Origin of the sequence: Cedecea sp. VD22 (assembly GCF_037150195.1) — a bacterium.
Classification (GTDB): Bacteria; Pseudomonadota; Gammaproteobacteria; order Enterobacterales; family Enterobacteriaceae; genus Cedecea.
This window is the reverse complement of record NZ_JBBCPX010000001.1, coordinates 508372-564721: the sequence shown is the minus strand read 5'-3', so window position 1 is coordinate 564721 and position 56350 is coordinate 508372. Positions and strand designations below refer to the sequence as shown.

The 56350-nt window shown below is 57.1% G+C and carries 55 protein-coding genes (2 of these 55 running past the window's edge); 27 read left to right on the top strand and 28 right to left on the bottom strand.

Features of this window, described 5'->3' with window-relative positions:
• A protein-coding gene (locus tag WFK85_RS02745) for an AvrE-family type 3 secretion system effector (protein WP_336708598.1) crosses the window boundary here: on the top strand, positions 1-3852 show its 3' portion. 1635 nt of this gene lie to the left of the window's left edge; 3852 of the gene's 5487 nt are visible here — the last part of the coding sequence; its start codon lies off the left edge, out of view; the stop codon is at positions 3850-3852.
• A gap of 4 nt (positions 3853-3856) precedes the next feature.
• Complete coding sequence (locus tag WFK85_RS02740; RefSeq protein ID WP_166995395.1) at positions 3857-4282, top strand: CesT family type III secretion system chaperone; 426 nt, start codon at positions 3857-3859, stop codon at positions 4280-4282.
• Positions 4283-4322: 40 nt separating this feature from the next.
• Here WFK85_RS02740 and WFK85_RS02735 read toward each other — a convergent pair whose 3' ends face one another.
• On the bottom strand, positions 4323-4823 hold the full coding sequence (locus tag WFK85_RS02735; protein ID WP_008460965.1) for a lytic transglycosylase domain-containing protein: 501 nt from the start codon (positions 4821-4823) through the stop codon (positions 4323-4325).
• A 198-nt stretch (positions 4824-5021) separates the two neighbouring features.
• Here WFK85_RS02735 and WFK85_RS02730 point away from each other — a divergent pair, with 198 nt between their 5' ends.
• The 11 genes from WFK85_RS02730 to WFK85_RS02680 all read left to right on the top strand — a co-directional run bounded on the left by WFK85_RS02730 (position 5022) and on the right by WFK85_RS02680 (position 14521).
• A complete protein-coding gene (locus tag WFK85_RS02730) occupies positions 5022-6047 on the top strand; it encodes a lytic transglycosylase domain-containing protein (RefSeq protein WP_336708595.1) in 1026 nt (341 codons plus the stop codon).
• Between the two features lie 805 nt (positions 6048-6852).
• Positions 6853-7827, top strand: a complete 975-nt coding sequence (locus WFK85_RS02725) for a sigma 54-interacting transcriptional regulator (protein ID WP_008460967.1) — start codon at positions 6853-6855, stop codon at positions 7825-7827.
• A 94-nt stretch (positions 7828-7921) separates the two neighbouring features.
• Positions 7922-8131, top strand: coding sequence for a hypothetical protein (locus tag WFK85_RS02720; RefSeq protein ID WP_008460970.1), 210 nt, complete (start codon positions 7922-7924; stop codon positions 8129-8131).
• A gap of 65 nt (positions 8132-8196) precedes the next feature.
• The gene (locus tag WFK85_RS02715) at positions 8197-8610 is read left to right on the top strand and encodes a type III secretion system protein (RefSeq protein WP_008460972.1); all 414 of its coding nucleotides are present in this window, start codon (positions 8197-8199) and stop codon (positions 8608-8610) included.
• Positions 8611-8616: 6 nt separating this feature from the next.
• Positions 8617-9417 (top strand): type III secretion system inner membrane ring lipoprotein SctJ, encoded by an 801-nt coding sequence (sctJ, locus tag WFK85_RS02710; protein ID WP_008460974.1) that lies wholly within the window; start codon positions 8617-8619, stop codon positions 9415-9417.
• A gap of 5 nt (positions 9418-9422) precedes the next feature.
• On the top strand, positions 9423-10037 hold the full coding sequence (locus WFK85_RS02705; protein WP_166995403.1) for a type III secretion protein HrpD: 615 nt from the start codon (positions 9423-9425) through the stop codon (positions 10035-10037).
• A 3-nt stretch (positions 10038-10040) separates the two neighbouring features.
• Positions 10041-10661 carry an HrpE/YscL family type III secretion apparatus protein gene (locus WFK85_RS02700; RefSeq protein ID WP_166995405.1) on the top strand — a complete coding sequence of 207 codons (621 nt, stop codon included), beginning with the start codon at positions 10041-10043 and terminating at the stop codon, positions 10659-10661.
• Positions 10662-10764: 103 nt separating this feature from the next.
• On the top strand, positions 10765-10995 hold the full coding sequence (locus WFK85_RS02695) for a hypothetical protein (protein WP_008460979.1): 231 nt from the start codon (positions 10765-10767) through the stop codon (positions 10993-10995).
• Positions 10996-11130: 135 nt separating this feature from the next.
• Complete coding sequence (gene sctC / locus WFK85_RS02690) at positions 11131-13200, top strand: type III secretion system outer membrane ring subunit SctC (protein WP_166995562.1); 2070 nt, start codon at positions 11131-11133, stop codon at positions 13198-13200.
• Positions 13201-13209: 9 nt separating this feature from the next.
• Positions 13210-13395, top strand: a complete 186-nt coding sequence (hrpT, locus tag WFK85_RS02685; protein ID WP_008460981.1) for an HrpT family type III secretion system protein — start codon at positions 13210-13212, stop codon at positions 13393-13395.
• A gap of 178 nt (positions 13396-13573) precedes the next feature.
• Positions 13574-14521 carry a type III secretion protein gene (locus tag WFK85_RS02680; RefSeq protein ID WP_336708590.1) on the top strand — a complete coding sequence of 316 codons (948 nt, stop codon included), beginning with the start codon at positions 13574-13576 and terminating at the stop codon, positions 14519-14521.
• 837 nt (positions 14522-15358) lie between these two features.
• Here the strand turns inward: WFK85_RS02680 and sctU are convergent.
• Genes sctU through sctW form a run of 11 tightly spaced genes read right to left on the bottom strand, consistent with a single transcriptional unit; the run spans position 15359 to position 25947 of the window.
• Positions 15359-16441, bottom strand: a complete 1083-nt coding sequence (sctU, locus tag WFK85_RS02675) for a type III secretion system export apparatus subunit SctU (protein ID WP_166995409.1) — start codon at positions 16439-16441, stop codon at positions 15359-15361.
• Positions 16442-16465: 24 nt separating this feature from the next.
• Entirely contained in the window at positions 16466-17275 is an 810-nt protein-coding gene (sctT, locus tag WFK85_RS02670) for a type III secretion system export apparatus subunit SctT (RefSeq protein WP_008460984.1), read from the bottom strand.
• Positions 17272-17538, bottom strand: coding sequence for a type III secretion system export apparatus subunit SctS (gene sctS / locus WFK85_RS02665; protein ID WP_039291380.1), 267 nt, complete (start codon positions 17536-17538; stop codon positions 17272-17274). Before sctS ends, sctT begins: the two co-directional genes overlap by 4 nt.
• Positions 17539-17545: 7 nt before the next feature.
• Positions 17546-18211 (bottom strand): type III secretion system export apparatus subunit SctR, encoded by a 666-nt coding sequence (gene sctR, locus WFK85_RS02660; RefSeq protein WP_008460987.1) that lies wholly within the window; start codon positions 18209-18211, stop codon positions 17546-17548.
• Complete coding sequence (locus tag WFK85_RS02655; RefSeq protein ID WP_166995411.1) at positions 18211-19263, bottom strand: FliM/FliN family flagellar motor switch protein; 1053 nt, start codon at positions 19261-19263, stop codon at positions 18211-18213. The genes sctR and WFK85_RS02655 overlap by 1 nt, the downstream gene beginning before the upstream one ends.
• On the bottom strand, positions 19260-19883 hold the full coding sequence (locus WFK85_RS02650; protein WP_166995413.1) for a type III secretion system HrpP C-terminal domain-containing protein: 624 nt from the start codon (positions 19881-19883) through the stop codon (positions 19260-19262). Before WFK85_RS02650 ends, WFK85_RS02655 begins: the two co-directional genes overlap by 4 nt.
• Complete coding sequence (locus WFK85_RS02645) at positions 19880-20347, bottom strand: hypothetical protein (RefSeq protein WP_008460992.1); 468 nt, start codon at positions 20345-20347, stop codon at positions 19880-19882. Before WFK85_RS02645 ends, WFK85_RS02650 begins: the two co-directional genes overlap by 4 nt.
• On the bottom strand, positions 20334-21698 hold the full coding sequence (gene sctN / locus WFK85_RS02640) for a type III secretion system ATPase SctN (RefSeq protein WP_442892291.1): 1365 nt from the start codon (positions 21696-21698) through the stop codon (positions 20334-20336). Before sctN ends, WFK85_RS02645 begins: the two co-directional genes overlap by 14 nt.
• Positions 21692-22636, bottom strand: a complete 945-nt coding sequence (locus WFK85_RS02635) for an FHA domain-containing protein (RefSeq protein ID WP_336708582.1) — start codon at positions 22634-22636, stop codon at positions 21692-21694. The genes sctN and WFK85_RS02635 overlap by 7 nt, the downstream gene beginning before the upstream one ends.
• Before the next feature lie 11 nt (positions 22637-22647).
• Positions 22648-24744 (bottom strand): type III secretion system export apparatus subunit SctV, encoded by a 2097-nt coding sequence (gene sctV, locus WFK85_RS02630; protein ID WP_213716011.1) that lies wholly within the window; start codon positions 24742-24744, stop codon positions 22648-22650.
• A gap of 27 nt (positions 24745-24771) precedes the next feature.
• Complete coding sequence (sctW, locus tag WFK85_RS02625) at positions 24772-25947, bottom strand: type III secretion system gatekeeper subunit SctW (protein WP_166875588.1); 1176 nt, start codon at positions 25945-25947, stop codon at positions 24772-24774.
• Between the two features lie 262 nt (positions 25948-26209).
• Here sctW and WFK85_RS02620 point away from each other — a divergent pair, with 262 nt between their 5' ends.
• Positions 26210-26803, top strand: a complete 594-nt coding sequence (locus WFK85_RS02620; protein WP_008461001.1) for an RNA polymerase sigma factor — start codon at positions 26210-26212, stop codon at positions 26801-26803.
• 45 nt (positions 26804-26848) lie between these two features.
• A complete protein-coding gene (locus WFK85_RS02615; RefSeq protein ID WP_336708578.1) occupies positions 26849-28336 on the top strand; it encodes a histidine kinase in 1488 nt (495 codons plus the stop codon).
• Here the strand turns inward: WFK85_RS02615 and WFK85_RS02610 are convergent.
• Positions 28314-28946 (bottom strand): response regulator, encoded by a 633-nt coding sequence (locus WFK85_RS02610; protein WP_008461003.1) that lies wholly within the window; start codon positions 28944-28946, stop codon positions 28314-28316. The two genes, WFK85_RS02615 and WFK85_RS02610, sit on opposite strands and share 23 nt — an antisense overlap.
• 225 nt (positions 28947-29171) lie before the next feature.
• Here WFK85_RS02610 and WFK85_RS02605 point away from each other — a divergent pair, with 225 nt between their 5' ends.
• From WFK85_RS02605 to ybiB, 6 genes are all read left to right on the top strand, one after another.
• Entirely contained in the window at positions 29172-29654 is a 483-nt protein-coding gene (locus tag WFK85_RS02605) for a CesT family type III secretion system chaperone (RefSeq protein ID WP_336708576.1), read from the top strand.
• Positions 29655-29674: 20 nt separating this feature from the next.
• On the top strand, positions 29675-30310 hold the full coding sequence (gene xopG, locus WFK85_RS02600; RefSeq protein WP_008461005.1) for a XopG/HopH/AvrPtoH family type III secretion system effector: 636 nt from the start codon (positions 29675-29677) through the stop codon (positions 30308-30310).
• Between the two features lie 77 nt (positions 30311-30387).
• Positions 30388-31767, top strand: a complete 1380-nt coding sequence (locus WFK85_RS02595) for a hypothetical protein (RefSeq protein WP_336708574.1) — start codon at positions 30388-30390, stop codon at positions 31765-31767.
• 2 nt (positions 31768-31769) lie between these two features.
• Positions 31770-32168 (top strand): CesT family type III secretion system chaperone, encoded by a 399-nt coding sequence (locus WFK85_RS02590; RefSeq protein WP_008461007.1) that lies wholly within the window; start codon positions 31770-31772, stop codon positions 32166-32168.
• Positions 32169-32363: 195 nt separating this feature from the next.
• Positions 32364-34523, top strand: coding sequence for an ATP-dependent DNA helicase DinG (gene dinG / locus WFK85_RS02585; protein ID WP_166995425.1), 2160 nt, complete (start codon positions 32364-32366; stop codon positions 34521-34523).
• A 14-nt stretch (positions 34524-34537) separates the two neighbouring features.
• Positions 34538-35500 (top strand): DNA-binding protein YbiB, encoded by a 963-nt coding sequence (gene ybiB, locus WFK85_RS02580; RefSeq protein ID WP_166995427.1) that lies wholly within the window; start codon positions 34538-34540, stop codon positions 35498-35500.
• A 129-nt stretch (positions 35501-35629) separates the two neighbouring features.
• Here the strand turns inward: ybiB and ybiJ are convergent, their stop codons facing one another.
• On the bottom strand, positions 35630-35890 hold the full coding sequence (gene ybiJ / locus WFK85_RS02575; protein WP_008461011.1) for a DUF1471 family protein YbiJ: 261 nt from the start codon (positions 35888-35890) through the stop codon (positions 35630-35632).
• Positions 35891-36251: 361 nt separating this feature from the next.
• Between ybiJ and WFK85_RS02570 the strand changes: the two genes are divergently transcribed.
• On the top strand, positions 36252-37085 hold the full coding sequence (locus tag WFK85_RS02570) for a helix-turn-helix domain-containing protein (RefSeq protein ID WP_336708570.1): 834 nt from the start codon (positions 36252-36254) through the stop codon (positions 37083-37085).
• 193 nt (positions 37086-37278) lie between these two features.
• Here the strand turns inward: WFK85_RS02570 and WFK85_RS02565 are convergent, their stop codons facing one another.
• From WFK85_RS02565 to WFK85_RS02545, 5 genes are all read right to left on the bottom strand, one after another.
• Positions 37279-38721, bottom strand: coding sequence for a leucyl aminopeptidase (locus WFK85_RS02565; protein ID WP_336708568.1), 1443 nt, complete (start codon positions 38719-38721; stop codon positions 37279-37281).
• On the bottom strand, positions 38718-39686 hold the full coding sequence (locus WFK85_RS02560; protein ID WP_336708566.1) for a N(4)-(beta-N-acetylglucosaminyl)-L-asparaginase: 969 nt from the start codon (positions 39684-39686) through the stop codon (positions 38718-38720). Before WFK85_RS02560 ends, WFK85_RS02565 begins: the two co-directional genes overlap by 4 nt.
• A gap of 48 nt (positions 39687-39734) precedes the next feature.
• Positions 39735-41000, bottom strand: a complete 1266-nt coding sequence (gene celB / locus WFK85_RS02555) for a PTS cellobiose transporter subunit IIC (protein WP_336708564.1) — start codon at positions 40998-41000, stop codon at positions 39735-39737.
• A gap of 192 nt (positions 41001-41192) precedes the next feature.
• Entirely contained in the window at positions 41193-41450 is a 258-nt protein-coding gene (gene mcbA, locus WFK85_RS02550) for a DUF1471 family periplasmic protein McbA (protein ID WP_008461021.1), read from the bottom strand.
• Positions 41451-41642: 192 nt separating this feature from the next.
• A complete protein-coding gene (locus WFK85_RS02545; protein ID WP_166995436.1) occupies positions 41643-42269 on the bottom strand; it encodes a flavin reductase family protein in 627 nt (208 codons plus the stop codon).
• 101 nt (positions 42270-42370) lie between these two features.
• On the opposite strand from WFK85_RS02545, the gene rlmF reads away from it, so the two are divergent.
• A complete protein-coding gene (gene rlmF, locus WFK85_RS02540; RefSeq protein WP_336708562.1) occupies positions 42371-43312 on the top strand; it encodes a 23S rRNA (adenine(1618)-N(6))-methyltransferase RlmF in 942 nt (313 codons plus the stop codon).
• Here rlmF and ybiO read toward each other — a convergent pair whose 3' ends face one another.
• The 6 genes from ybiO to rhtA all read right to left on the bottom strand — a co-directional run bounded on the left by ybiO (position 43313) and on the right by rhtA (position 50010).
• A complete protein-coding gene (gene ybiO, locus WFK85_RS02535; RefSeq protein WP_336708561.1) occupies positions 43313-45568 on the bottom strand; it encodes a mechanosensitive channel protein in 2256 nt (751 codons plus the stop codon).
• A 127-nt stretch (positions 45569-45695) separates the two neighbouring features.
• On the bottom strand, positions 45696-46418 hold the full coding sequence (glnQ, locus tag WFK85_RS02530) for a glutamine ABC transporter ATP-binding protein GlnQ (RefSeq protein ID WP_008461025.1): 723 nt from the start codon (positions 46416-46418) through the stop codon (positions 45696-45698).
• Positions 46415-47074, bottom strand: a complete 660-nt coding sequence (gene glnP, locus WFK85_RS02525) for a glutamine ABC transporter permease GlnP (protein ID WP_008461026.1) — start codon at positions 47072-47074, stop codon at positions 46415-46417. Before glnP ends, glnQ begins: the two co-directional genes overlap by 4 nt.
• Before the next feature lie 127 nt (positions 47075-47201).
• Positions 47202-47948: a glutamine ABC transporter substrate-binding protein GlnH gene (gene glnH / locus WFK85_RS02520; RefSeq protein WP_008461028.1), complete on the bottom strand. Its 747-nt coding sequence runs from the start codon at positions 47946-47948 to the stop codon at positions 47202-47204.
• 361 nt (positions 47949-48309) lie between these two features.
• Positions 48310-48813, bottom strand: a complete 504-nt coding sequence (gene dps, locus WFK85_RS02515) for a DNA starvation/stationary phase protection protein Dps (RefSeq protein WP_039301421.1) — start codon at positions 48811-48813, stop codon at positions 48310-48312.
• A gap of 309 nt (positions 48814-49122) precedes the next feature.
• Positions 49123-50010: a threonine/homoserine exporter RhtA gene (gene rhtA / locus WFK85_RS02510; RefSeq protein WP_336708559.1), complete on the bottom strand. Its 888-nt coding sequence runs from the start codon at positions 50008-50010 to the stop codon at positions 49123-49125.
• 371 nt (positions 50011-50381) lie between these two features.
• On the opposite strand from rhtA, the gene ompX reads away from it, so the two are divergent.
• Positions 50382-50891: an outer membrane protein OmpX gene (ompX, locus tag WFK85_RS02505; RefSeq protein WP_008461031.1), complete on the top strand. Its 510-nt coding sequence runs from the start codon at positions 50382-50384 to the stop codon at positions 50889-50891.
• A 70-nt stretch (positions 50892-50961) separates the two neighbouring features.
• Here ompX and WFK85_RS02500 read toward each other — a convergent pair whose 3' ends face one another.
• Positions 50962-52545, bottom strand: a complete 1584-nt coding sequence (locus tag WFK85_RS02500; RefSeq protein ID WP_166995441.1) for a sulfatase-like hydrolase/transferase — start codon at positions 52543-52545, stop codon at positions 50962-50964.
• A gap of 321 nt (positions 52546-52866) precedes the next feature.
• On the bottom strand, positions 52867-52995 hold the full coding sequence (mntS, locus tag WFK85_RS02495; RefSeq protein ID WP_008461033.1) for a manganase accumulation protein MntS: 129 nt from the start codon (positions 52993-52995) through the stop codon (positions 52867-52869).
• Positions 52996-53185: 190 nt separating this feature from the next.
• Between mntS and mntR the strand changes: the two genes are divergently transcribed.
• The 3 genes from mntR (at position 53186) to WFK85_RS02480 (ending at position 55935) form a co-directional block, all read left to right on the top strand.
• The gene (mntR, locus tag WFK85_RS02490; protein WP_008461034.1) at positions 53186-53653 is read left to right on the top strand and encodes a manganese-binding transcriptional regulator MntR; all 468 of its coding nucleotides are present in this window, start codon (positions 53186-53188) and stop codon (positions 53651-53653) included.
• Between the two features lie 2 nt (positions 53654-53655).
• Complete coding sequence (locus WFK85_RS02485) at positions 53656-54768, top strand: SLC13 family permease (RefSeq protein WP_336708557.1); 1113 nt, start codon at positions 53656-53658, stop codon at positions 54766-54768.
• Between the two features lie 123 nt (positions 54769-54891).
• Positions 54892-55935, top strand: a complete 1044-nt coding sequence (locus WFK85_RS02480; RefSeq protein ID WP_336708556.1) for an aldo/keto reductase — start codon at positions 54892-54894, stop codon at positions 55933-55935.
• Positions 55936-55995: 60 nt separating this feature from the next.
• Here the strand turns inward: WFK85_RS02480 and WFK85_RS02475 are convergent, their stop codons facing one another.
• On the bottom strand, positions 55996-56350 hold the 3' portion of the coding sequence (locus tag WFK85_RS02475) for an acetyltransferase (protein WP_166995445.1). Its footprint extends 86 nt past the window's final position; the window shows 355 of its 441 coding nt (coding positions 87-441); its start codon lies beyond the right edge, outside the window; it ends in the stop codon at positions 55996-55998.

Here is a 56350-nt window from a genome sequence, read left to right as displayed (position 1 = left end):
GCCCATGATGTGGTGGATCTCGGGCGGCTCGGCAAGCTGGCTTTGCACGACGGCAAAGTGCACTACTTCAACGAAACCACCGGCCTGTGGGCCGCTTCCGACGAAAAAGCGGACAAGCTGCAGTGCGGCCTGGACGGCCAGCCGTGGCTGATGAAAGACGGCGAGCTGAAGCGCCTCAAGGTCAACCTGAGCAGTAACAAAGTTGACCACGGCAGCAACGTTTTTGCGCTGCCGCAGGTGACCAAAAGCGTAAGCGCCGATCTGGCCACGGCCGGGTTGGACAAAGCCGAGAAAGCGCAGGCATTCACGGCGATCGACAGCCGCCGCTATCTGGCGGTGAACGAAAAAGGCGATATCGGCTTCCACCACATAGACACCACCACTCGCCGCAATCAGCGTGCCACCCAGACGCTCAGTCAGGCGGCTCTGCAGCAGCAAATTGAGAAGCTGGTCCCCGGCAGCGCGGGGAAAGAGGATGCGGCAAAAGTCAGCGATCTCGCCCTCGATGAAGACAAGCAGCTTTGGCTGTTAAGCAAAGAGGGGAGCCTGTTCAGCCTGCCGGAAAACGGCTGGAGCAGCGGCAAAGCTGACGGGTTAGCGAAAGCCACTCTGCCGGCAAACGAGGACGGCAGCCAGCCTGAACTCACCGCGCTGCAAACCTCGGCTAAGGGGCAAGTCAGCGCCCTCGACAAGCAGGGCAATACGTTTGTCTTCAAAGCCGGAGACTGGGAAAAAGGCGACCCGGCGACCGCGCCGGTGGCGGAACCCAACATGGCTCGCCAGCACTACGAGCGCCTGACGAAAGCGTCAAAAGACTGGCGCCTGCCGGGCACCGGGATCACCTTCAAACGCGAGGTAAACTTCCTCGGCCAGACCGGGCAGGACGGCAAGCAGGTTCGGACCTCGTTCCGCACTCGTCTCAGCACGTTTGTCTTCCGTCCGTCGCTGGAATGGCCGCGCCCGATAAAAACCGCCGCCTATTCTATTCAGCACCGCTACGCCGGGCGTGAAGGGCTGAAAGACGTCTACCAGCAGCAGGGGGATTTGACCCAGCGGCTGAAGGCGCTCTCGCAGCAGCCGGGCAGAGCGGCTCCGCGCCCAGGCTTAAGCCATCGTCTCGAAATCATGAGCGGGGAAACGGCGCGCCAGTGGCAGCCGCAGGAAAAGGCGCTGCTGGAAGAAATGAGCAGCTTTGCACGCCAGCTTTCCGACAGCAGCACGCATTACTGCGAGCAAATTGGCCAGCACTATGGCGTGCGTGACGAACGCCGCCAGGAGGCCACGCCTTCTCGTTTTGGGCTGAACCATAGCCAAAGCGGGGCGCTGAACCCGTCGAGCAGCCGCCAGGATAATTTGACCGGGCAACTGAACGAATTGCTGCGGCGCTATCCGGCCGATAAAAGCAACCACGCCGGGGCGATTATTGCCGAGCTGGAAGCGCGGCAAATAACCCTTAACCACCAGAAAGAACAGGTCCCGATGGGGCGCCAGCGCGATATCCATGACGACATCGGGCTGGTGAAATCCAGGGTAATGCTGGACGTGCTGGCGCTGAAATCCCTGCATGATTCGGTGGATGAGCTGCAGCAGGCCTCGCTGCTGGGCGAACCTCAGCGTTCAGCCAAAATGACGGAAATTGCCGCCAACGTGGCCCGGCTAAGGGACAGCGAATGGGGCGGGAACGTGATTAAAACGGTCACCACTCAGGGCTTCGGCAACCACAAGTCGCTGGAGGCCAACTATGACGCCATCAAGGCAATGACCAAGGCGTTCAGCAAAGAAAACCACGGCGTTAACATCAATACCAAAACCGTGATGCAGGCGGAAAACCAGCGCGAAATGCAGGACAAAATGGTCTCCACCGTGCTCTCGCTGGAGAGCGGCGAAAACCTGGCGTTCAGCCGCACCTATGGGGCGTCTGCCACCGCCACGGTGGCACCGGGCACTCAGGTTGTGGCGGGCGTTGGCGGCAAAGTGGGTGCAGATCGTGGCTACACTATGAGCTTTTCACGCGGCGATACGGGAATTAACGTCAGCTTCGGGCGCACCGGTGCCGTGTCGGCAACCGGCATCGTGGGCGTCGGCTACAACGTGCTGACCGACTACAACAAAACCCACAAAGTTTACCTCGACGGTGACCATAAGCACCCGCTGTCGCAGGGCGTTCGCCTGGGCGGCGGCGTCACGCTGGGCGGGCAGCTTCAGTCCCAGCACGGCGTCTCGTTTGAACTGGCGGAGCACGAAATCCCCGGTTTTATCGAACAGCTGAGCAGCGGCACGCTGGATCCGCTGGAGTTTTTGAACCGGGGTGCCAACCACAGCGTGAAAAGTGGCGCAACCCAGAGCTTCAGCGTGGACATCAACGCCGCCGCGCTGGCGAGCGTCGGCTTCCCGTTTACCGACAGCCACGAGAAAGATTTCCCGACCAGCGCACGCCTCGGCGGCGGCGTCTATGCCAACACTAACCTGCTGGCGGGCAGCCGCGAACGAACGGACTCACGCAACGCCGAAGGGCAGGGCGTCAGCCACAGCGACCACCGCCTGAGGGCATTTAACCAGATGAGCGCCGGGGCTAACATCGCCATTCCGGTCAGCACCACCCTTCAGCCGAAGCACAAAGATCCCTTCTCGGTGGGCGTCGGCGTCGGGGCCAGCGTGCAGCTGTCAATCAACAACCGGACGACGCACAGCCTCACCGTAGACTTAAAAAATGCCCAGCCGGTGGAGGGCGTTCACCTGGAAAAACTGATGACCACGCTGGGCAAGCAGTTTACCGACAGCGCCTCCACGCAGCTGCTGGCCAAACTGAAAGAGGAGCCGAAAGAAGGGGAGCTGCCGATCTCCGTGGCCGATAAGCTCAGCCAGCTGGATGCCCATTTTACACGCTGGTATCCGCCTGCCGATAACGCGAAGGCGCGCCGTCCGCTGCTCGACACGCTGCAGCAGCTGACCGCCCGGCAGCAGCAGGCCGACTCGCTTTCCGTGCAGAATACGCAGCCGGAACCGACCAATGCCGAGGTGGATGCGCTTATCACCGGGCTACGCGGCGAGTTTACCGACCTCGCCAGCCGCCAACTTCTGGATGAACTCACGCCGGCGGAAGGGGCTCCACGCCTGCCGATGTCAGCCGGAGAGCGGCTGGGCAAGCTGGAAACCCACTTTGCCCGCTTTATTCCGCCGTCGCGGCACCACGAGCTGACGGGCAACGGCCCGCAGGCGGCGCTACAGTCGCTGCAGCAAACCGTGCGCCAGCAAAATGCGGTGCTCAACCAGCAGCAGCTGGTGAACAAGGCGGAATACCAGTCCACCTATAAGAACCTTTCGCGCATCGACAACAACGGCTTGTTCCACTTTATGCGCCACTTTATGGAAGGTGAGTTTTCGCCGAGTAACGCCGACCGCATTACCCAGATGATGGGCGAGGATTACCGGCTGAAAGCGCTCCTGCGCGGGCTGCAGGATAACAGCAGTTCCCAGGCGGTGGTCTCCCTTGAGCTGAAAACCAAGCCGCGTGAAAAGCTGGCCGACCAGTGGGCAAACCATACGGTCACCCAGGACTCGATTGTCGATCTGTTAAAAGATCGAGACAAACTGCGACTGAAATCTATCGCGTTTACCAAAACGCAGAGCAAATCCGATGGGTTCTCGACGCCGTCATTTTTACTCGGCGGCTCTAACGGCGTGTCGCTGTCGATGAACGAAAATCTGGGCACCATCAACTTTAGCTACGGCGATGACGACAGCGCGCCGCTCAGCTACACCGTGGACGGTGGCGTGGCTCAGGCAGAAAAAGAAGTGAAATCGGCGCTGCAAGACGCCGCCGAGGCGGGATTTATGGTGAAAGGAGGATAAGGAAATGACGATGCAACAGCAGCTTCAACAGTGGCTTGATGCCTGGGGAAAACAGCACAAGATCTCGCTGCGTCTGGAAGAAGGTGTATGCCTGCTGACGGATGCGCAGCAGCAAGAGGCGGCGGTGATTGAACTGCCGCCGGACAGCAGCGCGGCGGTGCTGCACTGCCGGGTAGGGGAATTAACCGGGCAGGATGCGGCGCTGCTGCCGAACCTGCTGGCGATGAACTTTGAAATGAACGCGATGCGTGGCTGCTGGCTGGCGCTCGATGGGGAAAATGCCATTCGGCTTTGCACTCAGTGCGAAATGTTTGCCCTGGACGCCGAGCGGTTTGCGGGCTGGTTAAATGCCTTTATCAGCCAGAGCGGCGAGGTCAGAGCATTTATTGCCGAGCTGCCTTCGCTGCTGGAGGCCGCCACGCCGCGCTGATATTGATAGAAATAAAAAACCGGGAAATGTCCCGGTTTTTTTATTGGCCTGCAGCCTCGTTGCTGGCAAACAGATCCTCTTCACGCCGCGCGGGCTGCTGCTTTTGCAGAATCTTGTAAATACGCTGGACGTCATCAGCATAGCGGCTTCGAAGCTGGCGGCGCTTTTCCGACGGGCCGGTATTGTACATGCCGACGGTATTCCAGGAGCGGCCATACTGGCGGAACAGCCCGTGTAACACCCACGCGCCGGTGGCGATGCAGGTACAGGGATCGTGCAGCAGGTTGTCACGCGTCACGCCCAGCTGCTTCAACCGGCCAAAATGCACGCTGTTCACCTGCATCATGCACACGTCTTCGGTGTGGTTCGAGTTGGCGGCGTTCACCGACGAGAGACTAAATTTCGACTCTTTCCAGGCGATGGCCTCCAGCAATGCGGGAGCAATCCCAAAGGCATGCCCCACGCGGGTAAAGCATTCGGCCTGGGCGAGGGCCGGCAGGCTAAGCAGTAAAAGTCCCCAGCGCCATTGTTTAGTCTGCATCGCGTTATCTCCTCTAATTCTTACAGGCAATGTGTGGCGAAAAGCGCACTTGGGTTCCCATTTTTTGCCATGTAAGGAACTCTTTACCCCTGCTTCTCACTCAGTTGAACATTCCGGGCGTGGGTAAAACTAAGCGTCATTGCGCGGTTAAGCGGCGGCCGGTTATTGCTACTGGGTATCACTTAGGGAGTGTGTTGTATGCAGATATCATCAGGACCGGGCGGGTTCTCACCGCTTTTGCCGGAAAACCATTTTCCAGGCCTGGACGGGGCATCACCTGACTCACAGAACGGCAGTAACAGCATTACCGCCAAACTGCTGCTGAATAACGGCGGGAACACGCTGGCGATCCCGCTGGCGCTGAACTTTGCCAACACGGGTGCAGCGGACAAGCCTTCGGCGATTAACTTCGGCGACTCACCGGCCAGTAATAACAGCCCGGCAACGAACCCGGCGAATGCTTCGTCAAGCAGCAGCAGCGGTTCCGCCGACAGCATAATGCAGGAACTCCAGCAGATGCTGCAGCAGTTCCTGAAAGAGCTGATGCAGCTCTTCCACATGAACACCGGGCAAAGTAAGGGGGACGACGATTCCTCTTCACCGGCGAGCGGCATTGGTTCCGGCTCCGGCTCCGGTTCTGGCATGGACAGCGGCAGCAGCGATGGCGCCGGGGATGCAGGCCGCCCGCTAAATAACCTCGCGGCCGCGCCTTCTGGTGGTCCATCCGGTGCATCCGGGCCGTCTGCGGATAGCCTGCCGCCGGGCGACACCAGCCTGAAAACCAGCGATCCAACGCTGCAAAAAATTGTTTCCCAGTTCGGGGGAGAATATGAAAAAGCCTCCGCTGAAACCGGCGTTCCGGCCAAGCTTTTAGCCGCGCTGACGATGCAGGAATCCGGTGGGGACGTAAACGCCAAATCCACCAACCCGGGTAACGGCCTGACCGACAGCGGCATGAACCAGATCAACCCGGACACTTACCGGGAGATGCAAAGCAAATACCCGGACAAGCTCGGCAGCGACATGAACTCTCCGGCCAACCAGATCATGTGTTCGGCGTTGATGCTTAAAGAAGGCAAAGAGAAATTCGGCAGCTATGATGCCGCGCTGCGCGCCTATAACTCCGGCGACGATCAGGTGAACCTGCACAACCTGTCCAGCGTCTCTTTAGGCGACCCTAACTACGTGAACGAAGTGAACAGCCACATGGCGAAATTCGCCTGATTGTGGAGCGGTAATTTTTGCCTGTTTCTTTACAAAATGGGGTAATTCAGTGGCCACGTCTCCAAAGAGGGTGGCTGCTTTTTTTAGTTACAAAGCAGTTTATTTCTTTGACAAGCTAAAATAGCGTGATTAATCGCAGTAAATGCGTCCAGGAATGTTCCCAATTAAACATAAATACTAAAAGTGAAATATATTTCAAAAAGAAAAGGGTGTTTCAATAGCGACCTCTCAATGTAAATAATCGTAAATATATATTATCGACTTTGCGGATTGTGAGGAAATCCTGTCGGAGAATCCGTCGGGCTTCATACGTGAGTCGGGCAAAAATTCATTTTTTGGTCGCAACAGGGTAAAAAATTAACGGCCTGTCTGTTTTTATTTAATTTATTCATTAAAATCATTTATTTATTTTAATTGTGATAAATTTAGATTCTTATTAATACATTTGGAAATATTCAGCGAATCTCACATTTTTTTTCAGTCGGCTTCACGAAATGAATCTCAGCAAACGCTATCGGCTGACGATTTTATTCCGCTCAAAACAACCTGCTATCCAGACATCGGAACAGTTAAACCTGAATTCTTATGTAGGGATATTCCTACATGAGGCTAAAATTTTGTCTGATTGTGAAACCGCGGCTCGGTGATAGGTTGTTCCTGCTTCTCATAAACAAAACTCATTTATTTTGCGTGCTACCGTATTTTATTCACGGCAGCAGGCGGCAATTATTTTGTGGTTCACGTTTATGGTTCATAAGTGGGACTCATACGCCAGACCTTGAATAAGCCAGGCAGCGGGGGATTTATGAAAGAAAACAGTTCGAATCATTGGGAGATAAAACATATTCCGGTCGATATCGACTTGAATATGCCGCGGTCCGCAGCCGCATTACCCGCGTCTGAAAATGTGCACGATGGGCTGGATATCTGGCTGCAAACGCTAGCCCCACTGAAGGTTGATTTGGTGCTGGAGGGCGAAACGGGCACCGGGAAAGACACCTTTGCACGCCGTATCTACGACCATTCCGGCTGTCGTGGCGCTTTTGTGCCAATTAACTGCGCGGCGATCCCCGAAACGCTGGCAGAAAGTGAACTGTTTGGCGTGACGGCGGGGGCCTACACCGGCGCGACACATTCGCGTGCTGGCTACATTGAAAGCGCCAATAATGGTGTCCTGTTTCTGGATGAAATTGACAGTATGTCCCTGAGCCTGCAGGCCAAGCTGCTGCGGGTGTTAGAAACCCGCACCGTGGGGCGCCTGGGCAGCACGCAGTCTATTTCGCTTAATCTGCGGGTGATTGTGGCCTCGCAAAAGCCCCTTGCCCAGCTCATGGAGCAAAAGCTGTTCCGCCAGGATCTCTTCTTCCGCCTGACGACGGTCAAAATCTCGCTTCCGGCGCTGCGTGAGCGCGTGGAATGCATTATTCCCCTGTTCCGCCGTTTTGCGCAGGAGTCTGCTATTCGACTGAATCGCCCAATGCCGCCGATGCCGCAGCACCTCAGCGAAGCACTATTGATGCACCGCTGGCCGGGGAATATTCGTGAACTGAAAGGCGCTGCCGAAAGGTTTGTGCTGGGGCTGCCGGCCCTGGGGCAGGTGGCGCACCCGGAGATGCGTTCCGTTCGGCTGCGCGAACGCCTGCGGCGGATAGAATACAGCCTGATAGAAGATTGCCTTTCGCGGCATGAAAATCGGGTTGTCAGCGCCGCACATGAATTGGGTATTCCAAGAAGAACGCTGTACCAGAGAATTAAATCTTTGACTGAAAAGGAAAATTAATTTTTTAAATTTCTTTGGAACTGCCGCTTACGCCGCGCCACTTAATCCGTGAATGACACAACATTTGCTGTTTAATTAACGAGGAGTAAACATCATGGCATCAGTAAACACCGGTAACAACGCGGGCGCAAGCAGCAGCCTGGCAGATAGCTTCCAGTCCCAGATGGACTCTATCGAAAACAAATCCATGCAGGACTCTCTGGACAAAGCTGAACGTGACCGTAAGAACGCCTACGTGTCCGGCTACCAGAACTCCGCCACCACCATGATCAGTTCTCTGGCACAGAACAAAATTTCCTTCTAATGCTAATCAGGGATTCGCCCCGGCGTGAATCCCTGATCTTCTCTTCTGCTGGCGGAAACTCTCTTATGCACATTCTTAATCCTGCGACAGGTATGCCTTTGCCAGAACCCGAGTCTCTGGGCGCTGCATCCAGCCCGGCCACTCAGTCTTCCATCCCGTTCGGCAACAGCGTCGCGAATCAAAGCGATGCCGCTTTCTTTTCAGCCGCGCTGCAGCAGCCGGAAGCGGCCTCGGCGATGGGCGGCGTGGGCGGGAAACCTGCCGCAATGTTTGAAAAAGCCTCCGGCATGTTCAAGCAGATGGAAGGCGACCAGAAACAGATGAATAACGTGCTGCGTAAAGCCGCGCGCTCCACCGATCCGCTGGTGCTTAACCAGGTGGACGACCAGCTCTCTAACTATTACCTGGAGAGCATGATGAACGCCAAGATCGTCTCGAAGAGCATTTCGGGGCTCGATAAACTGACCAACCTGCAGTAATCCATCATGCAACGACGCTGGCGAAAAATCCTGCAGCCCTGGCTGCTGGTCCTGCTGCTGGCAGGCTGCGACTCACAGGTCATTCTGAACACCGGCCTGACGGAAAACGATGCCAATGACATCATTTCCGAACTCTCGAAATACAAGATTGAAGCCGACAAGCAAATTGATAAAACCGGCGTCACCGTGCTGGTGGCTCAGGACAATATTGAACGCTCCGTCCGCATTCTCAACGCCAACGGGTTGCCGCACAAAGCGCGGACCAACCTGGGCGAGGTGTTCCAGAAAAACGGCATTATTTCCAGCCCGCTCGAAGAGCGCGCCCGCTATATCTATGCGCTTTCCCAGGAGCTGGAGTCCACGCTTTCACAGATTGACGGCGTGGTGGTGGCTCGGGTGAACGTTGTCCTGCCTGAGCGCGTGGCGCCCGGCGAGCCGGTGCAGCCCGCATCGGCATCGGTGTTTATTAAATACACCCCGGAGATGGACCCCGACAGCATTGAGCCCAGGATCCGTCGACTGGTCGCCGCGAGTATTCCGGGGCTTTCCGGGAAAAATGACGGGGCGCTTTCCGTGGTGTTTGTGCCCGCTGCGGCCTATCACGACCGCGTGGAACTGGTGACCTTAGGGCCTTTCCAGCTGACGCTTTCGCAGTATGCCACGGTCAGGACGCTGTTCTTCTCGCTGATGGGCCTGTTGCTGCTGCTCGGCGGGATCTTCACCCTTTTACCGAAGCTAAAGGCGATGAAGCGCGGTAAAAACTCAGGCTCGACTGGACTGGCCGTTGTGCCCTCAGAGCGGCGGTAACGCCAGTGGTTGCCTGGGACTACGCGCTCGCGGCGAACTGGCTTCGCTGGTGGCAGGAGGGATTCTGGCGGCAGGCGGATGCCAGCTGGTTCGGGCTGCCCTGGTTCAGCCTGGACGAGGCGCTGCGCCAGAGCCTGATGCTTAAATCGCCGCAGGCCGTGCCGGCTATGCTGGCGCTGGAGGAGTCTCTGCCGGAAACGCCCGACGCCCGCCTGCTGGCGCTGGTTTCGCTTGACTTAGCCCAGCGCGAAACGCTTTTTGCGCTGGTGGCTGAGGTTTGTCAGCGCGGGAGCGGGGCGGGGCAGCTCACCGAATCTCAGCGGATCTGGTGCGAACGTCTAACCCGGGGGCTACGCCCCGGCGTCTGGCTGCCCGCAAGTCTTAGTTTTAGCGAAGAGCCGAGTTTCGCCGTGCTCTGCCTGCTGCGCCCGATTCTGACGCCTGCGGCCTGGCTGCGGCTGCGGCTCAGTTTCCCTCAGCCTGTGATTGTGCGATGCGAAGCGTGGCTGGCGGATGAACCTGCGCCGCTAAATCGCCTGCAGGCGCTGTGGGATGGCGCGATCTGGCAGGCTCAACGTTCGGCGATGCCAGCGCTGAATGATTTTTCACGGGAGCAATAAACCATGTGGGTCGGCCGTAAACTTGCTTTAGAAGAGAACGACCAGGTGATTGAAGGCGTACTGTTGCCGCACTCCGCTTTGCAGGAGCAGCAACAGGCTCAAAGCCTGGTGGAACAGGCCATGCGCAAGAGTGAAGCCCTGCTGGAGGAGGCTCGTCAACAGGCTGAGCAGATGCTCGTCGAGGCGCAGGTCGATGCTGAACGGCTGGTCATCACACGCTGTGAAGAGGCAGAGCGGGAATTCTGGCTGCGGGTTGAGCCCTTTTTTAGCGAATGGCGGGCCGAGCGGGACGCGCAAAGTGCCGAAATCGTCGGCCAGGCGCAGGCGCTTATTGCGGCCGCATTTGAACAGCTGTTTGGCGGCCTGAGCGACCAGCAAAAGCTCACGGCGCTGCTGACTCAGCTTCAGAGTTCAAGCGCTCGGGCAACGGACGTCACGCTGTATCACCCCTCACAGTATGAAGCGCCGCTGGCAAGCTGGCTGGCCGCGCGCCCTCAGCTAGGCTGGACGCGCTGCATCGACGACGCGCTGGCGGCCGAAACGCTGCTGCTGCAAACCGCCCAGGGCGAGTTCAGCATTAGCTGGGCTTCGCTCCAGCAGCATTTGCTGCGCCTCGCCAGCTAACCCACTGCCAAAAACGTCCCGCCGGGAAGTTAATTTTCCCGCGTCGGGAACTGCCGCCTTTCTGCCGCCACTTATCATGCGATTTCAACGCGAGGAGAAACGTATGAGCAATTCCTTTGATATTCAGCGCAATCTCGACAGCCAGCTGTCCCGTCTGCACCACTCGGTTGCCGAGCTGGCGCAGAGCACGCTTGGCCAGCCCGCGCCAAGCATGGGCGACATGGTGGAATTCAAAAACGCCCTGATGAAAGAGGCGGCGGCGACCTTCACCGACAGCCAGCTGGGGTCGCTCAAGCATAGCCTGAGCAAGGAGATTATCGACTCTATCAACTAGTTATGCCGTCAACGGCTTATTCGTATCGATAAGCCGTTGTTTAACGCAGTTTGCACCCCGGATGGCTACCGTTTTATGCCGTCGATTACAGGAGAAGAGTCGTTGAATCAGCACGTTCGTTTACTGCGCTCAGCCATGTTTGCTTTGGCCGCTACCGCTGGTTGCTTCAGCGCAACTGTTAGCGCTCAAACGCCTGCCGACTGGCAAAATGGCGCCTATGCCTATTCTGCCCAGGGCACGCCGCTGCGCACCGTCTTGCAGGATTTCGCCAGCAGCCACGGCGTGAATCTGCGTTTAGGGGATGTGCCCGACAGCGTGGTGGATGGACGCCTGCGTTCCGACAGCGGCGTGGCCTTCCTCGATCGCCTGGCGCTGCAGTACCGCTTCCAGTGGTTTGTCTATAACGGCTCGCTGTTCGTCAGCCCGCAGTCGGCAGAAACCTCAAAGCGCATCAGCGTGTCAGCCGATGCCGCGCCGGATCTCAAGCAGGCGCTGCGTGATGTCGGGCTGCTGGAAGACAAATTCGGCTACGGCGAGCTGCCGGACGACGGCGTGGTGATTGTCACCGGGCCGCCGGAGTACGTCGCGCTGGTGGCGGATTTTAGCGCCAAAGACAAAGACAAAAAGCAGAACAAAGAGATGATGGCGTTCCCGCTGAAGTACGCCTCGGTGGCTGACCGCGAGATTAAATACCGCGAGAAAACGCTGCTGGTGCCCGGCGTGGCAACCATCCTTAACGAATTGCTGGGTAAAAAGAGCACCCGCTCTTCGCAGGGCATTGTACCCGGCGGAGAAGGCAGCTCGCGTGAAGCCCTCAACAAGTCATTCCAGGAACAATCGGACAATATTCTCTCCGGGCTGATTCAGGGCCAGGACAGCCGTCTGCGCGGCGCAGGCGGTGATGACGAAGGGGAAATGAACCCGCTGGTGTCTGCCGATGTGCGCAACAACGCCCTGCTGGTGCGGGACGATCCTAAACGCCGCGAGCAGTATCAGGCGCTGATTTCCCAGATCGACGTGCCGCAAAAGCTGGTGGAAATTGACGCCATGATCATTGATGTCGATCGCCACGCGTTTTCGAAGTTCTCCAGCAACCTCAGCGGCACGTTCGGCAACATTACCGCCGGTTCTTCCATGCTGCAGGGGGCAGGCACGTTATTCGTAACCGACTACAGCCGCTTCTTTGCCCAGATCCAGGCGATGGAAGGCGAGGGCAACGCCTCTATCGTGGCTAACCCGTCGATTCTGACGCTGGAAAACCAGCCCGCAGTGATCGACATGAGCGACACCGCTTTCATTACTGCGACCGGCGAGCGCGTGGCGACCATTGAACCGGTGACCGCCGGAACCAGCCTGCAGGTAGTCCCGCGCGCCATCGGCAACGGGCCAACCAGCACGGTGCAGTTAGTTGTGGATGTGGAAGACGGAAAAGTCCAGGTCAACGATGACGGCGTGGCAACCGGCGCGAAGCGCGCCACGGTCAGCACTCAGGCGCTGGTGCAGCAGAACGGTTCACTGGTGATGGGCGGCTTCCATTCCCGTGAAACCGGTGACACCGACCACCGTATTCCGCTGCTGGGCGACATTCCTTACCTGGGGAAATTCTTCTCATATACCAGCCACGAAACGTCGCAGCGCGAGCGGCTGTTCATCATCACGCCGCATCTGGTGGGCGATCAGGTGGACCCGACGCGCTACATCGACGAGCAGGATCGCCAGCAGCTTTCTTCGGCGATGAATGAAGTACAGCTCCGCCAGCGCTACAGCTCGATGAAAGGCGACATCGAAAACGCCATGCGGGATCTGGCGGAAGACAAAGTCCCTACCGGGTTCCAGGCAGGCGGTGAAGGCGTGAGTATTGGCCAGCTGTGCAACGTGGGGCCAGGGCTGTCATCGGACAGCTCCCACAGCCAGTGGTACAGCAATTCATCGGTGCAAATCAGCGTCGGGCTGATCCGCAATATCAGCGGCAAGCCGCAGCGTTTTGACGAATCCAACTGCCGCGATGATGACGTGCTTGCCGTGGCCGCCTGGCCGGGCGGAAACCTTGCCCCAGGCCAGTCGGCAGAAGTGTATATCGCCTACCGCACGCGGGGAGAAGGGCGCCGTAGCCGCCAGTCGCTGCTGAGCTCTGCCTCGTCATTGCCGGTGAATTCATCCAGGTCGCGCAGCTATCTTCTGCCGCCGCGCCCCGTACTGCATTAAGGAGCCACGATGAAACCTTCAATTTTGATACTGATGGCGCTGGCGTTTGTGCTTAGCGGCTGTGCCACCCGCAATGACAACGGCTGTGACAACGTGACGTGTCGTCCCCTGTCAGACAGCCACCACCTGACCATCTGGTGGCCGAACGATATGCGTAACGGCGTGCAGGATTACACGCAGATGCCGGTGCGCTGAGTGCGAGAGCGGGCGTGGCTGTTTTCACGCCTGTTTTTAAAAAATCATTTTTTTTCCTGTTGTTAGGCAGTTTTGTGGAACCGAAGCCGGTTTCTTTTCACTTAACAGGCGTCTTAATACTGCGACCCAGCAGGACTGGTCGCCTGTATCAACCCCGTTGTCATGGTGAGGTAATCGAATGAGTACGATTGGAAATATGCTGAATCTGGCCACTGCATTACCGCAGCTGGCGCTGAACGCAACCCCAGAAGGTATGGCCGCCAATCTGTTGAAAAACGTTGGCGATCAGATGGTGAACGACATTGCCTCCAAGCTGACCAACCTGCTTTTCTCCGGCGGCATGAACGGTAACAATAACAACACCTTTATGTCTCCGCAGAGTCAGGGCGGCGCGAGCATGGGCAACACGCTGGCAATGAGCAACATGCAGCAGATGCTGCAGCAAGTGATCCAGCAGATGGGCGTGAATTCCCAGAACACGCCGTTCAACAGCCAGGCGGGGGCGGGCAACATGAACGCCTTCAACAGCGGCATGAGCAACGGCCTGCAGTCACCTTCTACCGGCATTGGCCTGGTCCAGCTGCCGCTGTCCATCACCAGCGCCAACAGTGCGAACAGCTTTAACCAGCTGGGTAACAACATGGGCAGCCAGCTGGGCAGCAAAATGGGCCTGCAGGCGCTGGACGACGTGAAGTCGGACACCAGTGGCCTGTGTGGCGCGCTGGGCGGCGGCGGTAAAGTTGACGGCGGCTCAAAAGAGACTCGTGCTGAAATCGGTAAATTTATGGATCAGCACCCGGAAATCTACGGCAAGCCGCAGAGCGCGGGCGCCGGTATGCCGGGCCTGGTGCACGTTGGTAAAGGCCCATCCAGCTGGGAAGACGCGCTGAAAAACAGCAAGCCGCTGAGCGGCGATTCGCTGAAAGCCTTCCAGTCCGCGAAAAACGATCTGAAAACCTCCATGGTGGGTGGCTCTATCCCGGGTTCCGCCACGGCACCGGGCAACGGCTCTTCCAGCCTGCTGATGAATGCTGACGCACAGCTGTTTAACGGCAATATCATCAAAGATGCCCTGAAGCACCACCACGGCGCGCTTATGGGCCTGGCCAGCGCCGTGCTGGCCTAAGAGATTGGGTTGTAATCCACAGATGTTCTTTTGACGCGTGGTGCGAGGTAACTTCGCCACGCGTGTTTCGCGAAACTCTTCTTCGCCCTCTATTTGACCGGTTTTTCTGCGCTAATCGCGTGGGATACCGGTCTTTTTTTGTCTCGATCATGCCCGTGTATTTCCAGTACAGAATAATTATTCGACTCTCTCCCTAAGAGCTGTCTCTTAATCAAAAATCTCTGCGATTATGTAGGAGCGGCGAATATTCCGTTCACTTCCAGTTCTGTTTTATATGTCACCACTGAACTCGTGAACGGCTCGGGGGAGTCACCGTCACTCCCCCGAGACCCCGGACTCCCGGCCAAATAAATCGACCGCGTGAGCGGCAGACCTCCGTTTTATCTCCCAGTCCTGGGGCGGCTGAGACGCGTTCCCGACGCTCTCAGCCTCCGGCCGTTCCCGACGTCCGGACCCTGGCCAGTCGGAGAGAAAACGGAGGCGATTTAAGCCGGAACCATGCCTCGCTTTACGACTAACATTTGCCTTAGCTACAAAGTCGCCGGTTGTTTTACCCTCACCCTAACCCTCTCCCTAAAAGGGAGAGGGAATAAAAAAATGCCTCCCCTCACATGTTTTCTCCCTCGCCCCTTTGGGGAGAGGACCGGGGTGAGGGGCCGAATTGTTCACTAATATTTAGGTGATAGCCGGTGGGCTTGCTGCTTAGCGTTTCTGAACATGCGGGGAAAAAAGATCTATAGGTGAACGGAATAACTGCAGAATGACAGATATCTCCTGGAGGATTCACAAATAAAATGTGGTTAAGAAAGAACCCAGAGTAAGGGAAAATCGTCCCCGTTACTCCTCAAACTCAATCGTTTCACCCTTCAGGCGGCCCTCGAGCTTGCGCAGCAGGCGGTAAATAGCGGCCACCGCTTTTAGCGTGTCGCGCGGAATATAGGCGCCTTCTTCAGTGGTGCGGTAAAGATTGCGGGTAAGCCAGACGTAGCGCACCACCGGGATATTGGCGGCGTGCGCCAGTTTAATCAGCGCTTTGGCGTCTTCGTCCTGTGCTTTAAACAGCAGCACCGGCAGCGGCGTTTCGTCCGGGAGATAGCGCAGCCCCACGGCGTAGTGCGTCGGGTTCACCAGCAGCACGTCGGCTTTTTCCATCTCCTGCGGGGTGACTTTTTTTGCCGGTGCGTTGAGGATTTCGTGGGCGACGTGTTTGCGGTGGCCTTTGGTGTGCGGGTCACCTTCCATCTGCTTGTACTCGTTTTTCACGTCCTCGTGGCTCATGCGATTCTGCTTGAGGAAGAAGTATTTCTGCAGCGCGAAGTCGGCTACCGAAAACACCAGCATCACGCCAACGATGGTGTGGGCGAGAGTTTCCAGAATCGCCACGCCCGCATGCCAGAAGCCGTCCAGCGTGCCGCCTGAAAGGTTGGCCATTTGCGACAGACGGGGTTTGATCAGCAGCCAGAACACCACCGAAAGGGTGATGGCCTTCAGCAGGCTGTTGAGGATCTGGATAAACTGCTTTACCGAAAACATCTCTTTGAATTTATTCAGCGGGTTGAGCGCCTCAAGCTTTGGGGCCAGCGCGGCGATGGCAAACAGCGGACCAAACTGGATCCAGCCTGCGGCAATGCGCAGCAGGATTACGGTGCCCACCGTCATCATAAAAAACACCCCGATGGTCAGCAGCGCGGCACCGCCAACTTCCCCTAAAGCCTGGTTGAAAGGGCTGCTGAGGCGCATCAGCGGCAGGAGCATCAGCGCCTGCAGCTTTGCCATGCTGGCCTCCATCATGGAAAAGATCAGCTGCAGGACGCCGAACATGATCAGCAGTTTGGGGATGTCCTGACTCTGGCTCACCTGGCCCTTTTTGCGGGCCTCCTGAAGTTTATGGGGGCTGGCCTTCTCTGTTTTTTCACTCACGGCTTGGCACCCTCCGAAGCGGCATTACCAGGTGGTTTGACGGGCGGGCAGAATATCCGCCAGGTGCGGGATCATATCGCGCAGGCTGCTGAACTGGTGGCCGGCGAAATACTCCAGCGTGGGCAGGTAAAAGATAAAGAACAGCAGCCCGGCGATGCATTTTAGCGGCACGGTCAGTACCGTGGCCTGCAGCTGCGGACTGTAGATGCTGAGCACGCCAACGGCGAAATCGAGGAACAGCAGGAGCAGCACCAGCGGGCCAGCGTACAGAATGGTGTCGATAAACATCTGCTTTACCTGGCCGAGAAACACCAGGAATCCCTGCTCGCGGAAGTCGGGCAGCCAGCTGTCCACCGGCCACAGCCGGTAGCTGTCCCAGATAACCTGGGTGGCGAGGGACAGGCCAAAGTTGACGATCAGCACCATCATCGACCACTGCAAAAGCATGTAGCCGAGCGGCGTTTCGTCTGCTCCCAGGGCCGGGTTAAGCTGACCCCCGCTGAGTGCTCCACGCTGGTTATCAAACAGCACGCCCACCGACTCAAACAGCCAGAAGGGTAGCGCCAGCAGGTAGCCAAGAAAAATCCCCAGCACCACTTCTTTCAGCATCATGGCGACAATGCCCCACGGCGTGTGCGGGGCGTGGGTCAACATCGGGACAATAGTCGGCGTGACAAAAAGCGCCAGCGGCACGACAACCGCCGTGCGGATCATGCCTTTCAGGGCAGAGAACGCAAACAGCGGCGTCAGCAGCACGCACGGGTAAATGCGGGCGATTGCCAGCCCCAGCCCCAGCATGCCGTTGAAAATGGGCGTCAGTTCGGCGGCGATCATCGCAGGGTTCCGGACGCGGCCATCATGTTGAAGGCGGACTGCGCCAGCTCCACCATTTGCAGGCCAATCCAGCGGCCGCTCAGCGCCAGCGTGGTACCCACGGCCACCAGCTTGATGGCGAAGGGCAGGGTCTGATCCTGGAGCTGAAACACCGCCTGTAGCAGGGACACCACAATGCCCACCAGCACGGCCACCACCAGCGGTGGCGCGGAGAGCACAACCACCATCAGCACCGCCTGCTTAAACATGTAGATCATGTCCATAACGTCCTCACATATAGCTGTAGAACAGGCCGTCCAGCAGGCGCGTCCAGCCGCTCACCATGACAAAAAGCAGAATTTTGAGCGGCAAAGAGATGGTCATCGGCGACACCATCTGCATCCCCAGCGCCAGCAGCACGTTGGAGACAATCAGGTCCACCACCAGGAAAGGGATAAATATTAAAAAGGCAATTTTGAAGCCGTTTTGCAGCTCGGACAGCACGAATGCCGGGATCAGGATCAGCAGGTTGTCGCGCTGGTGGACGACCTTCTCCGACAGATCTTTCGGCCACATGCGCTGGCTGTTTTCCATCAGGTGTGTTTCAAGGTCCGGGTCGCTGTTGCGCAGCATAAAGTCGGTCAGCGGCTTAATGCCGTACTGTAAGCTGTTCTCTAAGCGCTCTGCGCTGGTGGTATCGAGAGGCTTCTCTTTGAAGCGGGTTTGCATCCCGTCGAATACCGGCGCCATCACGAACAGCGTGGCGGCCAGTGCAATGCCGTAAAGCGCCATGTTGGGCGGCGTTTGCTGCACCCCGATGGCGTTTCGCGTCAGCATCAGCACCATCGAAATCTTGAGAAAGCTGGTGGTGATCATCAGCAGCAGGGGCAGCAGCGAAATGGCTCCCAGCAGGATGGCCAGCGCCAGCGGATTGAATGAGCTGATATTCTCGGCCATCACACGGGTTCCATGGCCGTACCCGTCTGGCGCAGCATGCGGGTGACCTGGAAGCCGAGCGTGCCATTAACGTCCACCAGTTCACCTTTTGCCAGCAGGCTGTTGCCGTGACACAGCAGCGCCTCGCCCGGCGTGACGTGCTGAACCAATACCGTTGACCCCGCATCCAATTGCTGGAGTTCGCCAAGCGTCAGCTGTAGGTTGCCGCAGCGGATGGTTAAATCCAGCGACAAGTCGTCGAAACTCCCCCGTGTTGTTTGCCATTCCCCGGCGGGTACCACTTCTTCGCCGTCCTGCTGATCGTCGTACTCCAGGGGGGCGTTCGGGTAAGTCATGGTTAGCTCCTCGCTAAACGTAATGTGTAGTAAGTCTCTGTGAGTGGTTTCGCTCGCCAGTTCCAGGTGAACCTGAAATTGTCGCCTCGCCAGCGGCATAACGCCGTGTCCTTCCGGCGAGAAGAACGTCTCTGAGGGCAAAAGCAAATCTCCGCTAACCAGGCGGCGGGCGGCACCGGCGGAAAGCTGGAGCTTGCCAACGGTCAGCGGTAACTGGAGTGGGAGTTCAGGGTTTAGCGGGGCCATCAGCCGCTGCCAGGCCGGATGCTGAGCAAGCCGATGCAGCGTGGCCCAGGAGAGCGACAGCAGCGTGCAGGCCTGGGCTTCGCCGAGAAAAACCTCAAGGCGCAGCGTGACGTCAGGTTTTTGCCGTTCTTCTGCGGGCTGCAGAAACTCAAAGAGTTCGGCCAGTTCAGGGCTGAGCTGTTGACTGAAATAGCGCCAGTACCAGGCATTGTCCTCGGTGGAGACGCCTGGAAGCGCCGGGCAATCGGCCAGCAGCCCCAGCACCGGCAGCGGGTCGCTAAAAAGCAGCGTGCCAGCCGCGCAGTGAAAAGCTTCACCCGGCATATCTGGCTGGATCAGCGCTCGGGAGGGCAGGAGGCGAAGTTCTCCGGCTATTGCTTCCCGGAAGAAAGGGAGCCGCCAGCCGCTGCCGGTCCAGCGCCGCAGGCGGGCTTCATCCGGTGACTGAGCGGCAAGCGCCAGGCGTTTCATACCGCCTCCCGCCGCTTAAAGCGCAGGCGAACTTTTTTCCCCAGACGGCGGCTGAGCGAGCCTTGTCCATCCTGTTCAAAGCCGCGAACTTTGTCCCAGGCCTCGGCGGAAAAGCCGAGGGCAATATCCAGCCCATCGCCATTGGCCGGGGTAACCTGCGCCACCACTTCGCCTAAATCCGGCAGCAGCAGGCTAAAGCGGGCGGGCAGGCTTTCCTGCTGTTCAATGCCCTGTATCAGGTGCGATTCCAGCATCGCCCGCAGGGCGGAAGACGGGGATTCACTGGCCTGCTGCGGCTGTTCCGTGCCGCCGAGCGAGCCATCAAACAGGTTAAGCGCCAGAATGGGCATCACCGGGTCGGGCTCATCGTCAGACAGGAGATCGCTGAACTCTTTTTCATCCCGCGACAGCTTCTGGCGATCGCTGGCCCGGCCTGACGAGGACGTGCTGCGAGCGGGCATCTGCGGCATGAAGGGCGTGTTATTTCCCGGCGCGTGCGGTGCACGAGGCGTGGGTGCCTGCGGGGCGTTCTCGGGCTGGTGATGCGGCTGCGGGGCCGGATGGGCCTGCTGCCAAAGCCTGGGCTGCGGGTGAGCGTTTTTTAGCGCGTGGTGAATCATAAAGCGTTCCCCTGATTTTGGTTAAGCAAATACTCCATTTTTTCGATGTCCCGCTGGCAGCGCTGTACGGCTGACTGCGCGGCGGTCAGCCGCTCCTGCTGCTGTTGCACCTCTTCCTGTAGCTGGTGCGTGTGCTGAATTTGTTGAATCACGCCCGCGCGGCTGGATTTCTCAACGTCCAGCGTCTCCCGCAGGTCGTTAAGCGGCTGCGTGACGCCCGCGTGCTGCGGCACGAAATTATTGCGCAGCTGCAAATAGCCGATTTTCTGCTCTGCCAGCTGCTGCTCGCCCTGCTCGACGGCCTGCCGGCAGCGCCGGAGCTGCTGCTCATGCTGGCGCTGCTCGCTTTCACAGCGGCGTAAGCGTCGCCGCCGGATGGGCAGTAAGAGCGTCAGCACTTGTTCCAGAGCAACCTGCTGCGGGTCCGGTGAAAGCGGCGTTTCCGCCTCGCTATAACGGCGCATAAGCAATCACCTCCTGTAGCTGCTGGCGGGTGTCGACGAAGTCGCTCGGGGCGTGGTTGGCCTGGCGTAAAAACGCGTTGATGGCCGACTGAGATTGCACTGCGGCGTCGGTCATCGGGTCATTTCCCGGCTGATATTCCCCGAGGCGGATCAGCATTTCGACCTGCTGGTAAGCCGACATCATCTGGCGCAGCGCGCTGGCTTCGGCAATGTGTTCTCGTGGGACGACGTTGCTCATGGTTCGGCTGAGGCTGGCCAGCACGTCCACGGCAGGGTAGTGCCCGCGCTCCGCCAGGCGGCGGGTCAAAACGATGTGGCCGTCTATCAGCGAGCGGACTTCATCGGCCACGGGATCGTTCATCGAGTCCTGTTCGATCAGCACCGAATAAAGGGCGGTGATGGAGCCGCGTGAGGTTTTCCCGGCGCGCTCGAGCAGCCCTGGCAGCAGGGTATAGACCGACGGCGGCAGCCCGCCCCGGCCCGGAGGTTCGCCGAGCGCCAGGCCAATTTCACGCTGGGCGCGGGCAAAACGCGTCAGCGAGTCGATAATCAGCAGGACGTTTTTGCCTTTGTTACGGAACGCTTCGGCAATGGCCGTGGCGGTAAACGCCGCGCGGGCGCGTTCCATGCTGCTGCGGTCAGAGGTGGAGCACACCAGGACGGTGCGTGAGCGCAGTTCGGCATCCAGCTCGTGGTCGAGGAATTCGCGGAGTTCGCGGCCACGTTCGCCAATCAGGCCAAACACAATGGCATCGCACGGCGTGTTGCGCGCCATTTCAGCGAGCAGAGTCGTTTTGCCGCAGCCAGCCCCGGCGAAGACGCCCACGCGCTGGCCCACGCCAATCGTAAGCACGCCGTCAATGGAGCGAATGCCCGTCGGCAGCGGAGTATCAATGCGCGGCCTGTCCGTGGGAGGTGGCGCGTCGCCGAGCACGCCCCGGGCGTCCGGTGTTTCGCTGGCCAGCGCAAAAGCCGACAGGCTGTCTTCGTCGATGGCGCGGCCAAAGCCGTCCAGCACGCTGCCAAATAAGCTGTCCGACACGCTAATAGAATGGGGCTGAAACAGCGGCGTGACGCGAGCGCCCTGGGCGATGCCGTCCAGCGGCCCCAGCGCGGAAAGCAAAGTGTGGCGCGGGTTAAAGCCGACCACTTCGGCCATCACTTCGGTGTCGCCGTCGCGGCTGATAAGACACAGGTCGCCGATGCGTGCCTGCGGCAAGCTGCTTTCCAGCAGAATGCCGCTGATGCCGGTGATGCGCCCGTAGGCGCTGACGGCGGAAAGCTGGCTCAGGCTGCTATGGCGCTGGGCAAACCAGGCGTTGAGGTCGGACTGATAGTGCCCCATCACCATTTCACCGCGATGTTTTCTTTGCCGCCAAACTGCACGCTGTCGCCGGTAATGCCGGTCAGGCGCAGGCCGTTACGTTCGTCCCCGACAAACAGGCGCTGCCCGTCCTCGGTCACGATGTTGGCGTGCGGCCCGGCGGTAATTTGCACGATGTGGAAGGGCAGCACGGCCTCGCGCACTTTGGTTTGGTTTGTGAGCGTCACCTTGAGCTGATAATCGCTGCGGATGCTGTCCACCATGCGGCCGACAATCGGCAGCTGGTTTTCCTGCAAATCCCCGGTGAGCGTAATCCCCTGCGGCGTGCTGGCCAACTGCACTTTGTTATAGAGCTCCCGCTCGCGCAGATCCTGTTCCACCAGGCTGCGCAGTTCGTTGCTATTGGTAATCGCCGGTTTAATTTGCGGCTCATCGTCGCTGTTTTGCTGGGCGATGCCGGGCTGCAGCACCCAGCTGAAGATGGTGAAGGTCAGCAGCATCAGGCTGGACAAGGTGAAGATTTGCGCCCAGCGGGGCAGGATCCTTGCCAGCAGCGAACGGCGCGCGGTCGGCGCTGGTTTGCTTTGTGCCCCGCCGACGGGTTCGCGTATAGCGGATTCTGGCTGACTCGGGCTGACAGCAGGCAACGGCGGTGGCGGGCGGTTATCCCATTCGTCGTCAGCGGCGGCAAGCGTCAGCCAGACGCCGCCGACGGCGAAGATTTCACCGGGCTGCCAGAGTTGCTGTGCGCTCAGGCGTTCGCCGTGGCGGTGGCAAACGGTGCCTTCCATCGGCGTGAGCATCCAGCCTTCGGCGCTGCGGCTTAGCAGCGCGTGGCTGGCTTTAATACCGCCATCGTTGAGCTGCAAATCGCTGTCGGCGGCGTTGCCCAACTGCCAGCGTTCGCCGCTTAACGGCAGCGCCGCGCCTTCATGTAATCCGTTTAATACTCTCAGCTCATACATGGCAGCACCCTTTATGCAGTGAAGGCGTCAAGCGCGTTTTCGTGAATATCAATGCGCCCCAGCACGTTGACCGGCAGGTTAAATTGCAGCTCGGCGAAGGACAGCACCGGGACGTGATGGAATTCGTCCTGGATAAGCAGGCGCAGCGGGCTACGTAAATCCTGGGCGGACAGCAGCACGCTGGTTTGCCGCTGGAACAGGGGGAACACTTCCCGGAGCTGGTCCAGCAGCAGGGCGTGTTTGTCCTGGCTGAGGGCGAAGAAGGTTTCGTTCTGCGTCTGGCGCAGGCTGTCGCGCAGGATCTCTTCGGTTTCCGGCGTCAGCAGCCAAACCTGTATCCCGCCGTCGTGGCTGTACTGGTGGCAAATGTGTTCTTTGATGTCGATGCGAACCTGGTCGACCAGCAGGCCCACATCGCGCTCGTGCTGGCCGTGCACAATCAGCGATTCGGTGATGCTGCGCACCGAACGCAGCGAAATTCGTTCGGCCACCAGGCGCTGCAGCACGGCGCTCAGACGGGTGATCGGGAAGATGCGCTGGAATTCCTGCGCCAGCTCCGGCAGGTCCATCTCCAGCCACGAGATAATGGCGCGGGTCTCCTGCAGGCCGATAAAGCGCGGGCCGCTGGCAAAGAGCGCTTCTTCCATGCGGGCCAGCAGCAGCTGGTGCGAACTCCAGGACTCCATCTGGAATTTATCCAGCAGAGGATCGTTTTCTTCCAGCCACGCCCAGCCTTTTTCCTGCGGATAGGTTTCCGTGCTGAGTTCTGTCCCGGTTTCTTCCTGGGCCAGCAGGCGGTAGTCCAGCGCCCGCTTGCTTGAGCTGAAGGTGCCAATCACTTTCGGCACTTCGTACACCAGAAAACGAAATTCATCGTCAGGCTGGTACGGCGAGAAGTCGATGTTGAAGACCGGCAGCGTGAAGCCGTACTGGTTCACAATGCGGTTACGCAGGCGGCGAATGTCTTCGATAAGCGCCATGGCCGCCGGGTCACCGGCGCGAGCCGACGAGAAGCTGAGGACAAACAGACGGCTGGGGTTGAAGGTACGAATGTCTTCTTCGCCGTTGGCTTCCGGGGCGACAATTTCGCCGCCTGTGGTGGTGGCCGCCGCGCGTTTGGCGCGCCACAGCTGAAACAGCCCCGAGCCCAGGGTGATTATCCCGAGCACGATAAACACCGCCGTGGGCATGCCCGGCAGCAGGCTGAAGCAGAACATGCCGATGGCGGACATAATCCACGCCTTAGGCTGGTTGGTTAGCTGGTCGCTGATTTCGCGGCCAATGTTGTTGTTGGGAATGTCTTCGTTGGCCGACACGCGGGTGATCATCATCCCGGCGGTCAGGGAGATAAGCATCGCCGGGATCTGGTCAATCAGGCCGTCGCCGATGGTCAGAATGGAGTAGACATTGGCGGCGTCGCCTGCGGCCATGCCCAGCTGCAGCACACCAATACAGAAGCCGCCCACCATGTTGATGCTGAGGATCACAATCCCGGCAATGGCATCGCCTTTCACGAACTTCATGGCGCCGTCCATTGCCCCGAAAAGCTGGCTCTCTTTCGCCAGATCTTCACGTTTGCTTTTGGCCTGCTGGACGTTAATCAGCCCGGCGCGCAGGTCGCTGTCGATAGACATCTGCTTGCCCGGCATGGCATCGAGGGTAAAGCGGGCGGCCACTTCGGCAATACGCTCTGAGCCTTTGGTGATCACCAGGAAGTTCACCACCGTCAGGATCAGGAACACCACCAGCCCCACCGCCAGGTTGCCGCCGACCACAAAGTTGCCGAAGGCGGTGACGATATGCCCGGCGTTTTGCTGCAGCAGGATCTGGCGCGTGGTGGAGATAGACAGCCCGAGGCGGAACATGGTGGTCAGCAGCAGTACCGCCGGGAAGGTGGTGAACGCCAGCGGTTTGGGCAGGTACATCGCCGTCATGATAAGCAGGCATGACACGCTGATGTTGACCGCAATCAGGACGTCAATCAGCCCCAGCGGCAGCGGGATGATCAGCATGAACACCACCGCCAGCGCGATGAAAGCCCCGACGACCTCGGAGCGTTGCATGGCGGTTATTGCCAGCCGGTTAAGAAGGTTAAACAAAGCGTTCATGGGCTATTCAATCCTGGTAAAGTCCGTTTACTGCGCCAGCTGGCTGCGTTTTTCCCACGCGGCGTATTCGCCGTTGAGGGTGCGCAGCAGAAGCAGGGCGTTGCTGCGGGTTTCATCGTTCCCGCCCCAAATTTTCTCCGGCAGCGCCTGGAGCAGCGTCAGCAGCCCGTTGAAAAAGAGAGACTGCTGCAGAGGTTTTTCGCCCACCACCTGCAGCCCAAGCTGGGTCAGGTCGCGGGAATAGAAGCCGTTGCGGCACATGCTGAGCAAGGAGCGCGTCATGACATCGGCCCCCATCGTGACGTGGGAATATTTGCTCTTCAGGCGGTCGAGGAACTGGGCGACTTCCGACAGCGTGTGCGTAATGGCGCGGGTGTCGTTCAGCCCGGAAAGCAGGCGGCGCAGGGCCGTCGGCGGGGCGGATGGGGCCAGGGCGGCGATGTCATCGGAAAGCGCGCGCTGCAGCGTACGCAATGCGGGCACGAAGCCATCGACGCCAAACTTGTCCAGCAGCACGTCCATGATGTTGTCGGCAGACTGCTGGTTGATCACGCCGCTGTAATAGAGCTTGCGCATTTCGCGCTTCTGCGCCGGATCGCTGCTGAAGGCGGCAATTGCCGGGGCGGTATTCACCCCGGCGTTAATTTTTTCCGGGTGCTGCTGCTGCAGGTCGGCAAGCATTTGCTCGACGCGTGCCGCCAGCGCCGGGTTGCTGCCGTTTCGCAGGCGCATCGCCATCAGGCTGAGGGTGACAAATGCAGAAGCCGGGTCGTGATTGGCCTGTTCGAGCAAATCATCCAGCGTCGGGGTTTTTCCGTCGCCACCCGACAGCATTCGTTCAAAAGCCGATTCCTGCTCGGCCTGCTCTTTCCCCGACGGGCTTTCTAGCAGTTTCCCCAGCTCTACAAGGTGAGTGACCTTGATTGCCGCCACGGAGATACGGCGCAGCTGGGTGGCCTGCGTGCGCTGTTCCTCATGTTTGATTTTCTGTTCGATGCTTTCCGCAAAAGTTGACGCCATCGACTCCTGAGCGGCCCCGGGCCGCTGCGGCGCGGGCGCTGCACGAGTGGCGGACGAGGAACTGCTCGCCGCGCTCTTATCGTTATTAGTGTCGCTGATTAGCTCATCGACCAGGGCGTCCGCCTGTTCGGTTTCAAGACGCAGATTGTGGTGATGGTGGTGCTGGGGGATTCTCATGTTCATTGCGGTGTGCCTTACCCGATTCGCCTGCCAGTGTGTGGGCTAAGGCCTGGGGCGGTTCCCCGACAAATAAAAAATTTCCGCCGCTGGGGATGTGTAAAAAGTTGCACAAACCCGTTTTCGGGCTGTGTGTGTTTTTGCTCATATTTATCTGATTAATAAAAATTAATTGTTATTAATCAATGTGTTGTTTTGATATTTTTCGCTGGCACGGCGATTGCTATAGGACGAACTCCTGAATCTATTCCATAAAAAGGTGTTCACTATGTCAGCAATGTTTGATTTCGAATCACAGGTTTTCCCGGATGCGCAGGCTGCTTTTGAGTCCCACGTTGTGCAGGGCGAGTTTCCGGTGGTTAACTGGGAGCGCGTGATGCGCGACAACGAACAGCGGCTGTACAATTTTATTCGTAAACGCGTGGCAAATTTTGCCGATATAGAAGACCTGGTGCAGAACACCTGGTATGAAGTGATTCGTAACAAGCACAAGTTTTGCGGCACGTCGCGCCCGGAAACTTGGATGTTCGGGATTGCGGTAAACCTGGTGAAAAATCACTATAAATCCGTCAAAGTGAGCTACCTGCACGATGAGTTAAACGATGATGTGCTCGGTACGCTGCTGCATTCGGAGCAGCCGGAAGGGGTGACTGAGGGTAAGGACATCCTGTCGAAAGTGTTGCAGCGCATTGCGCAACTCCCTGAAGATTATCAGCAATTATTACAGCTGATCGTTGATCACGATATCAGTTACCAGGAAGCGGCTGACCGGATGACTATTCCTATCGGCACCGTGCGTTCCCGTCTTTCCCGTCTCCGACAGTCTTTGAAACAGGATCTGGGATGGGACAGCCTGAACTGAGCGAGCGGTGCTTCGTTACTCCCTGAACGAGAAGAATCACACTCTATGAAACAAGACGGCGGGCCGCACCCACGGCCCAATGATACTCAGGCATTGCTGAGCGCCGCTTTCAATAGCATGCGCGAGCTGGTTTTCATTGTTGACAGGGATTTCAATATTGTTTTTGCCAACCACAAGGCGCTCAGTCTTTGCCTGCCGGAAGGTGCCGGCCAGGAAAGGGCCGGGCATCTGGTGGGTGAAAATATTTTTACCCGGCTGCGGGGCTATGGCGACCTGCCGCTGCTGGCGGTGGTTGAGCAGCAGCTGGATCGGCCAGAACATTCGCCTTACGGCGATAAAATTAACGCCCGGTTTCAGGCGGCAACGCAGGCTATTCCGGTCGAGGTTTGCCCGAGCCGCTTCGAGTTTCAGCGGCAGAACTGGGTGATGATGGTGGTGTGCGATACCCGCTATCGCAATGATATTCATCGTTTTTACTACGATCGTGAAAACGAACTTCGCGACATTCTGGACAATATGCCGGATGCGATTCTGCGCGTGGACAGTGAACAGCGGCTGCTCTATGCCAACGAAACGGCGCTGCAGTGCATGCCCAAGAGCGCGGCGGCCATCGGGCTGAAGATCAACTCGCTTATCGGCGATTCGACGCTGATGGAGCAGATCGGCTGGTCGCTGCAGCTGGTGCTGAGTAAGCATATTCAGCTGGAGGCCGTGCTGCACGGCATGCGATCCGACCTGCGGGTGTCGAGAATCTACCAGGCGCGTTTTATTCCTGAATTTACCCAGCAGCAGACGCTGAAGTCCGTGCTGGTGATCGCCCGTCCTGCCTCCCGGCAATATTTTGCCGAACAGCAGGTACGGCAGACTCACGAACAGCTGCGGCAGATGACCCAAAAGCTGCAAAGCAGCGTCGAAAACGAGCGCAAGCATATGGCGCGGGAAATCCATGATGAGCTGGGCCAGCATCTGACCTCGCTACGGGTGGGGATTTCGCTGTTGGGCCAGAATCATCCTGCGCTGCAGCATGAAGTTGAACCTTTGACGCAGCTGGTGGATGGCACCATCAAAGTGGTGCGCGATATCGCCACCCAACTGCGCCCGGCGGTGCTGAACATGGGGCTGAAACCCGCGCTTATCTGGCTGCGGGACCAGTTCAACAAGCACCGTTCCGGCGTGTGTACGCTGACGATTCAGCCGCTGCCGGTGTCGCTGTGTGACGATGAGGTCACCGCGATTTTTCGCGTGGTGCAGGAGTCGCTCACCAATGTGCAGCGGCATGCCAAAGCGCGGGAAGTGGAGGTGAAGGTACTTACAAAGGGCAAAGTCGTGCTGATTTGTATCAATGATGACGGGCAGGGATTTGATCCGGGCCAGGTCTCCGACGGGGCCTTTGGGTTATTGAGTATGCGCGAACGCTGCATGATGAAAGGCTGGACGTTTAACATCCACAGCACGCCGGGCAAAGGGAGCTGCGTGCATATCGAGATCCCTTATGCCCTGCCAGCCCCGGCTAAAGTTTATGATAGCGAATAGCAAACTTGATGATGTCGGCGTTGTTGTCGAACTGCATTTTTTCCATCATCCGGGTCTTATGGGTGCTGACCGTTTTGTTGCTGATGCTTAGGGTTTCTGCGATGCCATTGATGTTTTCGCCGCTGCTCAGCAGGCGAAGGATCTGCTTCTCACGCTGGGATAGCGTGGCGTAGCGGCGAAGCTGGTCGTTTTCCTGGGTTGAAAAGACGATGGCTTCCGCCAGGGAGGGATCAATGTAGCGCTGGCGGGAGGCGACGCGATGAATGGCGTGCAGCAGCGTTTGCGGGGCCTGGTCTTTAGTAATGAAACCGTGGGCGCCGCTGGCGAGGACCATTTGGGCGATTTGCGGCTCGTTGTGCATGCTCAGCACCAGCACCGGCAGCATCGGCCACAGGCGGGTGATTTGCTGCACCAGCTCCGGCCCGGAGTCGCCGGGCATGGAGAGATCCAGCAGCAGGACATCGACGTCAATTTCCGTCAGCAGCGACAGCACCGTTTTGCCACAGCCCGCTTCCGCCACCACTTTAATTTTCTTATCCAGTGAAAAAATCTGTTTCAGGCCCTCGCGCATCAAAATGTGATCGTCCGCGAGGAGGAGTCTGATTGCCATACCGTCTGTCATCCATAATTTATAGTTATTAAATCGTTCTTTTTTATAAGAATAATCATCGCGCACGAATTGCAAAGACGCGTGTTAAATGAACATAGCAGCCTCGCTGCGGCGAATCTAGCTTTGCCGGGGGCGATAAGGTTGCAGCTTGTTACAAGTTTCCCCTGGAACCCACTTCGCCTGCCGCTCACTCACGCCCCATGTTCCTGACCGACAGGTGAAATCATGGTGATTGCCGAGCAGCTCTACCACAAACTCCAGCCGCTGTTTAAACAGCTGAATGCGCCTGGCATGGTGTACAACGCCCAGGGCTACTACTCGTTAACCCTCGACAGCGGCCAGCAGGTTTTCCTGGAGCTGACGGAAAACCTGACGCTGGCGATGATGGGCCTGCTGGCGCTGCCGGATAATCCCGGCGAGGCGCTGCTTCTCGAGCTGTTACAGGCCAACCTGAACATTGACCAGCAGCCAGCCATCACCGTTGCCGCCGATAAAGAGCGTGCGCAGCTGGTGGTCTGGGCGGCGTTACCCCTGGACGAACTGCATCTCGACACGCTGCTGCCTTTGTTGGAGCGGTTGAGCTGGACGCTGTCGGTGATTGGCCGCTGGTGCCAGCCTGCCGCGCCGCGTGAGCGCCAGGCTGCACCGGAGACAGAAAAAGATCGGCTTCAGCGCCGCCAGATTGAAGCGCTGATGCTGCGACGTTAACGTCCAACCAAGGGGAAAAGATGAGTACGATTTCTGCCAGCCATGTGGCGCCACATATCGCCATTGAATATCACCGCCCGGAAGACTATCTCGCTGCCGAAAGCGCTTTGCATAAGCTGCTCAGTCGGCCCAATGGCCGAAGCCTGGTGGGCGAACTGCGTAACCTCAGTACCCAGGGCCGGTACGTTAAGGTGAAAGTCACGGCGATGGCGAATACGGTTGCCCGCCCGGTGCTGACCGACTCTCAGGTCCGCCGGTTTCACCTCTCCGGCAGCGAGTACGATAAGGCGCACAATAAAAAAGCGACGCAATTAGCGCAAAAACAGCCGCTCGGCAAAAAAGGCGAGGGGACCAGCGTCAGCGTCGACTGGAACCCGCGGCAGTCCGTGGCTATCGATGCCCACGGCCGCCCAAGCCTGCTGGACGATCCCTCGCTGGCTTTTGTGTCGCTTGCCCATGAGCTGGTTCACGGTTATCGCATGATGAAAGGGACCTACACCGGAGGGACTTCCGACCGCTACGATACGGGCTCGCCGGCCGGGCAGGAGGAATCCCGCGCGGTGGGTATCGGCAAGTATGCGGGTGAAGCGCTGTCCGAAAACGGTATTCGCCATGAGCACGGCCTGCCGCTGCGCGGGCAGTACGCCGCAGGGTAAATTCTTCCGCAGCAGGAACCACCGCGCCGCTCTCCCCACATAACCTGTTGACGCAACAACTAAAGTGGGGAGATATCATGCCGTTAAACAACGTTGATACCAGCCTGCGGGTCGATCCAGGCCTGATAAGCGGTAACTCAAACCGACGGGTTTCCATGCGCCTCGCGCTGGAGCCTAATAACCCTCAGCATTTCGATTGCACCGTGAACGTGTCGTCGCGCCGGGCTGACGCGCTCTATTACGCCAATAAGGCAATAGATGATACCTGGCGCATTCTGGACATGGGGTCGGGTAACCAAAAGAACCATGTTCGCGCCACGATGGCCGAATCCTATAAGCGAACGCTTCTGTCGCAGAAGGAAACGGGCATCGGGGACTACACCGTGCGCGCCTGGGAGGCCTCTAAGTTTCGAGCGGGAAACTGTGGCGAAATGGCGGCGGTGAATGCGCTACTGCTGGCTAACTCCCGCGTCAAACAGCCGGTTTCCGTGGTGCATAACCGCGATGTCGACCACGCTTTTGTGATCATCGGCGATCCGCGGGAGAACGGGCGGTCTGTGGTGTCCGACCCCTGGCCGGAATTTGGCCGAGCCATGCGGATAGAAGACGCGAAATTCGGCGACAGTTACCACGTACTGCATACGTATCCTGTTGGCCACCGGGACGATGATGTTCGCGAGAAGCTGCTGCGTGGCGAGAAAGCGACGCAGGCGGAAGTGGATAAAGCGTTCCGTAAGGCCGCGCCAAAACTCGCGAAGCTAAGCCCTGAAAAGCTGCGGGACTCGGTGGTGGCGGGGCCAGGATACGTGCAGCGGCACGCCTCCAACAACCTGGGTATTCAGTACGATGGCACCGACAGCCGGGGCGTTGTGCAACATTTTGACCAGTCGCTGTCCGTCGGGCAGATGCGTTCCCGAATGATCGGGCCTCAGGCTGCGGTAGATGCGCAGCAGCGTGGGACACCTGCGCCAACGTTCACCAGTAACGATCGGCCTCGTCAGCGCACGGAATCGTTCGCCGCGGAATCTTCTTCCCGTGGCCGCCGCCCGAGAACGGCATCCAATGCGGTTCCCCCCGCAGCCCCTCGTCGCCGGGCAAACTCCGTCGATATTCGTCCGGCCCCGATGCCCATTTATGCCCCACCGCCTCCCGCGCCTGGAGGGATGTACAGCACGGTTCCGCTGCCGGGTCATGCCCCCGCGTTCAACTACGGCCCGCCGCCAACGGCTGCACCGGTTTATAGCTACGGCCCACCGCCAGCTGCAGCGCCGGTTTACAGCTATGGCCCGCCGCCGGTGCACGCCCATGCGCCTATGCACGCGATGGCAAGCCGACCGGTTTACCGTGAGCCGCCGGTTATTCCGCCGGATGTCTACGGCACTGCACCAGCCCCGGCCCGAACCCGGCCTCGATCTAACTCAGTCACTGCCGCTTTCCGGCGAATCATAGGTAACTAACGATGCCCGCACCTTCAAAATTAGCGCAAGTTTTGCAGCCGCTGTTGACCGATGAGCTGGGGCAAAGAGTCGAGCTTGAGAACGCAGAAGGCTATTCCGTTGAGCTTGGCGAGGGCGTGACGCTGGAGATCAGCGAATCGCCGGTTGGGCACCTGCTGCTGAGCTGCATGCTGCCCGTTCAGCCCACCCGGCTGAGCGATACCGACACGCTGACGGTGCTGCTGCAGGCTAATCTGCTGGGGATGGATTATCCCCCGGTGCTCACCGGGCTGCTGCCCGACCAGCAGCAGGTTGTGCAGTGGAGCAGTCTGCCGTTCCATCAGTTGGAGCCGGAAGTGCTCAAGCGGCTGTTTAACCGCTTTGCGCAGCAGGCCGAAAAGCTGGCCGCGTGGTTGGTTTAACCGCGATCCTCACGTTTTAGCCGCCTTCGTGCGGTTAAAACGTTTTTCTGAATGAACCTCCAGGAAGAGGCAAAAAACGGCAGGGTCAGGGGAGTAAAAGTAAAACAATAGTGGCTGTTTATACAGTATCTCGTCATAATTCGGGCCACAGACGCCGTTCTGTGACTTAAATTATCCAGAGAAAGAAGTGATGTTATGGCTTTGTCGTCGGCGCAAAAAGCGCAAATAGGTGCCTGGTATAAGGCGTTACAGCAGCAGATCCCGGATTTTATTCCGCGAGCGCCTCAGCGGCAGATGATCGCCGAGGTGGCGAAGACCCTTGCCGGTGAAGAAGGGCGGCATCTGGCTATTGAAGCGCCGACCGGCGTCGGCAAAACCCTCTCTTACCTGATCCCCGGCATTGCTATCGCCAGAGGGGATCAAAAAACGCTGGTGGTCAGCACCGCCAACGTGGCGCTGCAGGATCAAATTTACAGCAAAGATCTGCCGCTGCTGCGCAAAATCATTCCTGACCTGAAGTTTACCGCCGCCTTTGGCCGCGGGCGTTACGTGTGCCCGCGCAATCTGGCCGCGCTGGCGACCGATAACTTTACGCAGGGCGATCTGCTGGCGTTTCTGGACGATGACATGTCGCCGACCAGCAAAGCCGAACAGCAGCGCTGCGCCAAACTTAAAGCCAGCCTCGACGGCTATAAATGGGACGGGCTGCGGGATCACACCGATGAGGCGATTGACGACGATCTCTGGCGACGGCTAAGCACCGATAAAGCCAGCTGCCTGGGGCGAAACTGCCACTGGTATAAAGAGTGCCCGTTCTTTGTGGCCCGCCGGGAAATCGACGAGGCGGAAGTGGTCGTGGCCAACCACGCGCTGGTGATGGCGGCGCTGGAAAGCGACGCGGTGCTGCCGGAGGCGAAAAATCTGCTGCTGGTGCTGGACGAAGGCCATCATCTGGCGGACGTTGCTCGCGACGCGCTGGAGATGAGCGCGGAGATAACGCCGGGCTACAGCCGCCTGCAGCTCGACCTGTTCAGCAAGCTGGTGGAAACCTGCATGGCGCAGTTCCGGCCCAAAAGCCCGCCGCCGCTGACCGTGCCTGAACGTCTGACCAATCACTGCGACGAAGTGTACGAGCTGCTGCAGTCGTTTAACGCGATCGTTAGCCTTTGGCTGCCGGGGGAACGGGAAGGCGAACACCGCTTTGAAATGGGCGTCCTGCCCGAAGAGATCATGGTGATTTGCCAGCGCCTCGCGAAGCTGATGGAGGCGCTGCGCGGCCTGTCGGAAGCGTTGCTCAACGATTTGAGCGAAAAAACCGCCAGCCACGATATCGTGCGCCTGCACCGGGCGCTGCTGCAAATGAACCGGGCGCTAGGCTTCTTTGAAGCGCAGAGCAAGCTGTGGAAGCTGGCGGCGATGGAGCAGGCCTCCGGCGCGCCGGTGTCGAAGTGGGTGACGCGTGAAATCCGCGAGGGGCAGCCGCATCTGTTCTTCCACTGCGTGGGGATCCGCGTCAGCGATCAGCTGGAAAAAATGCTGTGGCGCAAAGTGCCGCATGTGATTGTGACCTCCGCCACGCTGCGCTCGCTCAACCGCTTTGATCGCCTGCAGGAGATGAGCGGCCTGCGTGAGAAAGCGGGCGACCGGTTTATCCATCTGGACTCGCCGTTTAATCATATTGAGCAAGGGAAAATCGTTATCCCCAAAATGCGCTTTGAGCCGCTGATGGAGCACGAGGCGCAGCATATTGCCGAGATGGCGGCCTTCTTCCGGGCGCAACTGGCACAGGGCGAGCATAAAGCGATGCTGGTGCTGTTCGCCAGCGGCCGCGCCATGCAGCAGTTTTTAACCCACGTCACCGATCTGCGGCTGATGCTGCTGGTGCAGGGCGATCAGCCCCGTTACCGTCTGGTGGAGCTGCATCGCCAGCGCGTTCAGGCCGGGGAAACCAGCGTGTTGATTGGCCTGCAATCTTTTGCCGAAGGGCTGGATCTGAAAGGCGAGCTGCTGACTCAGGTGCACATCCATAAGATTGCCTTCCCGCCGGTAGACAGCCCGGTGGTGGTCACCGAAGGAGAGTGGCTGAAAAGCCTCAACCGCTATCCTTTTGAAGTGCAGAGTTTGCCCAGCGCCTCTTTTAATCTGATTCAACAAGTTGGGCGTTTAATTCGTAGCCACGCCTGCTATGGTGAGATAGTCATTTACGACCGCCGCCTGCTGAGTAAACGCTACGGCGAGCGTCTGCTGGCCGCGCTGCCGGTGTTCCCGATTGAACAGCCCGACGCGCCGGAAGCAAAAGTGATAATAACGACGCCGAAACACACTGTACGGCGCAAACGTGTGAGCAAGAAATAGCAAGGAGAGTCTGGATGGACTATCGCAAAATCATTAAAGAAATTGGCCGTGGGAAAAACCACGCCAGAGATCTCGATTTTGATACGGCGCGCGGGCTGTATAGCCACATGCTGAAGGGCGAAGTGCCTGACCTTGAGCTGGGCGGGGTGCTGATTGCCCTGCGTATTAAGGGCGAAGGCGAAGCGGAGATGCTCGGTTTTTATGAGGCGATGAAGCAGCATGTCATTACGCTCACGCCGCCGCCCGGCAAGCCGATGCCGATTGTCATTCCTTCCTATAACGGCGCCCGCAAGCAGGCTAACCTCACGCCGCTGCTGGCGCTTTTGCTCAACAAACTGGGTTACCCGGTTGTGATCCACGGCGTGAGTGAAGATCCCACCCGAGTGCTGACGGAAACCATCTTTACGCTGCTGGGTATTGAGCCGACCCGCCACGCCGGACAGGCACAGGCGAAGCTTGAATCTCATCATCCCGTCTATCTGCCGATTGGCGCGCTTTGCCCGCCGATGGAAAACCAGCTGGCAATGCGCTGGCGCATGGGGGTGCGTAACAGCGCGCACACGCTGGCGAAGCTGGCCACGCCGTTTGAGGAGGAGGCCGCGCTGCGTTTGGCCAGCGTTTCTCACCCGGAATATGTGCCGAAAGTGGCGAAGTTTTTTGCTGATATCGGCGGGCGGGGGCTGTTAATGCATGGCACCGAAGGTGAAGTGTACGCCAACCCGCTGCGCTGCCCGCAAATAACGCTGATTGATGGACAGGGCACCCGCATCGTGAGCGAACGGCAAGCCGAACACGAAGGCGTCGTGCTGCCATCAGGCAAAGATCCTGAAGTCACTGCCCGCTGGATTGAGCGCTGCGTGGCGGGCGTTGAGCCGGTCCCGCAGTCGCTGAAAATTCAGATGGCCTGTTGCCTGGTTGCTACCGGAGAGGCTGTAACGCTTGAGGCCGGCCTGGCGCGGGTTGCCGACGTATTCTGAATGCTAAACAAAAAAAGCCCGCGACAGGCATCGCGGGCAAACAAGGGTAACATCAGGGTTAAACAAGGGTAGTGCTATCAAGGCCGATGAGGGTACCAGCCTTGATGAGGGTATTACTTGAGCGCGGGATTATTTGTAGATAACCGCGGTGCCGCTCATTTGGCCTTCGGTGTTGGCAGAAGTAATCGCGTAAGAGCTTGCGCCAGCGGCTTCTGCTTTAGCGGCCAGTTTTGCTTCCAGGCCATCCAGAGTTGTTGCGCCAGTGGCGGAAACAACGCCAATTTTATTCAGGTTCTGCGCCTGGGCTTCGTTTACGGATTGGGCAGCGAAAGCACCGAAAGACAGAGTAGAAAGAGCAATTGCAGCTACAGCATATTTGATGGTTTTCATGGCTAAATTCTCGCAGGTTGTTCTGTTAAGGTGACGTTGTTCCGTCGATGTGATTATGGTCACACTTTTCTGTGGAAGAATAAATCGAAGAGAATTGACGACCTTAATCAAAAAAATTGAATTAGTTATAACGTATTGAAATAAATGATAATTACGGAGTGAATAATTTCGTTGCGTGATGTTAACCCTGGAAATACTTAGTTTGCGCACATTTTGCTACTCTTTTTGCCAGCGCTGGTCTTACCTGATGTGCAATCGCTTGCGCCTCTTTTTCAGCCTGACTTTGATGATTTGCGCAGTAAGCTGACAGGGAAGCTTTTATACTGTTCTCTTTCCTTTTTAACCCGACGGATGAGGTTCGATGGAGATAAAGCTGCACTCCAACGCCACAACAACGCCGCGTACGCGAAAGTACATTCAGGAGTCCGCGAAAACGGACGGCGAGCTGGCGGAGGAGCTGAACATTTCGGTCGATACCGTCCGGCGCTGGCGTAAACGCGACGACTGTTACGACAAATCTCACCGGCCGAATACCATTCATCGGGCGTTAAGTCACGAGCAGGAATCGATGCTGATCTTCCTGCGCGTGCGCCTGGCGCTTTCCCTCGATGAACTTCTCGAAGCTGCTCGCTTACTGATTCAGCAGGGGATTTCCCGCGCAAGCGTCAGCCGTATGCTGCAAAACTGGCAGCTGTCGCGCATGGCTAAGCCAACGCTCAGCCAGACGCCGGGCCATTTTACGCTGGATACCTTCTCGCTGCCGGAGACGATTAGCCATAAGCAAGGTGAACTGCTGGTGTTCAGTGAAAGAACCTCCGGCTATATGGCCGTTGCGCTGCGCGAGCGCGGCAGTGAAGAGGTGGCTGAGCCGCTGGTGGGCTTTTTGCGGGAAGGGTTGCCGCTCGCCGTACTTTCTTTAACGGCAAAATCTTGCTCTTTTACGCACAAGCTTGCAGGGGAACTGAGCGTGCCTTTACAGGCTGTGGAGCAGGAAGCCTGGCTGGAAAAGGCCGGGCAGGGCAATTACCACCAGGCGCTGGAAGCGCTGCTGAACGGCGAGCGCTTTGATAAGCGGCTGGGGCTGGGGGCGGTGCTGCTGGAGTTTGAAGATCTGCTCAATAAAAGGGTTATCCGCAGCAGGCTGAAAAACCTGACGCCCGAGGCGTGGCTGAAACTTCATCATTCCCATCGTTAAAGCGCCCCATTGGGGCGCTTTAGGTTGCTGACAAAGAGAGAAAAAGCGTGGTTTTTCCCTCTTTGTGGTTATCAGCCGAAAATCAACAAATTGATTTTCCTGTTTTTTTAACATGAGGCCTGATATTTCTTCTCTGGTCAGAGGCTTGCCAGTCGTCGAAGCGCCCCATTGGGGCGTTTAATTCATGGCAACGCTATTTCCCTTCACACAGCGACAGGAAATACTGCGTCAGCAAATGTGCCGGGCGGCCGCTGGCCTGGGTGAATTTCCCACGCGACAGCGCGGTGCCGCTGACGTCCAGATGTGCCCACGGACGCTGGGGGCAGAACTTACTCAGGAACTGGGCGGCGGACACCGCAATGGCGGCGTTGTTGGGTGGCGTGTTGGTGTAGTCGGCAATGACGCTTTTGACCTGACCGTCAAAGCTTTCGTCCAGCGGCAGCGGCCAGACGCGATCCTGTGTCAGGCTACCTGCCTGCTGCAGGCGCTGGCTTAGGGCTTCATTGTTACTCATTAATCCCGAAATATCGTAGCCCAGCGCTTTGACCACCGCGCCGGTCAGCGTAGCGACGTCGATCATTTCGGCGGGCTTAAAACGCGCTGCGGCGTAGCTGAGCGCGTCGGCGAGAACCAGCCGCCCTTCGGCGTCGGTATTAATAATTTCTACGCTGGCCCCCGAGTAGGAGCGCACGACGTCACCCGGCATCATCGCCGTGCTGCCGGGCATGTTTTCCGCCAGCGCCATAAGGGCCACGACGTTAATAGGCAGCTTAAGACGCTTCACCGTTTCCATCATGCCGAACACCACTGCCGCGCCGCACATGTCATATTTCATGGTGCGCATGCCTTCACCTTCTTTCAGCCACATTCCGCCGGTATCGAAGGTGATCCCTTTCCCGACGAGGGCGTAAACTGGCGCTTCTTCGCTGGCACCCTGCCAGCGCAGCGTCACCAGCCGGGGAGGGTTGACGCTGCCTTTTCCCGTGGCGTGCAGGCAGCCGAGTCCGTGGTCAAAAATGGCCTGCTCGTCCAGAATCTCGCACTGGGTTTGCGGGTGTTGGCGGGCCCAGGTTTCCGCCCGCAGCGCCACATCCTGTGGCCGACAATTCAGCGCGGGTAAATCCGCCAACTGGCGAGAGAGCAGCATGCCCTGCGCGATGGCTTCGGCCTGGGAAGCCAGACGGCGAGCCAGCGCATTATTGGGTTCGGTAATCAACCACAGCTCGCCATTGCTTTGCGGTTCGTCTTCGCGATAGCCCAGCTGCGGCAGCTGATAGAAGCGGTTGAGTAGGGCAATCAGCAGCGTGCGCAGGCGAACAAAGGTGGTTTCATCCGCCAGATTAAAGCCCGCGAGATCCAGCGCCACGGGCTGCAAAACAGGGGAGGGCAGCAGCGCTTCGGCGGCGGAAAGCAGCTGGCGAAGTACGGCTGGCTGAGTGATTTCTGCTGAAGGCAGCAGCGACAGCCGCGCACAGATACCCCGTAAACCAAAGGTGGTGGTTTGTGGTTCATCGTGGGTTGACATCTCTTCCAGCAAGGATTGCAGGGCGTTTGGCCAGCGGCTTAGGGAAGTGTCCCACAAGATAAGATGAGCGTTGTTAAAGGCTGCATCGGGTGAAACGAGTATACATTTCATTGGATTACCTCCGCGGTGATGCGCTGCTTATAGGCGTCCAGCCATTCGCTGTCTGCCGGGCGGATGACCGTGCGGTTGCCGTCCCTGGTAGTGAGAAACACATGGGCGGGCTGCGCTGGAGTGGCAACAGAGAAGGAGAAGTTGTCGATGGTTGTCGCCGCGCCGTATTCGCCCCGGTTGTTCATGCAGACGACGGACAGGTCGCCTGCCCGGCCGTAGCGGGCAATCAGTCGGGCTTCAAGATCGTACACGGCGGACTCAGCCGCGCGCTGGGGAGACATGCCGCGCGCCATGCGGCTGACGATTTCATAGCTGATACAGCCTTTCATCAGGTCTTCCCCGAGGCCGGTCGCCGTCGCGGCACCCACTTCGCTGTCGGCGTAGAAGCCGGAGCCGGAGACCGGGGAATCGCCCACCCGGCCAGGGCGTTTCATAAACAGGCCGCTGGTGGAGGTGGCGACCGACATTCTTTGCTGGCCGTCAAGGGCGATAACCCCCACGGTGTCGTGCCCGGTGTACGGGCTTAAGCCGCGATCCAGTGTTTCGCGCTTGCGCTTCAGGTAATGGTTGTACGCGCGCTCGGTCAGCATGGTTTTGCTTTCAAAACCCCGATCTTTGGCCCACGCTTCGGCACCCTGGCCGACCATAAAACTGTTGAAGCGCTCTTCGCTCAGGGCTTTGGCCACCAGAATCGGATTGGCAATATTTTTTACCCCCGCCACGGCACCGAGCGCGAGGCTGGTACCGTCCATAAAGGCGGCGTCGAGTTCGACTTCGCCTTGTTCATTCGGCAGGCCGCCATAACCGACCGATTTATAGAAGGGGTAATCTTCCACGCATTTAACCGCGTGCACGACGGCATCGCTCGCCGAACTGCCTTGCTGCAGCCGTTCAGCCGCTTCACCTATCCCTTCCCATGCCATACGCCAGGTGGCGATCGTTCCCCAGTTTGCTGCTAACGTCATGTTTAACTACTCCGTGGCGGGTTTACGTTCAGTCACTTGAGCCGGTGATTAATTGGCCCGATATTGCCGGTCGACCACTTTCAGGAACGGCAGATAAATCAGCGCTCCGATGCACAGGTTGATTATCTGGATAACCGCGCCGCTCAGGTGGCCGGTGACGATAAATCCGCTTAATACCGGCGGCAGCGTCCAGGGGATATACACCCCGGTGGTGGTGGCTACCATGCCAATGGACATCGCGATGTACTGCACGGTGACCAGGACCAGCGGCACAAGGTTGAACGGGATCAGCATGACGGGGTTCATGATGACCGGCAGGCCAAACAGCACCGGCTCGTTAATGTTGAAGATGGAGGAGCCGACGGCCAGGCGCGAAACGTTTTTGATGTGCTGGCTGCGGGCAAACAGCAGCATAGCAATCACCAGAGACAATGTAGCGCCCGCGCCGCCCATCCAGATCATGTCGTAGAACTGTTCCGTCACTACGTGCGGGGGAGGCATCCCGGCCTGCGTAGCGGCCAGGTTATCCATTTGGTTTTCCATCCAGAACGGACGGAGGATGCCGTTGACCATCGAGCCGGAGTTGATCCCCACCGACCACAGGCTGGTGATGCTGAAACAGGTGAACAGTGCGCCAATGTAAGAGGTGCCGAAGTGGCGAATCGGCGTCGCCAGCACTTCATACACGAACTGGTGAATGGTGTGGTAGTCGGTTTTGGCAAACAGGACGCGAACCGCCAGGGCGACAATCAGAATCAGCAGCGAAGGGATGAGGGCGGCAAAGGATTTTTGCACCGCCGGTGGGACGCCATCCGGCATTTTGATCACCCAATTCTGGCGCAGCATCCAGGCAAAAAGCTCCGTGCTCGCCAGCGCTCCTAGCATCGCCACAAACAGCCCCTTCGATCCCAGCCATTCCATCGGGATCAGGTTGCCGACGTCCGGGTGCTTCGCAAAAGGCGTGAGGATCAGAAAGCAGGAGAGGGACAAAATGCCCGATGACATTCTGTCGATGTCGTAGCGTTCCGCCAGCCGGTAGGCCACCAGAAAACTGATAAACACCGCCATCGTAGAGAAGATGGCGTTAAAAGGGATCTCAACGGTGGCGGACCACCCCTCACCAAAAACAGAAGCCATAAACTGCTGGTAATGGGTACTTGGGAAGGACGAGATCACCAGCAGAATGGAACCAACGATAATAAACGGCATGAACGAGATATAGGCGTCGCGAATGGCGCCGAGGTGGCGCTGCTGCGCCATTTTGGCAGCCAGCGGCATCAGCTGGGCTTCTAATGCGGCCATCAGGTTTTTCATTTTACCGCTCCGTAAGTAATCACAAGAGACAATTCTTGCGTGCTTCTACCTTAGTGGTTGTTCGGGGCTAATAAAGTGAGTTAATTCACAGATGAGCCATATAAGTATCATATGATTGCTTAAATGGTTTGAGGGTAAAGGTGCCATAAAAATGCCCCGCAAAGCAGGGCATTATGTTGGCCGGAACGCGGGCTATTTGTAGATAGTGGCGGTGCCGTACAGGCGGTTATCGCCGCCGGCGGAGTTAATTACATAGCCGGTTGCACCCTGTTCCTTCGCTTTTTCAGCCAGTTTAGCCTGGAGATCGTCAAGGTTAGACGCTTTGGCGGTGACGGTACCAAAAGGTTGCATCTGTCCGACGTTTGCGTTACTCATTTCCTGGGCTGCCATGGAGGCAAAAGGCAGTGCAGCAAGAGAGATAACCGCAGAGAAATACAGCAGTTTTTTCATCTTTACATCCTCTTGAGCGTTGAGAGCAAAACACCTTTTTGTTGTCTTACAATTACAGTCTAGTTCCCCTTTGGGCAGGCGATGGCGCAAAAAACTGATGGACTTGTGCGTGTTTTTTGAACGATAAAACTTGACCAAATGCTGACAAAAAAGCCACAGCCAGGTGGCTGATTTTATTTGTTTTTTTCTGGTTTAGCGCGCGTCGGGGCGAACCAGGTCAAAACGCTGTGATTCATCAACCGTGTAATAGGCGGTTGGCCCTCCGGCCCGCAGCACGGGTTGCGCCAGCGCGGTCTGGTAGATGCCGTCGATAAGCAGGTGTTCGTCGATGTGTACGGCAACCACTTCCCCCAGCACCAGCCAGCTGTTCAGCTCGTCGCCGTCGGCAGAGGTCAGGCGAATGCACTGCGACAGGCGGCATTCAAAGTTGACCGGGCTTTCAGCCACCAGGCTGGCGCTGACCTTGGTGCCTGCTATTGGCGTCAGGCCCGCTCGCTGGAACTCATCTTCTCCTCTGGGGAGCGTGACGGAGGTTTCATTCATCTGTTCTGCCAGCGGGCGCGTGGCCAGGTTCCAGACGAATTCTTTGGTGTCGAGGATGTTCTGGACGCTGTCTTTCCAGCCGGTGCTGGAAAAACCAATGATCGGTGGACGATAGTTAAAGCAGTTAAAGAAGCTGTACGGCGCGAGATTGCGCTGGCCCTGCAGGTTGCAGGAGGAAATCCAGCCAATAGGGCGCGGCCCGACAATGGCGTTAAGCGGATCGTGTGGTAAACCGTGGCCTTCCGAGGGCTCGTAGTAATAACGTTTTTTACTCATTACGCACCTGAATTCATGTTGGAAAGGTCAAATCGTCAGCGATGTATTTACCCGACGCGGAGAGCAGAGTATCTTACGCGGCCACACAAGGAGAAGCCCCAATGAAAACCCCTGCCGACACCAAACCTGGTTTGCACCCGCGTAACCGTCACCGTAGCCGCTATGACTTTGCCGCATTAACCGCGAGCAGCCCGGCGCTGGCCGAGTTTTTACGCCCGGGGCCGCACGGCGACACAACCGTTGACTTCGCAAATCCGCTGGCGGTGAAGGCGCTGAACCAGGCGCTGTTGGCGCATTTTTATCAGGTTAAGCAGTGGGATATCCCCGAAGGGTACCTTTGCCCGCCAGTGCCGGGCCGGGCGGACTATATTCACCATCTGGCCGACCTGCTGGCGGAAGGCAACGGCGGCGTTGTACCTGCCCAGGCTTCCGTCCTGGATATCGGCGTCGGCGCGAACTGCATTTATCCGCTCATCGGGCAGCACGAATACGGCTGGCGCTTTACCGGCTCTGAGCTGGACGGCGATGCGTTTCGCAGCGCGCAGCAAATTGTAGACGGCAATCCTGGGCTTAGCCGCATGATCCGTCTCCGTCGCCAGAAAAATGCTGGCTGCATTCTGGACGGCATCATCCACAAAAATGAAACCTATGATGCCACGCTATGTAATCCGCCATTCCACGATTCAGTCGAGGCGGCCCGCAGCGGCAGCGAGCGTAAGCGCCGCAATCTTGGCCAGGACGCAAGCGCCGCGCTGAACTTTGGTGGTCGTGAGCAGGAGCTGTGGTGCGAGGGGGGCGAAGTGGCCTTCGTCAGCCAGATGATCAAAGAAAGTAAAGCGTTTGGCCGCCAGGTGCTGTGGTTTACGTCGCTGGTTTCAAAAGGTGAAAACCTGCCTGCGCTGTACCGCGTGATGCAGGAAAACGGCGTGGTGAAAGTGGTGAAAAAAGAGATGGCACAGGGGCAAAAACAGAGCCGTTTTATTGCCTGGAGCTTTATGGATGATGCCCAGCGCGCACGCTGGGCGAAAACCCGCGGGAAATGATTAGTTGGCTGTGCTGGTGGGCGGCAGCGCGCCGGCCGCCGCCTCTGTGGCCTGTTGCGCCTGTGCTGCATCGGCACCCGGCTGCATGACCTGCACGGTTTGCACCGGGGGCCTGATGCCCGCTTCATCAAAGTGTTTTTTGACCATTCCGTCGAGCGCGTAGCGCACCGTCCACTGTTTTAGCGGCAGGGTGGTAAAGGTCACGCGTACTGTGAAGGCCTGGTTCGTCAGCCCCACAATGCCTGAGAACAACGGCTCGCCAATGACCAGCAGACGAATATCTTCCTGGCCCATCAGCGCGTCCACGGCTTCTTTCAGTACCCGGTTGGCGTTGTCCACGTCCTCCTGCCTGTCGACGTCGTAGTTCGCGACGAAAGAGCCAATCCCGCGGACAAAGTTGGCGAAGGTCGTTATCGATGACCACGGAATAATATGGTAAGCCCCCGTATCCTGGCGTACGCCCACCGAACGAATCGACATTTTCTCGACTGTGCCTGTAATCGCGCCGATGGTGACGTAGTCGCCGGTATTCATCCCATTTTCAAACTGAATGAATATCCCGGTAATAATATCCTTCACCAGGGTTTGCGAACCAAAGCTTATCGCTAGCCCCAGCGCCCCCGCCCCCGCCAGCAGAGGTGCGATGTTCACGCCGATTTCAGAAAGCAAGATCATGATGGTGATGGTGCTGATCACCACGGCCAGCGCGTTACGGAACAGCGTTAGCAGCGTGCGGGCTCGCGCGCTTGTCATCGGGCGGCCGTGGATATCCGACGCAAGGCGGTTTTCGATCAGGCTTGCCAGCAGCGTCCAGCCTACCGCCGAGAAGAAAAGGATCAGTACAATGCGGATCAGTATATCGACGGTTTTTTCTCCCGCACCCTCAGTGAGCCATTGCCAGACATCGAAAAGCCCCCAGGCGTCCAGCAGCAGCATGACTGCGACGCAAACGGTAAGAATACGTGCCAGCTTCAGCGAGACGGAGATCCAGCCATTAAGACGCTTTTGCAGCTCGGGGTAATTGCGCTGCACCTGTGGAGAAAGGGTGATGGTTTTTGCTATCCAGCGCGAAAGCATGCCGGAGATAAACGCCGCCACGCCGATGATGGTCAGGCTGTGCAGTGAGGCGCCCATCATAAATTTCAGGCTGTTGCCCGGATCGAAAAGCGAAAGGAAAAACAGCACCACAAAATAGAGACAAGCGAGCCAGTGCCAGATGAGCGCAAAAGCACGAATAAACAGGCTAAAGAAGCTCATTGAGCGATCTGCCAGGTGAATCAGGCTTTGCTGGATGGCGCGTTTGTTGTGAAAAATCAGATATAGCGCCCAGACGGTAATCAGTAGCATGACCACCACGTTAACCATGGCGCTGATCTGGGCGTTGACCTGATTGGCGAGAATCGGCACCACCACCAATAACCCGTAGCCGATGATGGTACTTAGCCAGGAAAGGCGAATACTCCAGTAGCGGGCGCCCTGGTCGCCAATGGGGAAGGGGCGTAGCGCCGGGAAACGCGGGCTGAAAATGAGGCGCAGAACAGCCTTGAAGAACTCGATAAGCCCAAAGGCATTAAGAAATAGCCCCTGCTGGCGCGCGATAGTGGCGTTGCCTGCGTTCATTTTGTCACTCAGGAGCTGCCCGACGAATAGCGTTAACGCCAGCAGCAGGATGTCCACCGCAAAGGCGCCGAGGATGGTCACCGGCAGGTGAAGCCAGTTGGTATGATCGCGGTTTTTTCTTCGTCCCCAGTCGCCCATTTTGGCCCACAGCGGCCTGACGCCGGCGCGAAGCAAGAAATAGAACACAAAAACGGCGCTGGCGAGCATCGCGAAGTGGCTCAGCGCATTGAAGAAAGTCTGCTGGTTAAAGGCTTTCCTCGGTGCGCTGGCGATATTTTGCTGGAGCAGCTCAAAACGCTGCGTAAGTTCTCCCCCATAGCGGCGGCTGACGTCGGTGACGTTTTCGAGCACGGTTTTGTCTTCAGTGAGCGTATCCGGTGGGGCAATAACCGGCATGGTCTGTGAGGTGCCGTCAGCGGCGACTTTGCGAAGCTGCTCGATGAGTTCACTCCGGGACTTTGGGTTGTCCAGCACGTCGGCGAGCGCCGAGTACGCTTTTTTCTTTTCTTCTACGCTGGGTTCTGTTTGTACGGCGCTGCCCTGGGATGTCGAGGCGGCAACGGCGGCAGCGGGTAAGGTGACTGCATGGCCGGGCAGGCTCATCAAGCTAAACAGTAATATCAGGATCCATCGCACAGCGCTCCTCCGGACTGAGAAAATCTGACAAAGGAGTAAGTATAGTGGCTGAGATTTTGGCGAGGAGAAAAGCGGGATGATTCCAGAAAAATCAGGGCGGCTGGAATTTGCCGCCCTGAGTCAGGCGTTATGCGACGTGCTGCAGAAACTCGCGCAGACGCGGGCTCGGCGGGTTGTCGATAAGTTCTTGTGGGTTGCCGTCTTCCGCCACGCGACCTTTGTCGATAAAGATCAGGCGAGAAGCCACTTTCGCGGCAAAGCCGACTTCGTGGGTCACGATCACCATGGTCATGCCTTCTTCGGCCAGGTCCTGCATCACTTTCAACACTTCATGACGCAGTTCCGGGTCGAGGGCCGACGTTGGTTCATCAAACAGCATCATCTTCGGCTTTACGGCAAGGGCACGGGCAATAGCCACACGCTGCTGCTGGCCGCCAGAAAGCTCTGACGGATAGTGATGCGCGCGTTCCGCCAGGCCAACCTTCGCCAGCAGCTCTTTCGCCAGCTTCTCAGCGGCGTCTTTTTTCATGCCGCGGACGCGAATCGGGCCGAAGGCGACGTTTTCCAGCGCCGTCAGGTGCGGGAACAGGTAGAACTGCTGGAACACCATGCCAGCTTCCTGACGGATCAGGCGATCGTCTACCTTCGGATCGTTCACTTTCAGGCCGTCAACAATCAGGTCGCCGCTGGTGATCTCTTCCAGCTTGTTGATGCAGCGCAGCAGGGTTGATTTGCCGGAGCCGCTTGGCCCGATAATCACCACCACTTCACCCTGTTTGATGTTCAGGTCAATGTTGTGCAGCACCTGGGTTTGGCCAAAGTGCTTGGAGACATTTTTAAATTCAATCACAGGATTTTCATCCTTCTTTCAAGGCGACGCAGCACGAAGCTCAGCACCAGGGTAATAATCAGATAGAAGACCGCAACGGCGCTCCAAATCTCCAGCGCGCGGAAGTTACCGGCGATAATTTCCTGACCCTGACGAGTCAGCTCTGCTACACCGATAACGATGAACAGCGAGGTGTCTTTGATGCTGATGATCCACTGGTTACCCAGCGGCGGCAGCATACGGCGCAGCGCCAGCGGCATAATCACGTGACGGATGGTTTCACGTTTTGACAGCCCAAGCGCAAGGCCCGCTTCCTGGAAGCCTTTATGAATTGAGAGCACAGCACCACGGGTGATTTCCGCGATGTAGGCTCCGGAGTTGATCATGATGGTGACGACCGCCGCGCTGAACGGATCGATACGCAGATCGGTAAAGGCCATCGGCAGGGCGAAGTAGATAAACATCACCTGCACCACAATTGGCGTGCCGCGAATCACTTCGATGAAAACAAGCGCTACGTGGTTGGCAATCCAGCCGCCGTAGGTACGAGCAAAGCCCGCCACTAAACCAATTACTAAACCGCCGCAAAGACCCAGGATAGAAATCCATAGGGTCATCTTAGCGCCTTCAAACAAGATGGGAATTGCAGGCCAAATGGCGCTCCAGTCAAACTGCATGATGTGTTCCTGTTGTCTACCGTGGTTCACCTCTTCGGGCTTCAGGCCGGGGCCTTGCAGCGTGAGAGGCGTTTAATAATAAGAGGGGCGAAAGGCGCCCCTCAGGTCTTACTCATACTTAGAATTATTATTTAGGCTCGGTACCGAACCATTTTTTGTAGATTTCGTTGTACGTGCCGTTCTCTTTCAGGGTTTTCAGCGCGCCGTTGATTTTGGTGCGCAGTTCGTCGCTGCCTTTAGGCAGGGCGATACCGTACTGCTGAGCTTCCAGAGACTCACCTACCGCTTTGAACTGACCGTTGCCGGCGGTTTTGATGAAGTACAGGATGTTTGGCGTGTCGTGCAGAACCGCGTCAGCGCGGTTGGTGCCCAGTTCCATGTAGGCGTTATCGATGTTCGGGAACTGACGCAGGTCTTTGGTTTTGATGTTAGCTTTTGCGTAATCAACGGAGCCGGTGCCGCCTTTAACAGCAACCACTTTACCGTCCAGATCTTTCACGCTTTTGATGTCGTTGTTATTGGCTTTGACCATCACCAGCAGGCCGCTTTTGTAGTAGCCGTCGGAGAAGTCGATCGCTTTTTCGCGCTCAGGAGTGATGGTGATCCCGGCCAGTGCCAGGTCCACGTTTTTGGTTTGCAGGGCAGGGATGATGCCGCTGAAGTCCATTGGCTTCAGGGTATAGTCCAGCTTCAATTCTTTGGCGATAGCCGCCCACAGATCCACGTCAAAGCCGACATACTGATCGCCTTGTTTAAATTCAAAAGGAACGAACGCGGTGTCGGTCGCAACGACCAGTTTTTTATCAGCGGCATGGGAAGATACAGCGAAAGCCAGGGTAAGTGCAGCCAGTGAAACTTTCAAAATCGACTTCATAGCATTTCCTTTGTTAATCCACGGGGCGATCCCCTGCGTCAGCGGCGACTCATGAAAGAATCGTGCCAAATTTGCAACTTACTGTTTTGCAAGGATGTGATTATTTAACATTGCACATTGAGCGTTGCAAGCAGGTCATAACGCACCGTTATGGTGCACCATTTTGGTGCGCAAAATGAGCCGGCAGGGTAGGGGTTAGTTTTACCGCGAAATCAGTGGACAAAACAATCATTCGTTAACGATTGTGTGAGGTGATTATTACATTTGATTAACTTTGGGCTATCAATTAATCGATGGCCTGCGCTGTTTTGGTGCAGGCTCCGCCCCCGGGCGGAGGAGGAGCCATAGAAAAATGCTCTGGTTACTCGATATTGGACTCAATGAACCACAGGAATTTGTCCAGATCGCGGGAAGCGGCGGTGAAAATATCTGCGGTATCTTCGTCTTTTGCTTCACCAATGGCTTTACGCACATCGTTCGCCACGATGGCATAGCGATCGGCCAGCTCTTTCAGGTGCTCCTGAACGGTGTGAATGTCCAGCGGATAGCTTTTCAGCGGAGTTTTGCTGTTGATCACCTGAGTGGTGCCCAACGCCACGCCGCCAAGCTGCACGGCACGTTCTGCCATGGTGTCCAGGTGCTCGGTCAGCGCCGTACGGAAGCCGTCCAGCATTTCGTGCACGGCAATAAAGTTAGCTCCGCGCATATTCCAGTGAGCCTGCTTGGTAATCAGCGACAAGTCGATGAACTGGACGACCTGGCGATTCAGCAGCTCGATAGTGGCTTTTTTCTCGCTGTCTTTTACATCATTGCGGGTATATAGCAGGTTTGTAGATTTAGTTTTTACCAGTTTAGCGGTACTCATAATCTTTCATCCTCTTGATGTTGGTGTCCCAATGAATTACCGGGGATAAGTATAGCACCACTTTTTTACTTTGCTGGTGAGGGTAATACCTATCAAACCGATAGTAAGAGAAAAATGGAAAAGATTAATTTGTTATTTAACAGCTGGTTATTGAGTGTTCTTAATTTATGTCAAAAATCATGAATAAATATGACGGCGAAAAGAAAATAATTCTTATTGAGTATTACAGTTGACGGGAATATAAGTGCTTGATTACGGATACATCATTTAATGCGGCAATTATCACCGCATTAAATGCAGGGCAACAGATTAATTTATGTCGACGTTTTTAATCTGTGCTTCGCGTTTCATGGTCAGCGTTGATCCCACCGATGCTGCGATGATGGAGAGCAGAGCCAGCCATTGTACCAGGGTCAGGTGCTCCCCGAGGAACAGCATACCTGACAGGGCCGCAAGGCCAGGCTCAAGGCTCATGAGTGTGCCAAAGGTGCGGGTAGGGAGTCGGGTTAACGCAATCATCTCCAGCGAATAAGGCAGCGCCGTGGAAAGCACGGCAATGGCCAGGCCGACGGGCAGCAGCGACCACTGCAGCAGCGAGCTGGTGGCTTCCCAGGCGCCCAGGGGGACAAAGATAATGGCAGCAATCAGAGAACCAAACGCGACCGTGGCGGGGCCGTGCTCAGCGCCCGCTTTTTGCCCGGCAATAATGTAGATAGCCCAGCAGGCACCGGCCCCGAGGGCGCAGGCAGCACCGGTCAAATCTACCTGGGAGATGTCCTGGCCGAGGGGAAGCAGGAACCACAGTCCGGCCACCGCCAGCACCACCCAGATAAAGTCCACGGCACGGCGTGAGCCAAAAAGCGCCACGGCAAGCGGCCCGGTAAACTCCAGCGCCACCGCGATGCCCAGCGGTACCGTGCGCAGAGAGACATAAAAGAGGTAATTCATGCTGCCCAGCGCCAGCCCATAAAACAGTAAAGGCAGGCGTTGCTCTGGCTTAAAACGCAGGCGCCAGGGTTTAAAAATCACCGCGAGAATAAGAGTGCCTAAAAACAGGCGCAGCGAAGTGACGCCCTGGGGACCGATTAGCGGGAATAATGATTTCGCCAGCGAGGCGCCGCTTTGAATCGAGGTCATGGCGATAAGTAAAACTACGATCGGTAGCCAGCGCGGCATATTACGGAAGGTTTGCGGCATCCTGTACCTTGTCAGTATTTGTCTATGTTTGGTCAAGAAAATAAAAGTCTGCCCAGTCTAAAGGATTAAGTTATGGCTGGTTGAACTTTCATTAAGAAAAATTCTCATGGCGTGGAGTACGATCCGGGGGCTTTTGTCAGTTTGTGTCAAAAATAATTCCAGAATTATCTGAATGACGATGTTATTAAAGGGATTAAAATTTGCCGTCGCGAAGCGGTATTTTCCTGATTTTTTAGTGATTTAGCATGTAGTGGAAATGTTATGTTACAGGAAAAAGATCGTTAGACAACACAATTGGCGAAGAGTTTCTGTCATGGTTTTGTTATATTTAAAACTTAGGACTTACTTGAAGCACATTTGAGGTGGATATTATGAAAAAAATTGCATGTCTTTCAGCTCTGGCCTGTGTTCTGGCCGTCTCCGTAGGTACCGCATCTGCAGCAACCAGCACCGTAACCGGTGGCTATGCTCAGAGCGATATGCAGGGCGTTGCTAACAAAGCTGGCGGTTTCAACCTGAAATACCGCTACGAAAATGATACCCCGCTGGGCTACATCGGCTCCTTCACCTACACCCAGAAAAGTGACACTTCTAACGACGTGTACACCAAAGGCCAGTACTACGGCATCACCGCTGGTCCTGCTTACCGCATCAACGACTGGGCAAGCATCTACGGTGTAGTGGGTGTTGGCTACGGTAAATTCCAGGCGACTCAATTCCCAGGCGCTCACGATTCCGTTAGCGACTACGGCTTCTCCTACGGTGCTGGCCTGCAGTTCAACCCAATCGAAAACGTTGCTCTGGACTTCTCCTACGAGCAGAGCCGTATTCGTAGCGTTGACGTTGGCACCTGGATCGCTGGCGTAGGCTACCGCTTCTAATATCCCTTTCGGGATAGAAATAAAAAATCCGCCCAAGTGGCGGATTTTTTTATCGGTTAACCGGCAAAAGTTAACGTGTCCTGGTCTCAAACATATCCGTCTGCAGATGAGTATAGTCCACTTTCTTCAGGTTGAAGTTGGTTATCCAGACGGGCCCGGCCTTTTGCTCGGAAATAAATTTGTACTTCGGCGTAAGCTCTTTCGCCTTAATCCCCGTCCACGCAGAGAAGAAGTTGAGGAAATCATTGGCGCTGCGGCGTGCTTTGATTAGCCGGTGCGCGGTGTCATCGCTCGACAACACCATAAATGGCACCTGGAAATTTTGCTGGAACTTATCGTCGTGCGCCAGATATTGCACGTCGGTGCCGCGCTCTTTGAACGCCAGGCCGTGGTCGGAGAAATAGACCATTGAGAAGCTGTTCCCGGTGTTTTGTAACTGCAGATAAAGCTGTTTTAGCAAGTCGTCGGTTTGCGTCATGCTGTAGAGATAGCAGGATGTCTCTTTAGATTGCACAAAATCTTTGTATTTCCCCTGAGTGCGATCGCAGGCCTGTGGGTGCGAACCCATCAAATGCAGCACAATCAGCTGCGGCGTGTTGCGCTGAGTAGCAAACACCTGGGCCGTCATTTTTAACAAAGCTTCATCGCGAGTGTTTTTATCCGCCTCAAAATCCCCATTTTTCAAAAACTGCACTTCGTCAGCGCGTTTGGCGATGCTGGCGATGGCGGTATCGTATTCGCCGATTTGGCCCTGGTTTGAGAACCACCAGGTCTGGAAGCCCGCGCGGTTTGCCAGGGTAACAAAATTGTCCTGATACTGGGGTTTGCCGTCCACGACCCGGTTCAGCGTCAGCCCCAGCGATTTTTGCGTTGAGCCGCTGGCGGAGACGTAGTCCATAAACAGATTGCCTTTGACCTGGCTTGCAAAGGGCGTGTTGTCCCAGTGGCCGCCAAAGGCTCCCAGCGCATCGCGGCGGGCGCTCTCGCCAATCACTACGACGTAGGTATGGTATTTAGGCTGCACCGACACTACGTTCCAGGAGTCTTTTTGCTGCGACAGTTCTTTCATGCGCGCCTGCTCCTCGATAACTTCGTGGTTGTTGACCACGACATCTTTCACGAAGCGCACCACCGGGTAGCCAGTATCTTTAAATTTAAACACGCCGCCGTAGGCTAGGTTGGTTACCGGCGTGACAAAAAAACAGACCACGCTGACGGCGAGACATAAGCTATCGAAATGACCCCAGGCGCGTTTTTCTTCACGTTTGCGGCGCAGCGCCATCACCCCAAGGGCGAGAATAAAGAGAGACACCACGTAGCTGTACCACGGGAAGATGGTCATGATTTCCGTGGATTCTTCAAAGTTGGTTGAATGCAGCGCCAGCAGAGTATTGAAGTTGGGCGAGCCGTAGGCCTGGCCGAACGGGAAGTACATGGCTGCCACGAGGCTGCAAAGCCCAAGCAGGATTTTCTGGACGCTGGGAGCGGTGCGCCACAGCAGCATAAGGACGCAGCTAAAGGCAATGGCGTAAAGCAGGCTGAAGGCATAGCCCAGCGCGAAGTTTATCAGCAGAGACTGCAGAAAATAGAAACCTGCCCACGGATTCAGCGCGATTCCGCGCGCAGTCAGGGTATCTTTAACCGTTACATTCATCTTTATTATGGTCTTGCAAAACGCCATGCGGTGACCCTGGCGATAAGGGCAGAGCCTGCCTGACAGACGGAAACGAAGGGGAATTGCACCGCATCTGCGAGCCGCTTCATGTGCAGGGCTGCAAGAAGATAGAGCCGTAAGATAAGAATATCAACTGATAACAGAGCGAGGTTTTGCGAAGCTGATTGCAAATCCGACAAATGATGGGGTTAAAGCTCGGCCAGAGTAGCCATTAACGGGGATTTTGCAGGGGAATTGTGACAAAAGGATGATCGTTCACGCGGAACGCTGAACAAAGTCGCCAGGCGGCGTGGCCTGGCGTTATTGTTGTTTTTCTTCTTTCTGCTGGGGTTTACCGGCAACCCAATCACAAATCATGTTCAGCAGCATTAAGCGTACCTGGAAGGGAGATTGTGTAAACACGTTGATGCACCTCTTAAATTCGTTCATAGCGTCCTCCTGTTAGCCGTGCGACCGTTTTTCCGTAAACAAGCCTGACTGCATTACATACAGGTATAGCACAGGCTATATTTTATAGCCATGGCTATTTCGTTAATTTTTTGTGGATGAGCAATGCTGGTTTACAATAAAGCCTTCCGTCGTCAGATGACGACGCCGCGCCACTGGAAGAGGAAGCACTATGAGCCGTCGGGCAGGGCAAAAGAACAGCGAAAAAGTGACGCCATTACCGAATATTGAAGAGCATGTTGAGGGCTTCAGGCAGGTACGCGAGGCGCACCGCCGCGAGTTAATTGATGATTATGTTGAGCTGATTTCGGATTTGATTCATGAAGTGGGTGAAGTTCGCCAGGTAGATATGGCGGCCCGGCTCGGCGTTTCCCAGCCGACGGTTGCCAAGATGCTAAAACGCCTGGCGTCCGTCGGGCTGATTGAGCAGATCCCATGGCGCGGCGTCTTTTTAACGCCGGAAGGTGAAAAACTGGCGCAGCAGAGCCGGGAACGGCACCAGATTGTTGAAAACTTCTTCCTCGCACTGGGCATCAGCCCGGAGACCGCGCGTATTGATGCCGAAGGTGTGGAACACCACGTCAGCGAAGAGACGCTGGAGGCTTTCCGCAAATTCAGCGCAGAGCGAGGCATCGGTTAAACATGCTGCTGCGTCTTGCGCAGCCGTTCCTGCGCGATCGATTCCTGCATTTATTGTTGTTAATCGGCGTCGCCCTGAGCCTGGCGGTGCCGTTCCGCCCGGCTTTATGGCCCGCCGCCATAGACTGGCACACCATTATTACCCTGGCCGGGCTGATGATGTTGACCAAGGGCGTCGAGCTGAGCGGTTATTTCGAGGTGCTGGGCCGCAAGATGGTGGCGCGGTTTGCCAACGAGCGGCAGCTGGCGCTGTTTATGGTTACGGCAGCGGCAGCACTGTCGACCTTCCTGACTAACGATGTCGCGCTGTTCATCATTGTGCCTCTCACCATCACGCTGAAAAAACTCTGCTCGGTGCCGGCCAGTAAGCTGATTATTTTTGAGGCGCTGGCGGTCAACGCCGGCTCTTTGCTCACGCCTGTCGGTAACCCGCAGAACATCTTACTGTGGGGGCATTCCGGGCTTTCTTTCGGCGCTTTCACCTGGCAGATGATGCCGCTGGCGCTGGCAATGACCGCCAGCTTGCTGGTGTTGGCGTGGCTTTGTTTCAAGCCAAAACCGCTGCGTTACCACGGCGAAGTGAATGACAGCCGCTGGCAGCCTAAGCTGGTCTGGTGCTGCCTGGCGTTTTACATCGTCTTTATTCTGGCCCTGGAGCTTAAGCTTGAGTTTTGGGGGCTGGGGCTGATTGCGCTTGGGTTCCTGGGGTTGGCGCGCAAAGTGCTGCTCAGTATCGACTGGAGCCTGCTGGTGGTATTTATGGTGATGTTTATTGATGTTCACCTCATCACCCAACTTCCGGTGCTGCAGCACTCGCTTCAGGGCGTGGCGCAACTCTCTCCTGGCGAGTTGTTTGGCCTGGGTATTTTGCTGTCACAATTCATCAGCAATGTGCCTGCCACCATTTTACTGCTGAACTATGTGCCAGCTTCGCTGCTGTTGGCCTTCGCGGTCAATATCGGCGGTTTTGGCCTGTTGCCGGGTTCGCTGGCGAACTTGATTGCCCTTCGTATGGCCAACGACCGTCGGATCTGGTGGCGGTTCCATCTCTATTCTCTCCCTATGTTGCTTTGGGCCGCGCTGGTCGGCTACGGCTTATTACTGCTTTTACGCTAGCGCCCACTCAGGCAGAAACAGGCAAGGAATGAGCAGAAATCCCCCATTCCAGAATCGTGCGCGACGCGTAAAACTGGCAGTCCGCACTCTTCCTTCCTGAAATCCTGAACATGAGGTACCGCTATGCGTTATAAAAAATTAGGAAATACCGGCCTGTTTGTTTCAGAGCTTTGCCTGGGCACCATGACTTTTGGTGGTGAAGACGGTATATGGGGAAAAATAGGCCAGCTCGCGCAAAATGATGCCGACAAGCTGGTTGGACGCGCGCTGGAGGCCGGGATTAACTTTATTGATACCGCCAATGTTTACTCCGGCGGGCGTTCGGAAATCATCACTGGCCAGGCGCTGAAAAACCTTAATGTGCCGCGTGAGAATGTGGTGGTGGCCACCAAAGCATTCGGCGAAACAGGTACCGCCGGGCCGAACTCTCGAGGTTCATCGCGTTTTCATCTGCTAAATAGCGTCACAGAGAGCCTGCAGCGGCTGCAGCTCGACTATATCGATCTGTACCAACTGCACGGTTTTGACCCCGCGACGCCGATAGAGGAAACGCTGCGGGCGCTGGATTCGCTGGTACAGCAGGGGCTGGTTCGCTACATAGGCGTTTCCAACTGGGCGGCCTGGCAAATCATGAAGGCACTCGGGATTTCCGAACGCCTGGGACTGGCACGTTTTGCCTCTCTGCAGGCTTATTACACCCTTGCCGGGCGCGATCTGGAGCGAGAGCTGGTGCCGATGATGCAAAGTGAAGGCGTCGGCCTGATGGTGTGGAGTCCGCTCGCGGGCGGGCTGCTCAGCGGCAAGTACGACCGCGACGGGAAAGCCGAAACCGGCAGCCGCCGCCTGGAGTTTGATTTTCCACCGGTAAACAGGGATCGCGCGTTTGATTGCGTGGATGTGATGCGTGATATCGCCGATGCCAAAGGCGTTTCCGTGGCGCAGATTGCGCTGGCCTGGCTGCTGCATCAGCAGGCAGTGACCACGGTCATCGTGGGCGCGAAGCGCATTGAGCAGCTTGAGGATAATATCGCTGCGACGGGGGTTCAGCTTAGCGCGGACGAGCTTGACAGGCTGAATGCGGTAAGTGAGCTGCCGCGCGAATATCCGGGCTGGATGCTTGAGCGGCAGGGTGAGTATCGCCGGGAACAGCTGAAGAATCAGTCATAAATCGGGAATAATTTAGCCCTCTCCCGGAGGGAGAGGGGGAAAACAAGCGATGCGATAAAGCTATCGTTTCAGCTTCAAATGCAGCAAAGGGAAAGGATTCCCTTCACCGTCGAGTTCAGACCGCCCGGTCCGGGCAAATCCCATATGCAGATAGAAGCCCACGCCCTGCGGATTCTGCTCATTCACATCTACCTCATCGACCTGCAAATGTTCAATGGCATAGTGCAGAAGCTGCTTGCCCACGCCCATGCCACGGCTTTCAGGCGAAACAAACAGCATTTCAATCCGATTTTCGTGGCAGCCGATAAAGCCCAGAGGCTCACCGGTTTTGCCAGCTGCCAGCTGCATCGGGATCTGTGGCATGTAGAGTTCGCGCACCTGGGGCTTTAACGCCCTGATATTTTCTTCAGGTAAA

Bases quoted from the DNA above. Each gene is read 5' to 3' on its own strand.
- WFK85_RS02740 (WP_166995395.1), top strand. From the start codon at position 3,857: ATGACGATGCAACAGCAGCTTCAACAGTGGCTTGATGCCTGGGGAAAA.
- WFK85_RS02735 (WP_008460965.1), bottom strand. From the start codon at position 4,823: ATGCAGACTAAACAATGGCGCTGGGGACTTTTACTGCTTAGCCTGCCG.
- WFK85_RS02730 (WP_336708595.1), top strand. From the start codon at position 5,022: ATGCAGATATCATCAGGACCGGGCGGGTTCTCACCGCTTTTGCCGGAA.
- WFK85_RS02725 (WP_008460967.1), top strand. From the start codon at position 6,853: ATGAAAGAAAACAGTTCGAATCATTGGGAGATAAAACATATTCCGGTC.
- WFK85_RS02720 (WP_008460970.1), top strand. From the start codon at position 7,922: ATGGCATCAGTAAACACCGGTAACAACGCGGGCGCAAGCAGCAGCCTG.
- WFK85_RS02715 (WP_008460972.1), top strand. From the start codon at position 8,197: ATGCACATTCTTAATCCTGCGACAGGTATGCCTTTGCCAGAACCCGAG.
- sctJ (WP_008460974.1), top strand. From the start codon at position 8,617: ATGCAACGACGCTGGCGAAAAATCCTGCAGCCCTGGCTGCTGGTCCTG.
- WFK85_RS02700 (WP_166995405.1), top strand. From the start codon at position 10,041: ATGTGGGTCGGCCGTAAACTTGCTTTAGAAGAGAACGACCAGGTGATT.
- WFK85_RS02695 (WP_008460979.1), top strand. From the start codon at position 10,765: ATGAGCAATTCCTTTGATATTCAGCGCAATCTCGACAGCCAGCTGTCC.
- sctC (WP_166995562.1), top strand. From the start codon at position 11,131: ATGTTTGCTTTGGCCGCTACCGCTGGTTGCTTCAGCGCAACTGTTAGC.
- hrpT (WP_008460981.1), top strand. From the start codon at position 13,210: ATGAAACCTTCAATTTTGATACTGATGGCGCTGGCGTTTGTGCTTAGC.
- WFK85_RS02680 (WP_336708590.1), top strand. From the start codon at position 13,574: ATGAGTACGATTGGAAATATGCTGAATCTGGCCACTGCATTACCGCAG.
- sctT (WP_008460984.1), bottom strand. From the start codon at position 17,275: ATGATCGCCGCCGAACTGACGCCCATTTTCAACGGCATGCTGGGGCTG.
- sctS (WP_039291380.1), bottom strand. From the start codon at position 17,538: ATGGACATGATCTACATGTTTAAGCAGGCGGTGCTGATGGTGGTTGTG.
- sctR (WP_008460987.1), bottom strand. From the start codon at position 18,211: ATGGCCGAGAATATCAGCTCATTCAATCCGCTGGCGCTGGCCATCCTG.
- WFK85_RS02655 (WP_166995411.1), bottom strand. From the start codon at position 19,263: ATGAAACGCCTGGCGCTTGCCGCTCAGTCACCGGATGAAGCCCGCCTG.
- WFK85_RS02650 (WP_166995413.1), bottom strand. From the start codon at position 19,883: ATGATTCACCACGCGCTAAAAAACGCTCACCCGCAGCCCAGGCTTTGG.
- WFK85_RS02645 (WP_008460992.1), bottom strand. From the start codon at position 20,347: ATGCGCCGTTATAGCGAGGCGGAAACGCCGCTTTCACCGGACCCGCAG.
- sctN (WP_442892291.1), bottom strand. From the start codon at position 21,698: ATGGTGATGGGGCACTATCAGTCCGACCTCAACGCCTGGTTTGCCCAG.
- WFK85_RS02635 (WP_336708582.1), bottom strand. From the start codon at position 22,636: ATGTATGAGCTGAGAGTATTAAACGGATTACATGAAGGCGCGGCGCTG.
- sctV (WP_213716011.1), bottom strand. From the start codon at position 24,744: ATGAACGCTTTGTTTAACCTTCTTAACCGGCTGGCAATAACCGCCATG.
- sctW (WP_166875588.1), bottom strand. From the start codon at position 25,947: ATGAACATGAGAATCCCCCAGCACCACCATCACCACAATCTGCGTCTT.
- WFK85_RS02620 (WP_008461001.1), top strand. From the start codon at position 26,210: ATGTCAGCAATGTTTGATTTCGAATCACAGGTTTTCCCGGATGCGCAG.
- WFK85_RS02615 (WP_336708578.1), top strand. From the start codon at position 26,849: ATGAAACAAGACGGCGGGCCGCACCCACGGCCCAATGATACTCAGGCA.
- WFK85_RS02610 (WP_008461003.1), bottom strand. From the start codon at position 28,946: ATGGCAATCAGACTCCTCCTCGCGGACGATCACATTTTGATGCGCGAG.
- WFK85_RS02605 (WP_336708576.1), top strand. From the start codon at position 29,172: ATGGTGATTGCCGAGCAGCTCTACCACAAACTCCAGCCGCTGTTTAAA.
- xopG (WP_008461005.1), top strand. From the start codon at position 29,675: ATGAGTACGATTTCTGCCAGCCATGTGGCGCCACATATCGCCATTGAA.
- WFK85_RS02595 (WP_336708574.1), top strand. From the start codon at position 30,388: ATGCCGTTAAACAACGTTGATACCAGCCTGCGGGTCGATCCAGGCCTG.
- WFK85_RS02590 (WP_008461007.1), top strand. From the start codon at position 31,770: ATGCCCGCACCTTCAAAATTAGCGCAAGTTTTGCAGCCGCTGTTGACC.
- dinG (WP_166995425.1), top strand. From the start codon at position 32,364: ATGGCTTTGTCGTCGGCGCAAAAAGCGCAAATAGGTGCCTGGTATAAG.
- ybiB (WP_166995427.1), top strand. From the start codon at position 34,538: ATGGACTATCGCAAAATCATTAAAGAAATTGGCCGTGGGAAAAACCAC.
- ybiJ (WP_008461011.1), bottom strand. From the start codon at position 35,890: ATGAAAACCATCAAATATGCTGTAGCTGCAATTGCTCTTTCTACTCTG.
- WFK85_RS02570 (WP_336708570.1), top strand. From the start codon at position 36,252: ATGGAGATAAAGCTGCACTCCAACGCCACAACAACGCCGCGTACGCGA.
- WFK85_RS02565 (WP_336708568.1), bottom strand. From the start codon at position 38,721: ATGAAATGTATACTCGTTTCACCCGATGCAGCCTTTAACAACGCTCAT.
- WFK85_RS02560 (WP_336708566.1), bottom strand. From the start codon at position 39,686: ATGACGTTAGCAGCAAACTGGGGAACGATCGCCACCTGGCGTATGGCA.
- celB (WP_336708564.1), bottom strand. From the start codon at position 41,000: ATGAAAAACCTGATGGCCGCATTAGAAGCCCAGCTGATGCCGCTGGCT.
- mcbA (WP_008461021.1), bottom strand. From the start codon at position 41,450: ATGAAAAAACTGCTGTATTTCTCTGCGGTTATCTCTCTTGCTGCACTG.
- WFK85_RS02545 (WP_166995436.1), bottom strand. From the start codon at position 42,269: ATGAGTAAAAAACGTTATTACTACGAGCCCTCGGAAGGCCACGGTTTA.
- rlmF (WP_336708562.1), top strand. From the start codon at position 42,371: ATGAAAACCCCTGCCGACACCAAACCTGGTTTGCACCCGCGTAACCGT.
- glnP (WP_008461026.1), bottom strand. From the start codon at position 47,074: ATGCAGTTTGACTGGAGCGCCATTTGGCCTGCAATTCCCATCTTGTTT.
- glnH (WP_008461028.1), bottom strand. From the start codon at position 47,948: ATGAAGTCGATTTTGAAAGTTTCACTGGCTGCACTTACCCTGGCTTTC.
- dps (WP_039301421.1), bottom strand. From the start codon at position 48,813: ATGAGTACCGCTAAACTGGTAAAAACTAAATCTACAAACCTGCTATAT.
- rhtA (WP_336708559.1), bottom strand. From the start codon at position 50,010: ATGCCGCAAACCTTCCGTAATATGCCGCGCTGGCTACCGATCGTAGTT.
- ompX (WP_008461031.1), top strand. From the start codon at position 50,382: ATGAAAAAAATTGCATGTCTTTCAGCTCTGGCCTGTGTTCTGGCCGTC.
- WFK85_RS02500 (WP_166995441.1), bottom strand. From the start codon at position 52,545: ATGAATGTAACGGTTAAAGATACCCTGACTGCGCGCGGAATCGCGCTG.
- mntS (WP_008461033.1), bottom strand. From the start codon at position 52,995: ATGAACGAATTTAAGAGGTGCATCAACGTGTTTACACAATCTCCCTTC.
- mntR (WP_008461034.1), top strand. From the start codon at position 53,186: ATGAGCCGTCGGGCAGGGCAAAAGAACAGCGAAAAAGTGACGCCATTA.
- WFK85_RS02485 (WP_336708557.1), top strand. From the start codon at position 53,656: ATGCTGCTGCGTCTTGCGCAGCCGTTCCTGCGCGATCGATTCCTGCAT.
- WFK85_RS02480 (WP_336708556.1), top strand. From the start codon at position 54,892: ATGCGTTATAAAAAATTAGGAAATACCGGCCTGTTTGTTTCAGAGCTT.